The organism is Streptomyces sp. NPDC043680, assembly GCF_056436685.1.
This window is the reverse complement of sequence record NZ_JBWKCE010000003.1, coordinates 1-41,298: the sequence shown is the minus strand read 5'-3', so window position 1 is coordinate 41,298 and position 41,298 is coordinate 1. Positions and strand designations below refer to the sequence as shown.

The window sequence follows — 41,298 nt, the reverse complement described above, 5'->3', positions numbered from 1 at the left end:
CCGTGACGACCGCGGCGGCGAGCGCGGCGGCTTCCGTCGCGATGACCGCCGTGACGACAACCGCGGTGGCGGTTTCCGCCGCGACGACCGCCCCTCCGGCGGCTTCCGCTCCGGTGGCGCGGGTGAGCGCCCGTACGGCCGCCGCGACGACAACCGCCCCTCCGGTTCCTCCGGCTCCTTCGGCGGTCGCCGCGACGACAAGCCCCGCTGGAAGCGCAACGGCTGATTGCCAGCCCTGAGCTGACGGCCCGCAAGGCCTGAAAGGGCCCGTCCGACACCTCGTGTCGGACGGGCCCTTTTGCGCTGTCCGGGTACCCTCCACCGGGCGATGTCAGCGGATGACCGGGCCGGTAGGTTGATACTCGATCGGCTGACCGGTGGTCTCCGGCTATGCTCTGGGGTGAGCACGTGAGGGCCATTAGCTCAATTGGCAGAGCAGCGGACTTTTAATCCGTTGGTTGTCGGTTCGAGTCCGACATGGCCTACGGCTTGGGGCGCCCCGCCTGGTTTCGGCCAGACGGGGCGCCCCGTTGTATGTCAGGACCAGCCCGGATCGAGGGGCGTTGCGATCGACCAGCCCGGGTCCTGGGGGGCTGCCGTGGCCGAGGGGGTGACGGCCAGGACGGCGAGCAGGGCGGCGGCGGTGAGGGCGATCAGGGTGGTGAGCGTGCGGCGCATGGTGGGATGCCTCTTGTCGAGCCGGGAGGGGGCGGTTGGCCGGATCCGTCGTCCCGGCGTGCCGCCATCGTGCCGAGCCGGGCAGCGCCCTGTCGCCCGTTTCCGCTGGCACAAAGCGCTTTGACACAACCGTGCCAGCCGGCCGGTCCGCCCCCGGGTGTGCGCGTGATCTGACGGAATGTGCGCCTCGGATGGCCGGTATGGACGGTCCTCGGTGCATCATCGGATCCAGGAGGGGCCGCGCGGACTCCGGGCTACCCGGTGCCCTCCTGCCGCCAGCGTTGTCGGTTCCGCCACAGCAGTGCCGGCGTTCCGAACCGCGAGCTGGGGGGCTCTCCTTGTTGGTTTCACTGGGGCTGACCGAGCGTTCCGATGCGCTCTACCGCCTGATACTCAAGCGGCCGGAGCTCGCCGTCGGCGAGGTCGCCGCCGAGCTCGCACGGTCCGAGGACGACGTACGCGCGGACCTGGAGGAGCTCACCCGCCTCTCGCTCCTCGCGCCGTCCTGGCGGGCCGACGGGCGGCTGCGGGTGGTGAACCCGAAGGCCGCCCTCGACTCGCTGCTCGCCCACCAGCAGGCGGAGATCGCCCAGCGGCACCGCGCGCTCGCCCAGAGCCAGGCCGCGGCGAGCGCGCTGCTGTCGCAGTACGCCGAGTTGCACCCGGCCCAGCCCGCGCACGAGGCCGAACGGTTCCTCGGTGTGGAGGCGGTCCGGGCCAAGCTGAGCGAGCTGTCCACCCGGACGCGGCAGGAGTCCATCAGCTTCCATCCCGGCGGCCCCGTGCCCGCCGCGCAGTTCAAGGCCAGCGAGCCGCTGACCGAGGACCTCATCGCGCGCGGCGTGAAGATCCGCACCGTCTACCAGGACGCCATCCGCAACGACCCGGCGAGCCTGGAGCACGCGCGCTGGCTGACCGAGCGCGGCGGCGAGGTGCGCACCGTTCCCTCCCTGCCGATGCGGATGGTCATCGCCGACCGGGAGTTCGCGCTACTGCCGATCGATCCGGCGGACAGCGCCCTGGGGGCGGTGCTGCTGCGCGAGCCGGGAGCCGTCGCGGCGTTCTGCGCGCTGTTCGAGTCGGTGTGGGAGACGGCCGCGCCCTTCGGCGAGCCGCCGCGGCGCAGCCTGGACGACCCCGGCTCGCAGCCGCGCGAGCTGCTGCGGCTGCTGGCCCAGGGCTACACGGACGAGGCCGCCGCCCGCCGGCTGGGGATCTCCCTGCGCAGCGAGCGGCGGCTCATCTCGGAGCTGATGGATAAGCTGGACGCGCAGAGCCGCTTCCAGCTCGGGCAGCGGGCCGTGGAGCAGGGACTGCTCTAGGCCGGCTCTAGGCCGGCTCCGCCACCTGCGCCTCAGCAGCCGCAGGTGGCGCCCGCCCGCGTCGGGGCGGTCAGCGGGTCCGGGGCGGACTGGCGGGTTCCGGCGGTGTCCTCGACCGGGAAGCCCTCCCGGGACCAGTACTCGAAGCCGCCCAGCATCTCCTTGACCCGGTAGCCGGCGGCGGCGAACTCGTAGGCGGCGCGCGTCGCGCCGTTGCAGCCGGGGCCCCAGCAGTAGGTGACCACCACGCTGCCCGGCGGCACCAGCGCGGCGGCGCGGTCCGCGATCTCGTCGGTGGGCAGGTGCAGCGCACCGGGGATGTGGCCCTGCTCCCAGGCTTCGGTGCTGCGGCTGTCGACGAGGACGAAGCCGCCCGCGCCGGATTCGACGTCCGCGTGCACATCGGAGACGTCGGCCTCGAAGGTGAAGCGGCGGTGGAAGTGCGCCGCGGCCGTGGCCGGGTCAGCGGCCGGGACGCGCAGCACCTTCGAGGAGGCGGCCGGAGCGGTCTGCGTGGTCTGTGCGGTCATGGGTGGGCTCCTGGGGGAGAGGGCGGCGCAGGGCCGCGAGGGCGATGAGGCAGTAGAGGGCCGCGGTGGCGGCCCCGGGGCCGATGAGCAGGGCGGCCAGGCCCAGGTGGGCGGCCTGGCCGAGGGTGAGGGCGGTGAGGGCGATCAGGGCGGCGGCCAGGACGCCGCCGCGCCGGGCGCGGCCGGTCAGTGCGGTCCAGCGGACCGCGGTGGCCTGCAGGTTGGTGCGGCAGTACGTCCAGCAGAGCGCGGCCGATCCGAGGCCGAGGGCCGCTGCGGCGGGCCCCGGCGCCGTCCCGGGCCCGGCCGGCGGCCGCAGGAGTACGGCGTACAGGGCGGCCGCCAGCGCGAGGCCCAGCAGGGTCCCGCCCAGGGCACGTCCCGTCGGGCGGCCGGGGCCCGGGGTGGACGGGAGGGCACCGGCCGCGCCGCGCCGCCGGCGAAGCGCCGGGACCGCCCCTTCGAGGCCGACCCAGCCGAACAGCAGGGGGATCACGACCCAGCCGCCGCCCCCGGAGTCGGGCACCGGCCCGCCGAGCGCCTGCCAGGCGACGGCCAGCGCCAGGACGGCGGCCAGCCGCAGCCGTCCGGCGGCCGGGGACAGCCCACGCGGGGACAGCCAGGCCGCCCCGGCGGCGGTGATGACGATCCCGGCGGCCAGGGCGCAGGAGCGCCAGCCGGAGTCCCCGGACCCGAGGGCGTACTCCGCGGCTCCGAGCGCCACGGCCGCCTGGCCGGTGGCGAAGCCGCCGAAGTAGAGCGCGGTGACGACCCGGGCCGGTCCCGGGCCGAGCCGGTCCCGTACGAAGGCCACCGGCCCGCGGGCCCGTGTACCGCCCGCGGCGGCGACGAGCAGGCACCAGCCGGCCAGGACGCCCGCCAGCGCGGCGCCCGCCACCGGGCTCGGGGCCAGGGCGGCCGGGAGCAGCAGGGCTCCCGCCCCGAGCACCGCGCCGAGGGTCCTGGTCGCGGCGCCGGACCAGGTGTCCTCAGCGGTCACGACAACTCGTGGAAGTACAGCGGGGTCGAGCCGGGCAGCGTGGTGCCCTCCGCCAGCAGCGTCCCCTCCACGGCGGCCCAGGCGGGCATCCGCGTGGCCAGGTCCACCGGAAGGCCGAGGTGCCCGGCGAGGAAGGCGGACCAGCCCGGCATCAGCGGGGCCGCCGTCACCGCGACCGCGGCCAGCAGCTCCGCGTGCGCGGCCAGCCGCCCGGCGTACTCCGCGCGCGGGCCGGCGGCCCGCAGCAGCGACAGCTCGCGCAGGTCGGCCTCGGCCCGCTCGATCACCGACGCGAGGACGTCGGCGGCGCGCTGCGGGGAGAAGGCCTCGGCGCCGAGGGCGGCGGCGATCTGCCCGGGCAGCGCGGCCCGTTCGGCGGCCAGCGGGCCGTCCGCGGGCCCGGCGGCCGGGACGACGGAGTCGAAGTCCTGGGCGAGCAGGTCCAGTACGGTGTCGGTCCACCGCTCCAGGCCGCCGGCGAGCACGGTGGAGAGGGTGTCGGCGAACTCCTTCATGGAGAAGTTGTTCTGCGCCCGCTCCGGGCCGGTGAGGCACAGGTGGAAGCGCAGGGCGTCCGCGTTGACCCGGCGCAGGAACTCGCCGCCCCAGATGGCGTGTCCGCGGCTGGTGGAGAACTTGTCGCCCTCCAGCCGGTAGAACTCGTTGATGACCACCTGCGCGGGCAGGGTCAGCTCGCCCTGGGCGAGCAGCAGGGCCGGCCACAGCACGGCGTGCGAGAACGAGCAGTCGAAGCCGATGAAGTTGACGATCCGGGTCTCGGGATCGGTCCACAGCTTCTCCCACGCCGAGCGGTCGCCGCCTGCCTCGGCGAGGCGCGCGGTGGCCGCGGCGTAGCCCCAGATGCCGCTGAACCAGGTGTCGAGGATGTGCCCCTCCCACCCGGGCAGCGGGACCGGGATGCCGTAGTCCGCCTCGCGGCTGATGGCCGTGTCGGGCAGGTCCCGCTCGAACAGGCCGTCCAGGTAGGAGATCAGCCGCGGCCGCCACTCCGCCGCGGCCTGGGCGTCGGCGTAGTACGCCTGGAGGCGCTCGCGCCAGCGCTCCAGCGGGAAGACGATACGGCGCATGGTCTGCGTCTCGGGCGCGTTCCAGCAGGCGGTGCACTTCGGGGCGGCGAGCCCGGCCGGGTCCTGCGGCAGACCGCAGGCCTCGCAGTACACCCCGTCGGAGGGCTCGGCGCAGAACTGGCACTCGCCGCGCACCTCGGCCTCGTACAGGTACCGGTCGCAGGGCGCGCAGTGGAAGACGGGCAGCTCCTGGACCTCCAGGGCGCCGGACTCCCACAGTTCGAGGAAGAAGCGCTGTACGAACTCCGTGTGCGTGGTGTCGGTCAGCGGGCGGGTGAACCAGTCGTGGTGCATGGCGCCCAGGGAGAGGGTCTCCTCCATGCGGTCGCCGAACAGCTTCGCGGTCGGGTACGCGGTGGAGCCGATCTCGGCGGCCCGGCGCGGTACGTAGCAGGAGTGCTCGTCGGAGTAGCCGACGTAGTGCACGTCGTGGCCCCGCTGGCGCAGGTGGCGGCTCAGCACGTCGGCGCCGAGGAAGGGGCCGGAGAGGTGGCCCAGGTGCAGGTCGCCGTTGGGGTTCGGCGGGGCGCTGGTGACGACGTAGGAGGTCATGAGGCGTGGGTTCCTTCGGGGAGGATCAGGGAGGAGGAGTCGAGGGCCGCCGTGTCGAGCGGCGGCAGGGCGGCGGAGGCGGCGGCGACGACCCGGCTGCGCGGCGGCAGGTCGTCGAGGACGACCGAGTGCGCGCCGATGCGGGAGTCGGCGCCGATGGTGACCGGGCCGAGCACGCTCGCTCCGGTGCCGATGACCACGCGGTCGCCGACCACGGGGTGGCGGCGGGAGCCGGAGGGGCGGCGCAGGTCCTTCCACCAGCCGACCGAGCCGAGCGTGACCTGGTGGTACAGCATCACGTCGTCGCCGATCCGGACGGTCTCGCCGATGACGACGGCCGTGCCGTGGTCGATGAAGAAGCGGCGGCCGATCCGCGCGCCGGGGTGGATCTCGATCCCGGAGACGGCGCGGGCCAGCAGGGACAGGGCGCGGGCGGAGACCCGGTGGCCGCGGCCCCACAGCCAGTGCGCGATCCGGTAGGTCCACAGGGCGTGGATGTGCGGGTAGAGCAGCACCTCGGCGCGCGAGCGGGCGGCCGGGTCCTTGTCGAGGACCGTTCGGACGTCCTCGCGCAGGACCTCCCGGAGGGGGCGCCTGGCCTCGGCCGGCGTGCCCTGGTCCGGGTCCGTCTCACATGTGGTCATAGGGGGCCTCCGGGCGGATCGGGCGGCCCGCGAGGAACCGCTGAGGGCGGTAGGGCTCCAGCAGCTCCTGAACGGCCTTGCCGGGGACGGCTCCGCCCTCGACGATCTCCTTCGCGGCGAGTTCGGCGACGGCGGGAGCCAGCTTGAAGCCGCCTCCGCTGAAGCCCAGCGCGAGGTAGAGCCCGTCGGGGCCGGCCGCGCCGACGACCGGGCGCTTGTCGGGGGTGTAGCCGTCGAGGCCGGAACGGGTGCCGGCGAGCGGGGCGGTGGCCGCGGCCGGGACCCGGTGGGCGATGGCGGCGATCGCGGACTCCAGCTCGGCTTCGGTCAGGGGCTCCACGTCGCGGCCGAGTTCGGTGTCGGGCTTGCTGGGGACGCCGAAGTAGAAGCGGTCCAGGCCGTCGGGCCGGAAGTAACTGCCGGTGGTGTCGTCGATGCAGGTCGGTACGGAGGCCGCCGACCCGCGCCGTCCGGCACCCGGCAGTTCGGCCTGGGCGAGGCCGATCCGGCGGGCGGTGACGGGGATGTGGATGCCGAGGTACTCGGCGGGCGCGGAGCCCCAGGCTCCGCCGGCCAGGACCACCAGCGGGGCGTCGATCCGGCCGATGGAGGTCAGGACACCGGTGACGGCGCCCCCCTTCTCCAGCACCTTCACCGCGCGGATGCCCTCGGAGGGGGAGACCCCGAGCCGGTAGGCGGCGGTCAGCAGCGCGGCGGAGGCGGCCATCGGGTCGGCGTAGCCGCCCTCGGGCTCGTACGCGGCGAGGCCCACGCCGTCGACCCGCAGGCCGGGGTAGATCTCCTTCAGCTCGGCCGGGTCGATGACCTCGACGCGGCGGTACCCGGCGGCCTCCCCCGCGGCGGCCGCGTTGTAGCGCAGGTCGTCGGCGTGCTCCTCGCCGACGATCATGACGAATCCGGTGCGGCGGTAGCCGCAGCAGCCGCCGATGATGTCGGACCACTGCTCGAAGACGGGCAGGCTGCGGGCGGCGAGCCGGGTGTCGGCGACGGCCGTGTGGTGCAGCCGCAGCAGTCCGCCGGAGCGGGAGGTGGCGCCCTGGGCGTTGACCCGGCCCTGGTCGCACAGGACGATCCGGCCGACGCCGGCGAGGGCGAGCTGGTGCGCGATGGCCGCGCCGATCACCCCGCCGCCGACGACGATGGCGTCGGCGTGCGCGTGGACGATGGGACTCATGCGTCCACCTGCCGGTCTCCGGCGGGGTGTGCCCGGTCTGCGGCGGCCTCGGAGGGCGCGCCCGGGTCCTCGATGCCGAACTCGGCGGCCCACTTGGCCCGGTCGCGGGCGACGGCGTCCGCGCCGCCCCACCAGATGGTGACGAAGCGCAGCCGGACATCGCCGTCGTTGGTCAGGTCGTGGTCCTGGAAGGGGGGGATGAAGACGGTCTCCCCGGCGCGCACCCGGCGGGTCTCCGCGCCGATGCGCATCACCCCGCTGCCCTCGACGATGAAGAACATCTCGTTCTCGTCGTGGTCGTGGGGGGTGGAGGTGGCGCCGGGCGCGACATCGACCCAGGCGCCGCCCCAGTTGGGCTCCTCGACGGCCTCGGGCCAGGGGAAGATGCGCCGGCCGCTGACGTTGTACGGCTCCTCGAAGACCATGTCGTCCTCGTGGGCGGTGAAGATGTGCATTGCGTACGGGTCCAATCAGGCGGCGACGGGCCGGCGCAGCCGGGCGCGCAGGTCGCGGTGGATGGTGTCGGCCTTGGCGGCCATCTGGCTGAAGGAGGTGGCGCTGCCGATGCCGTGCCGCCACTCGGTGAGCCCGTCGAGGTAGATCCCGACCTCGCAGTCCTCGCTGGTCTCGGCGCGGTAGGCGCGGGTGACCTCGGGGCGGCCCTGGCCGTCCAGGCGCAGGTACGGGACGAAGGCGGCGAGCTGGCGGGGCAGGGCGGCCTCGCGATAGCCGGTGCAGACGATCACGGCGTCGGCCTCGATCAGACCGGGCTCCCCGGTGAACGCCTCCGCGGTGCGCAGCAGCACCCGCCCGTCCGGGGCGTGGTCGACGTCCGTGACCTCGGTGCGCTTGTGCATGTGCAGGCGCTGCCGGCCGGTGAACCGGTCCTGGTAGACCGCCTGGTAGAGGGCGGTGGAGACGTCGGGGTCCACGGCCGCGTAGTTGGTGGCCCGGGCCTGGTCCAGGGCGCGTTCGCGCTGCTCGCCCTCCAGGGCGTAGAAGTAGTCCGTCTCGTCGGGGAAGTACACCTCGTTGCTGAAGTGGCCGAGCTCGTACATCCGGAAGCCCGCGTGCCGCACCACCGAGTGGATCTCGGCGTCGGGGTGCTGCGCGGCCAGGTGGAGGACGATCTCGCCCGCGGTCTGCCCGGCGCCGATCACCGCGATGCTGCGCAGCGGCCGGTCGCCGAGGGCGGCCAGGCTCGGCAGCAGCTGCGAGGCGTGGAAGACCCGCTCGCCCAGGTGCGGGCGGAACAGTTCGGGTACGTACGCCTCGTGGCCCGTGGCGAGCGCGACGGAGCGGCCCTCCACGGTGTGCAGCGAGCCGTCGCGGGTGTCGCGGCTGAGCACGCGGGCGGTGCGGACGCGGCCGTCGGTGTCGGTGACGGGCTCGACGCTCAGCACCTCGCGGTGGTAGTCGACGGTCCCGCGGACCTGGCCTGCCGCCCACTGCACGTAGTCCGACCACTCCAGGCGGCTGACGTACCCGCCCATCAGCGTGAACGGGTAGAACCGGCCGCTCTGCTGGAGGTAGTGGGGGAAGGTGAAGCGGGAGCGTGCGTCGCGCGGGGTGGCGAAGTCGCGCAGGAAGTGGTGCTGGATGTCGGTGCCGGGCAGCACCAGGTTGGGCTGCCACGCGGAGTCGGCGGCCTTCTCCAGGTAGCGGGCGGCCAGCGGGGCGGAGCCGGTGGCGTCGTCGTGGTCCTCGACGGCGGCGGCCAGGGCGATCCCGGACGGTCCGAAGCCGGCGACCACCAGGTCCTGGACGACCGGGTCATGGGTGGTGGTCATCACGCCTGCACCGCCGTCGCCAGACCGAGCGCGCCCAGGGCGGCGATCAGGGACTCCCGGATGATCCGGCCGGCGTGGTCGATCTCGGTGGCCGTGCAGTTCAGCGGGGGCAGCATGCGTACGACGCAGTCGTCGCGGCCGCCCAGCTCGATGATCAGGCCGCGGCTGACGGCCTCCCACTGCACCCGCTTGGCGAGCGCTTCGGCGGGCAGCCCGGTCTCCGGGTCGGTCAGCTCGACGCCGGTCATCAGGCCGAGCCCGCGGACGTCGGCCACGTACGGGCTGACCTCCCGCAGCCCCTGGAGGTGGACCATCAGCTGGTCGGCGCGGGCCCGGACGTTCTCCAGGACGCGCTCGCGCTTGACCACCTTCATGGTGGCCACACCGGCGGCGAAGGCCGGCTGGTTGCCGCGGAAGGTGCCGGAGTGCGCGCCGGGCTTCCACACGTCCAGCTTCTCGTCGTACAGGATCACCGAGGCGGGCAGGCCCATGCCGGACAGCGCCTTGGAGGCGCAGACCACGTCGGGCTCGATGCCGTACTGCTCGAAGGCGAACCAGGTGCCGGTGCGGCCGCAGCCGCTCTGCACCTCGTCCACGATGAGCGGGATCCCGAGCCGCTTGGTGACCTCGCGGATCCGCTGGACGAACTCGACCTCGGCCGGGATGACCCCGCCCTCGCCCTGCACCAGCTCCATGATCACGGCCGCGGGAAGGGTGATGCCGCCGTTGACGTCGGTCAGCGCGTTCTCCAGGAACGCGGCGCAGTTGACCTGGCAGGTGTCGCGCGTCAGGGAGAGCGGGCAGTTGTGGCAGTTGGAGTACGGGAAGAAGTGGACGCCCGGCATCCGGCCGCGGACCGGCTCCTTCTGCTCGACCAGGCCGGTGACGCTGAGCGCCGCCAGGGTCGCCCCGTGGAAGCCGCCCTGGAAGGTGATGACCTCCTCGCGGCCGGTGGCGGTCTTGCACAGCTTGAGGGCGGCGTCGACGGCGTTGGCGCCGGTCGGCCCGCAGAAGTGGATCCGGGTCCGCTCGCGCATCGGCTCCGGCAGCATCCCGATGGTCAGGTCGGTGAACTCGTCCTTGACCGGGGTGGGGAAGTCCAGCCCGTGCACGAACTCGTCGAGCTGGGCGTGCGCGGCGGCCAGCGGCTCGGGGTGGTTGTGGCCCAGCGACAGGACGCCGGCGCCGCTGAGGAAGTCGAGGAAGACGTTCCCGTCGAGGTCCTCCACGTACGAGCCCCTGCCGCGGCGGATCGCCATCGGCAGTTTGCGCGGGTAGGAGCGGGAGTTGGACTCGCGGCCCGCCTGGCGCTCCAGCAGCTCGGCGCTGAGCGGTCCGGGCAGCGGGCCCTTGATCACGGGCGCGTCGTACACGGGCCGGGCGGAGACCGGGGTGTCGATCGTGGCAGTCATGGGAAGCGGGACCTTTCTCCGGTCAGGCGGCGGCGAGGACGGCGCTGCGCTCGGTGGCGGCGGCGGCCAGGCGGGCGGTGAGCGCGTCGGTGAGGGTGGCGGCCCGCAGCGACAGGAGGCTGAAGGAGCCCGCGTCGCCGATGCCGTGGCTGGACTCGCACAGGCCGTTGAGGAACAGCGGCGGGGTGCCGTCGGCGACCGGTTCCAGCGCGTAGTCGGCGGAGACCTGCAGGCGGCCGTCGGGCTCGGTGGCGAACAGCTTCGCCAGCGGGGCCATCAGCGGCGGGCACAGCTCCTCGTGCGGGCCGGGGCCCATGTTGCGGAAGCCCGTGGCCAGGACCGCGAAGTCCACGGTCTGGCTGATCCGCTCGCCGGTGGTGCGCTCCAGGAAGTCCAGCGCGATCCGGTCGCCGGTCTCCGGGGCCACCCCGACGGCCTCGTGGTTGCCGCGGACGAACACCTTCTGCTCGCCGTCGAGTTCCTGCTCGTAGATGGTCATGTAGAGCTCGCGCAGCACGTCCCCGTCGGCGGAGGAGTAGTTCGTGCCGTGCATGTACGCGTCGAGGGCCTTCTTGCCCTCCCGCGAGGCCTGGAAGTAGTAGTCGGTGAACTCGGGGAAGTAGCCCTCCTCGCTGAACGGGCTGGTGTCCTTCAGCCGCAGCGAGTGCGAGCGGGTGTAGGTGGTGACCTTGGTGCGCGGGAAGCGCCGGTGCAGGTCGAGGGCGAGCTCGACGGCGCTCTGGCTGCCGCCGATGACGGCCACCGACTCCGGCTCGCGGCCCGGCCCGGTCAGCTCCGCCAGCTTCGGCAGGTACTGGGTCAGGTGGAAGATCCGCGGGGTGCGCAGCGTGTCGTACGGGGCGGGGACGTACGGGGTGCGGCCCGGGCCCATCACCAGCGTGCGGCCGAGGTAGCGGCTGCCGGACGCGGTGGTGACCTCGTAGACCCGCTCGCCGGACTCCTCGACGACCTCCACCCGGGCGGCCCGCTGGTTGCAGTCCACCAGGTGCGTGAAGAAGCCCGCGGCCCAGCGGATGTAGCCCGCGTACTCCTTGCGGAGCGGGAACTCCGAGGGCAGGTTGAGGTGGCGCAGCAGCCGGCCCTGCTCGTGCAGGTAGTTCAGGAAGGTGTAGCGGCTGCGCGGGTTGCGCAGGGTCACCAGGTCGCGGCTCGGGTGGTTCTGGATGTCGGAGCCGTCCAGCAGCATCCCGGGCTGCCATTCGGGGCTCGGCCGGGCCTCCAGGAAGCGGGCCGTGAGCGGCGACTCGCGCTCCTCCAGGGCGATGGCCAGGGCCAGGTTCGCCGGGCCGAAGCCGATGCCGAGGATGTCGTGGACGGGAGTCGCCGTCGGGACAGTGGTCGCGGTCGCACTCATCGGGTGGTCTTCCTTGCCTTGACAGTGGTGAGGGTGGGGTTTCCGTCGAAGTCGATGCGCAGGCCCGTGATCCGGTCGGCGGCGTGCACCCGCTGGTCGGTGCGGTACCAGAGGGGGATCAGCGCCAGGTCGGCCATGGCGGTGCGGTCGGCGCGGCGCCAGGCGTCGGCGCGCTCCGCCGGGTCCGTGGAAGCCCGGGCGCGGGCCACCAGGGCGTCGAAGTCCGGATTCACGTAGCGGCCTTCGTTGTCGCCGTGGGCGGTGCCCTCGGCGTCGGGGGCCGTGCACGAGGAGTGCAGCAGCGGGAAGAGCATGTTGTCGGGGGTCGGGTAGTCGCAGGCCCAGCCGGCCCGGCAGAAGCCCGCCGCCGCGATCGAGGTGCGGTGGTCGACCAGCCCGCGGGCGTCGGTGCGCAGCAGCTCCACCTGCCAGCCGAGGACCTCCTCCAGGCCGCGGGCCAGGGCCCGGACCCAGTCGTCGTGGCCGGCGCCGGTGTTGTACGCGAACTCGACGCGGCTGCCAGGTCCCAGCCCGGCCCGCAGGGCCGCGGCCCGCGCCCGCTCGGGGTCGTACGCCGTCCAGTCGGTGTCCGGGTCGGCGGCGAGCTCGGCGCGCGGGGTGTGGGCCTTGCCGAACCAGGGCGAGAGCAGGGAGTGGGCCGCGCTGCGCCGCCCCTGGAAGTACGTGTCGATCAGCGCCTGCCGGTCGATGGCCGACGACAGGGCCCGGCGGGCGTCCAGCGAGTCCATCGGCGCCTGGTGGCAGAAGGGGATCAGGTAGAAGAGCCCTGCGCCCTCCTGCTCCAGGAAGCCGTCGTGGGCGGCGGCCTCGGCCGTGCGGGCCGGGGGGATCCGGGCGTAGTCGTAGGTCCCGGCCAGGAAGCGCTCGTACTCGTCGTCCAGGCCGGTCACCGGGTCGAGGATGTCGATGTGCACCGCGCCGGCCTCGGGCGCGGGCCCCGCCCACAGGTCGTTGCGCTCCAGCCGGATCCCGACGCCGTGCTCCCAGGGGCCGGCCATCTTGAACGGGCCGTTCCCGATCGGCCGGTCGTTGTACGCGGGGTTCAGCGCCGGGCCCGCGCACGCCGGGACCGGGCTGAAGATCGGCTGGAGGGTCTTCAGGTCGAACTGCACGTCCGGCTCGGACAGTTCGACCACCAGCGTGGTGTCGTCGACCGCGGTGAAGGAGCGCACGCCCGCCAGGTGGTACGCCGTCTCCGTGTTGGCCTCGGGGTCCAGGGCCCGCGCCCAGCCGCGTACGAAGCTGTGCGCGGTGACCGGCTCGCCGTTGCTGAACACCGTGTCGGCGCGCAGCGTGAACGTCCAGGTGGTGGCGGTCGGATCGCTCTCCCAGGACCGGGCGGTGGCCGGGATCAGGCCGCCGTCCTCGTCGAGGGCGAGCAGTCCGGTGAACAGGGCCTTGCAGACGAGGATGCCCTCGCCTTCCTGGGCCTTGTACGGGTCGATGGCGGTGGGCTCCGTGATTCCCATCCGGAACACGGGGTCGTTGGCGTGCACGTGATGCTCTTTCCGCGTCGGTGAAGGAGGGCAGGGGGTGCAGGGGACCGGGTCAGGCCGGTACGACGACCACGTCGAGCCGTTCGTCGAGGTCCGCGGCGATCCGCTCCACCCGGTCGATGTCGGCGGCCCCGCGGTAGGGGGCGGCCACCGCCAGCGAGCCGGCGATCTCGTACCAGCCCTCGGGTGCGCGCCGCAGCCGGTCGCCGGGCTTCGAGGCGGGGATGTACGAGCGGAAGTACGGGGAGTGGGTCGCGTCGCCCGGGTTGTTGCGGACCAGCGTCCCCGTCCGGTACGCGAACTTGATGCAGGTCGCGGCGCGCGGCACCGCGGCCCGCGGCACCTCGCCGTCCAGCAGGGTGGCCAGTGCGTCGGCGTCCTCCCCGGCCAGCACCGCCTTGGCGTACAGCCGGACCGCGTCGATGCCGTGCACCTCCCGCAGGTTGCGGTAGTTCTGGCCGCCGCTCATCCGGGTGGCGAACTCCACGACCCGGTAGCGGCCCTGCGCGTCCTGCCGGAACTCGGCGTTGAAGAGGCAGTGCCGGACCCCGAGGCCGGCGACGATGCCCTCGGCGACCGCCACCAGCTCCGGCTCCTCCTGCGGGGTGCGGAAGGGGAGCGTGTAGAAGTCCTCCTCGAAGTACGGGCCGGGCATCTGCATCTTGTTGGTGACCCCGACCAGGTGGAAGCGGCCGTCCAGGACCACCCCGTCGAGCGTCACCTCCTTGCCCGGCAGGAACTCCTCCAGCAGCGCGATCTCGGGGCCGTCGCTGGGGAAGTAGCCGCCCCACTCCTCGGCGAGGCGGGCCACGTCGGTCAGCGCCCGCTCCAGCTCGTCGCGGTCGGAGACCAGGCTCACGCCGATGCTGGCGGCGAGCGCGCTCGGCTTGACGATGAACGGGTACGTGAAGGCCTCGGCGGCGGCCAGCCCGGCCTCGACGCCGGCCACGCCGGCGAACTGCGGGGCCGGCAGCCCGTGCTCCACCAGGAAGGACCGCTGCAGCTGCTTGTCGCGGGAGATCACGTCGGCCTCGGGGCGCGGCCAGGTGTGGCCGAGCAGCAGGTTGACCTTGGAGGTGACCGCGATGTCGCTGTCGTAGAAGGTGATCGCCGAGGTGATCCCGAGCCGGCGGGCCGCGGCCGCGCAGAACTCGGCGAGGCCGTCGCCCTCCAGCTCCTCCGGGATCGGGACCACGTTGGCGAACCGGCCGTCGTCGGCGGCCTGGGCGACCCGGGTGGCGAGGTGGATCTCCAGGCCCATCCGCTCCAGGGTCTCGATGTGTTCGCGGTGCCACGCGTACGTGTTCCGCATGATCAGCAGGATCTTCATGACGCGGTCTTTCCGTTGCTGGGGTTGGTGGTGACGACGGTGACCTTCTCGGTGAGCCGCTCGGCCGCGGCGACGGCGGCCTCGGTGTCCGCCCCGGTGACCAGCACCTGGCCCACCCGGTCCCAGTTGCCGCGCAGCTCCCCGACGGTGTCGCCCGGCTTGACGGTGGTCTCCACGTCGATGACCGAGTCGAGGGCCCTGGCCTCCTCGGCGCCCTGGATCTCGACGACCGTGCCCGGCTCGGCGGACAGGAAGCGGGTGGCCGCCGCGTGGCGGGGGACGGGGCGTTCGGTCAGCGCCGGGATCAGCCCGAACTGCCAGGCCACGATCCACTCTTCGAGGTCGATGCCGTAGGCGGAGTTCAGCAGGTCGAAGATCCGGTCGCCGCCCATCCGGTTGTGGCTCTCGATGATCTGCGGACCGGACGGGGACAGCCGCAGCTCGGTGTGCGCGGCCCCGTCGGTGAGGCCCATCGCGTCGAGGAAGCGGGCGACGGCCTCCTCGATGCGGCGCTCGTCCGCCGGGTCGAGCCGCGCCGGAAGCGCGTGCCCGAGCTCGATGAACCCGCCACCGGTGAGCTTCTCGGTCACCGCGAGGACGATGTGCCGGCCCGCGAAGGAGAAGGTCTCGACGCTGTACTCCGGGCCGGAGATGTACTGCTCGGCGATGAACCGGCCGATGGTGAAGAACGAGCCCCACTGCAGGTCGGTGCGGGCCCGCAGCGCCTCGACCCCGGCCCAGGCCTCGGCGGCCTGCTCCGGCCCGTCGATCCGTACGACGCCCAGGCTGGCGGTCGCGTCGGTGGGCTTGAGGACGAACGGGTAGCCGTGCTCGGCGCCGAAGGCGGCCAGCGCCTGTGCACTGTCGACCTCCGCGGCGGCCACCGACAGGGCCCGCACCTCGGGGGAGTCGGAGGCGGCCAGGTGGCGGCGCATCGCGTGCTTGTCGCGCAGCAGTTCGGCGACCTGCTCGGAGGTGTTGCCCAGCCCCAGGTGGTCGCTGATCCGCCCGGCCGGCACCAGCCCCGGCTCGGTGATCGAGGCGACCCGGGTGAAGCCGTACGCCTGGTGGGCGGCCTCGACCAGCGGACGGGTGACGTCCCAGTCGGTGTAGTCCGCGATCAGGACGGCCTCGGCGAGCCGGGCGGCCTCGGGCACGAACTGGTCCTTGTGCTGGATCAGCACGAACCGGATGCCGAGGGCCGCGGCCTTGCGCAGCGTCTGAATCCGTCCGCCGACGACGAGAAGCTTGTGTTCGGTCATGGCCAGAACTTTGCAGCAGGAATCCGGCCCGGGAAATGGTTTCGGGGTGGCACAAGAATGCCCGGCATGAATGACGCAGGACGTGGCCGTGGTGCACGCCGCAGTCTGGCCGTGCACGGCAGCGGAGGGCGGCGGAGCGAGCGGGAACGGGCGCGCGGGCAGGAATGTGCCAGCCAGCTTTGTGCCAGCCCTCAGCCCTGGCCAGGGCCTTGACCGGCAGGTTTGATGGAGGTCACCACCTCATCCCCCCATCGAGAAGGAGCCCCCCATGGCCGGCGAGGACCCCTTGCGCCGACGATTGCGTGACCTGCCCAGAAGCGCCTGGGTGATCTTCTCCGGAATGTTCCTCATCAAATTCGGCAATTTCCTCAACGTATTCCTCGTGCTGTTCCTGGTCGCCCAGGGATTCTCCGCATTCCAGGCCGGTGTCGCCCTCGGATTCGTCGGAGTCGGCGCGTTCATCGGAAACGCCGTCGGCGGTACGGTCGCCGACCGGTTCGGCCGGCGCACCGCCATCGCGGTGTCGATGTTCGGCAGCAGCGCCGCCACGGCCCTCGTACCGCTGACCGACGGACTGGTCGCGACCACCGCCCTCGTCGGGCTCGTCGGCGTCTTCGCCCAGCTGTACCGGCCCGCGGCCGGTGCCCTGCTGGTCGACGTGGTCCCGGAGAAGCAGCGGGTGACGGCCTTCGCCGTGCTGCGGCTCGCCATCAACGTGGGCATGGCGGTCGGCCCGCTCGTCGGCGGCCTGCTCAGCGGTGCCTCGTACACGTACGTCTTCCTCGGCGACGCGCTGTTCTCCTTCGCCTTCGGCGCGCTGGCCCTGGCCACGCTGCCGGGCGGCCGGCCGCCCGTCGAAGCCCCGGCCGCAGACGGCGCGGACACCGGCGCCAAGGGCCGGGCTGGGAAGGGGGGTTACCGCGAGGTGCTCACCGACCGGCCGTACCTGCTCTTCCTCGGCTCGATGGTCGCCGCGACCTTCGTCTACGGCCAGTCCACGGCCACGCTGCCGCTGCACGTGACCGACGCCGGCTTCGACAACAAGGTCTACGGCCTGCTGCTCGGCCTGAACGCCCTGCTCTGCGTGGTCATCGAACTCCCGCTGACCAAGCACACCGAGCGCCGCAACCCGCGCCGGGTGATCGCCGCCGGCCTGGTCCTGCTCGGCCTCGGCATGGCCCTCACCGGAGCCATGCAGGCCATCTGGCTGCTCGCGCTGACGGTGGTGGTGTGGACGGTCGCCGAGACGGTCTACACCCCGATCGCCAACGCCTACCCCGCCGAGTTCTCACCGGCCCACCTGCGCGGGCGCTACCAGGGCGCCGAGGGCATCGCCCACACCCTCGGCGGCGCCCTCGGCCCGGCCGTCGGCGGACTGCTCTACGGCATCTCGGCGCCGCTCCACTGGGTGGTCTGCGCCGCCGTCGCCGGCCTCGGCGCGCTGCTGGTGCTGGGCGCCGACCCGGGCAAGCGGGGCGGGCAGGACACCGCCGCCGCCACCGCCGCCGAGGCACCCGAGCCGGTTCCCGCCGCCTGACACCGCCCGGCCCACGGGTCCGTACCGCACGCCTCCGGACACCGACAGACCCCAACACCCCCCACACCCACCACAGCCGTCACCACCGAAAGGCCCAGCCACATGACCACCCCCACCGCACCGGCGGCAGCCGACGTGCACCGCATCGACATCCCGTCCGCCACCGAGGACCCCGCGGCCTACGTCAGCGCCCTGCTCGAAGTGGCCGGCGACCGCGACCCGTTCGACGTCCTGGCCAAGACCCCCGTCTGGGCGGCGCAGCTCTTCGCCGACCTGCCCACCGAACTCGCCGAGGCCGTCCCGGAGCCGGGCGAGTGGCCCGCCGCCTTCATCGTCGGCCACCTCTTCGACGTCGACATCGTCTACGGCTTCCGCTGGCGCCTGGTGGCCACCGAGGACAACCCGGTCTACCCCGGCTACGACGAGCAGCTCTGGGCCCCGCTGCCCCGGCTCCCGTTCCGCCAGATGCTCGACGCCTGGACCGGCCTGCGCGCCTCCAACGTCGCGCTGCTCGCCGCGCTCCCGGCCGAGGACTGGCAGCGCACCGGCCGCCACGGCGAGCAGGGCGGCGAAACGATGGAGGTCATGATCCGGAAGGTCATCGGCCACGACATCGCGCACATCAACCAGATCTACCGGGCCATCCGGCTGGTGCGCCAGGCCGCCGGCCTCGACGTCGCCGAGCTCGACGCCACCTACGAGTCGCTCGGCCTGCGATAACCGACGCCGCCGGGTGAGCGGGACGTACTTTGACCCGGATGCGCGGCTCTGACCAGGGGTTATGTCATCCGCCGGGGCGGCGGCGCGGTTAATTGGCGGTGACCGTCCCACGGATGGCGTAGGGTTGTGTTTACCGACGCGGGGTGGAGCAGCTCGGTAGCTCGCTGGGCTCATAACCCAGAGGTCGCAGGTTCAAATCCTGTCCCCGCTACTCCGTACGAAGGCCCGGTTCCCTTGGGAACCGGGCCTTCGTCGTTCCCCGGCCCCCTGACGCGAGCTCACCCGCTCGGCTCAGGCCCGGTCGCCGTACGGTCCCCGCTGCGGCGAGCCTGGAGGGCGAGGCGGCAGCGGCCCGCCCCCGTGCGAGCACCGGTCAGGAGAGCAGCGTGGTGGGGCTGGGCGGCGGCCTACAGGACGAGAACGGGCAGGCGGGAGCCACCGGGAACCGGGTGGCCCGGCAGGTGGTCCGCGTTCTCCCCGCCGTGCTGATCGGGGCCGGCCTCGCCTTCGACCTGGTGACCCCGCCCAGCTACACGGGATCCCCCTTCTTCTCCGCGGCCCCGCTGGTCGCCGCACCCCTGTTCTCCCTGCGGGCCACGGCCCTGGTCGGCGCCCTGGCCTCGCTGACGGTGGTGCTGCTGCACCTGTACCACCGGACCGGCTGGCACGGTGAGCCGCTGACCGAGCTGGTGACCGTACTGACCGTCTCCGGACTCGCCCTGCTGATCAACCGCGTGGTGCGGCGCAGCGGAGAGCGGCTCGCCTCCGCACGCGGCATCGCCGAGGCCGCCCAGCGCGCCGTGCTGCCGAAGCCCCCCGAGCGCATCGGGAGCCTGCAGGTCGCGGCCCGGTACGAGGCCGCGCAGGCCGACGCCTTCATCGGCGGGGACCTCTACGCCGTCCAGGACGGCCCGTACGGGGTGCGGTTGGCGGTGGGTGACGTACGGGGCAAGGGGCTGGGCGCCGTGGAGGCCGTGGCGGTGGTCCTCGGGGCCTTCCGGGAGGCGGCGGAGACGGAGCCGACCCTGGAGCGGGTGGCGCAGCGGCTGGAACGGGCACTGACCCGGGAGGGTGTCCGGCGTGACAGCCTGGACGCGGTGGAGGGCTTCACGACGTGCGTGCTGGGGGAGATCCCGCCGGACGCCGGCGTGCTCCGGCTGCTCAACCGGGGCCACCCCGAGCCGCTGCTGCTGCACGCGGACGGGACCCTGGCGGTCCTCGCCCCGGCGGAGCCGGCCCTGCCGCTCGGTCTCGGCGAGCTCGGAGCCGGTTCGGACCGCGCCGAGGAGTGGCCCTTCCCGGCGGGATCCACGCTCCTGCTCTACACCGACGGGCTCACCGAGGCCAGGGACCGGTCCGGCGCCTTCTACGATCCCCCGGGCCGGCTGCGCGGCCGGGTCTTCTCGGGCCCCGCCGAACTGCTCGGCGCCCTCAGCAGCGACGTGCGCCGGCACACGCAGGGCAGGGCGACGGACGACATGGCGCTCCTCGCGGTGGCGGTGTGACTGTGCGCAATGAAACGAGCGCTGTACGTAAGGAAGGTGACGGGGTGTCAATGTCTGGCGCTGGCCGAAGAGATGCGCAACCACGCTGAACTTTGCCCAGTATTGAACCGCTTTACGGCATAAGTCCAGGCCAAAGCCCCGCCGGGCATGGCTGATTACTGTGAAGCTTCCCCCGCAACAGCTTGGAATCACTCCCCCGCGTCTATTACCGTTCGATAACGCAGCGCGGTCGTCCCAGCCGTCGCAAGAGACGGCGCCGTGCGCGTGCGCGTCCCTGAGGAGTGTGCCCCGGTGGCCTCCAACGTGCCTGCCCCCGAGGGCGTCGAGATCGAGGAACCGCCCACGGCGGGAGCCTGGGGTGAATGGAACCCCACCGAGGACTCCGCCCGCCCGCTGCGCGGCAGGCACCGGGTCGCCAAGCAGCGCGGGGGACTTGCGCGCAGCTCCACCGTGCTCGGTGTCGGCGTCATCGCCGCGGTCGGGGCGGGCGGTATCGCCACCGCCCAGGACCGGCCCCAAGTCGCCATATCCATACCCTCGTTGCCCGACCTGGGACTCACCGGAGGCGGCCAGGGCGCCTACGCGGCGGCCGCAGCCGACCGCGTCGACGCGGTCTCCGCGCAGGCAACCGGCGCGCACCAGGCCGTCGCCGACCGGCAGCCCGATGCGGGCGAGGCCCTGCGCCACCGCATCCTCCAGCAGGCCGAGTCGCAGCAGGACGCCGCCCAGACGCAGGCCCGCGCGGAGGCGGAGCGGCTCGCCCGGGAAAGCGCCGCCGCCGAGGCCAAGGCCAAGAAGGAGGCGGCCGAGAAGGCCGCGGAGGACGCCCGCGCCGCCGCCGAGCAGGCGGCGAAGGAAGCGGCCGAGGCCAAGGCCGAGGAGGAGCGGCTCGCCAAGATGGCCGGCAACTACTCCCTCCCCACCTCCGCCTACACCCTCACCTCCCACTACGGCGTCGCCGGCTCCATGTGGTCCTCCGGCTACCACACCGGCCTCGACTTCGCCGCCCCGACCGGCACCCCGGTCAAGGCCGTGGCCGGCGGCACGATCACCTCGGCCGGCTGGTCGGGCGCGTACGGCTACCGGATCGTGCTGGAGCTGGAGGACGGTACGGAGATCTGGTACTGCCACCTCTCCTCGATGTCGGTGACCTCCGGGCAGGTCGGCACCGGGGAGACCATCGGCCGCGTCGGCGCCACCGGAAACGTCACCGGACCCCATCTCCACCTGGAAGTGCGCAAGGGCGGCTCGACGGTGGACCCGCTGGCGTGGCTCCAGTCCAAAGGCCTGAGCGTCTAGGGGCCCTCGCGGCCGGTACGGGGACCCGCGCGGGCGGGTCGAACCGCACCGGGAGCAGCTCCTCCAGCACCGCCGCCCGGGACAGCGCGGGCCCCGCCGTCGCCCTGCGCCGCCACAGCCGGTGCAGCAACTCCCGTTCCTGTCCGGCGAAGTCGGGCTCCCGGCCCGCGCCCCCGCGCCGGGCCCGGTACCGCAGCAGCGCCAGCGCGGCCGCATCCGCCGCGTACAGGGCGACCACCCGGCCCGCCGCCCGGCCCCCGCTGCGCCGGGCCAGCGCACAGGCCAGCGACCGGGCCGGCACCGAAGCCAGCGCGGGCACCTCGGCCGGACCGAACCAGCCCGCGGCGGCGTACACCGCCAGCTCGGCGGAGACGGCCCGCAGCCGGCCCCGCCGTATGCGCACGGCCAGCCACAGCAGCAGCCCGAACACGGGGACCATCACGCAGCCGTAGACCCAGTAGAAGCCGTACTCGCCCAGCCGCGAGGAGGCGTTCCACAGCGCGTGCAGGCCCATCGCCGCCGCCAGGCCGAGCAGCGGCAGCCCGAGCCGGCGCAACCGGCCGCCGGTGCCGAGCGCGGCCGCGCCGACCCCGAGGCCGGTGACCACGGTGAACAGCGGGTGCGCGAAGGGCGAAAGCACGATCCGCACGAAGAAGGTCGCCGCGGTCAGCGAGTCCAGCGCGGGCGTGCCCTTCGCCAGGTCCTCGCCGAAGGCGTTGCCCAGGTAGAGGATGTTCTCGGTGAAGGCGAAGCCGGTCGCCGTGAACCCGGCCACCACGAAACCGTCCGCGGGCCCGGTGAACTGCCCTCGGCGGAAGGCGAACAGCAGCAACAGCGCCGCCGCCTTGGCGCTCTCCTCCACCACCGGGGCGATCGCCACCGAGCCGAGCTCGTCGGCGTGGGAGGGGTCGGCGGTCGCCGCGGTGATCCACTCCGTGGCGAAGTCGTTGGCCAGTATGGCGATCAGCGCCGCCGTGCAGGCCCCCCACCCGAAGCAGAACAGCAACTGCGCCCAGGGGTGCGGGGCGGCCCGGCCGAGCCACCGGAACGCCGCCATCAGCAGCGGCACCGGAAGCACGGCCAGACCGAGGCCGACGAAGAAGCCGGGGGTGCCGGTCTGCTGCCGTACGAGTTCGAGGATCACCGGCCCCGTCAGGCAGAGCACGGCGAGCACGCACGAACGGACACCGGGAAGCGCTCGGACCACATGATGACTCTAGCGAGCGACTCCGACACGTGGAGTGACGTTACGGCTTCTCCACCCGGCGGAAGAGCAAGTCGTGTACGACGTGCCCCTTGTCGAGGCCCTGGCCCTCGAAGCGGGTGAGCGGCCGGAAGTCGGGCCGCGGCGCGTAGCCGCCGTCCGGCTGGGTGTTCTCGAACTCCGGGTGTGCGGTGAGGACTTCGAGCATCTGCTCGGCGTACGGCTCCCAGTCGGTCGCGCAGTGCAGGACGGCGCCCGGGGCGAGCCGGGTGGCGGCCAGGTCGAGGAACTCGGGCTGGATCAGCCGCCGCTTGTGGTGGCGGGCCTTGGGCCAGGGGTCGGGGAAGTACACGCGCAGCCCGGCGAGGGAGTCGGGCGGCAGCATTTCGCGGAGCAGGATGATGGCGTCGCCGTTCGCGACGCGGATGTTGGTCAGCCCGTTCCGCTCGGCGAGCGCGAGGAGGTTGCCCTGGCCGGGGGTGTGCACGTCGGCGGCGAGGATCCCGGTCCCGGGGTCCGCCGCGGCCATCTGCGCGGTGGCCTCGCCCATCCCGAAGCCGATCTCCAGCACGACGGGCAGCCCGCCGAACAGCTGGTCGAGATCGATCACGGAGTGCCCGTCGATGTCGAGCCCCCAGGTGCCCCAGAGCCGCTTCAGGGCTTCGCCCTGCCCGGTGGTCACCCGGCTGCGGCGCGGCTGGAAGCTCCGGATCCGCCGCTCGTGGTGCGAGCCGGCCGGGTCGGGGGCGGGCCCGTCGGGGAACCGCGGCTCGGTCCGCCACTTGGGGGGCACGTGGGCGTTCGCCTCCGGCAGGGCTTCCGGGGCGCTGGGCTGGGGGGTGAGGGACTCAGACACAATCCCCAGATTCTACGACCCCGCCCCCGGCCGGGCCCGCCGCCGACCGCCGGGCCGCCGGGAGGCCCGCCCGATCCCCGGGCCGCCGGCCGCACCCGTTCCCGGTCAGGCGCCGTGGAGGGTGCCCAGAGCGCGGCGGGCGATCTCGCGGCCGATCGGGAGCGAGGCCGTGGCCGCCGGGGAGGGGGCGTTCAGCACGTGCACGGTCCGCTCCGCGTCCCGGATCAGGAAGTCGTCCACCAGCGTGCCGTCCCGCAGCACGGCCTGGGCCCGCACCCCGGCCGCCGCCGGGACCAGGTCCTGCGCCGTCACCGCCGGCAGCAGCCGCTGCACCGCCTGCGTGAAGGCCGCCTTCGACAGTGAGCGCCGGACCTCGCCCGCGCCGTACCGCCAGTGCCGTGCGGCCATCCGCCAGGCTCCCGGCCACGCCAGCTCGTCCGCGACGTCCCGCGGCCGCACCACGCCCCAGCCGTACCCCTCGCGGGCCAGCGCCGGCACCGCATTGGGCCCGACATGGACCCCGCCGCCGATCCCCCGGGTCAGGTGCACGCCGAGGAAGGGGAAGGCGGGATCCGGCACCGGATAGACCAGCCCCCGCACCAGCCCGGGCCGCACCAGGTCGTAGTACTCCCCGCGGAACGGAATGATCCGCATCCCCGGGTCGTCCCCGGCCAGGCGGGCCACCCGGTCGCACTGCAATCCCGCGCAGTTCACCAGCACCCGCGCCCGGACCACCAGCCCGGTGGACGTGCGGACCGCCACCGCGGACGGGCGCCGCGAGATCAGCTCCACCGCCCCGCCGTAGACGATCTCCGCCCCCGAGGACTCCGCCAGCTGTCGCGCGACCTGCCCGTAGTCCACGATCCCGGTGGTGCCGACATGGATCGCCGCGAGGCCGCGCACCTCCGGCTCGTACTCCGAGATCTGCGCCGGGCCCAGCTCCCGCACGGGAATGCCGTTCTCCCGGCCCCGCTGCACCAGCGCGTGCAGCCGCGGCAGCTCCTCGCGCCCGGTGGCGACGATCAGCTTCCCGGTCACCTCGTGGGCGATCCCGTGCTCCGCGCAGAACTTGACCATCTCGGCGGCTCCGCGCACGGCGAAGCGCGCCTTCAGCGATCCCGGCCGGTAGTAGATCCCGCTGTGGATGACCCCGCTGTTGCGGCCCGTCTGGTGCCGGGCCGGCCCCGGCTCCTTCTCCAGGACCACCACGCGGGTCCCCGGAGCCAGCCGCGACAGGGCATACGCCGTCGACAGGCCGACGATCCCACCGCCGATCACCAGCACGTCACCGTCCACGCTGCCGCTGCCCATGCCGCCCGCGCCGCCCAAACCGCCACCTCCCACCCCTGCATACTGCACCCCGCCACTGACAGCGCGGCTACGCGGGGGCCACCAGCAGTGGCCGGGCCCGCTCCCGCAGCTCCGCGACGCGCGGCTCGTCCCCGTACGGCTCCAGCCGGTGCAGCAGGTCCCGTACGTACTCGGTCGTCCGCGCCGAGGAGATCCGGCCCGCCACCTCCACCGCCCGGGTGCCGGCCGCGCACGCCGCGTCGAGGTTGCCCGACTCCAGCTCGGCGACCGCGCTGACCACCAGCCGCAGCCCGTGCGAGCGCACGTACTCCTCCGTGGGGCGCGACAGTGCCTGCTCGGTGAACCGGCGCACCTGCCGGGGCAGTTTGAGGTCCCGGTAGCATTCCGCCGCATCCGCCGCGAACCGGTCATACGAGTAGAAACCCAGCCAGGTCGGATCCGGGTCCCCCTCCCGCGCCCGCTCCAGCCAGCCCTCCGCCGCCCGCAGGGCCGCCCCCGCGGCCGCCGAATCGCCCGCCTTCGCGTGCGCCCGCGCCTCGACCAGCCGGAAGAAGCTCATGGTGCGCGCCGTGGCCAGACCCCGGTTGCGCTCGACGGCCGCCTGGGCGAGGTCCACCCCCTCGTCCGGAAAGTCCCGGTACGTCGCCTGGAGCGACATCGAGGCCAGCACGTACCCGCCGAGCGGCACGTCCGCGGCGGCGCGGGCCAGCCGCAGCGCCTGGATGTAATAGCGCTGGGCGGCCTCCTGCTGGCCGGTGTCGAAGGCCATCCACCCGGCCAGCCGGGTCAGCTCCGCGGTGGCCCCGAACAGCGCGCGGCCCACCTCGTCGGAGTACGAGCCGAGCAGCAGCGGGGCGGCGTCCACGCGCAGGCACTCCGGCACCATCGAGGAACGCCAGTCCCCGCCGCCGTACTTGGAGTCCCAGCGCCGCGCGTCCTCGGCGGCCTCGCGCAGCTTGGCCACGTCGGCGTGGCCGACCCGCTGCGGCGAGGCGTCCGGGAGCGCGAGGAGGGCGGGGGGCGGGGCGTGCGGAGTTTCGCCCGAAGGCTGCGCGGGCACAACCGGAGACGGCGACACCGCCGGCCCCTGGGAAGGGGCGGCGGGAGTCGCCACCACCCTCGCACCCGGTCCGCGGGGCGCCGGGGTCTCGCGGGACGCCACGGTCTCGCGGGCCGGCAGCGCCTCGCGGGAGGGCACGGTCTCGCGGGACGGCACGGTCTCGTGGGCCGGACCGCCCGTACGGGAGGCCCCGGTGCCGCGCGCGCCCTCGCGCAGTGCCGCCGCCTCCGACCCCCCGGCCGCCGTGTCGCGTGCCGGGGCGGGCTCGCGCGCCACCGAACCGTCCGCCGGAGATATCAGCCAGCGCGAAGCCGGCGTCGCATACGCGGACACGGAGAAGGAACCGGCCAGCGACTGCCAGATCCCCCCGCCGCCGCGCCGCCCGGCCAGGTCGAGCCGGTAGAGGTCGGTGGCCGAGCGCACCGCCGCCCCCACGTCCCGCGGGAACGCCAGGCCCACCTCGGGCGCCGGGTCCGCGTCCGCCAGGCCGATCTCGTGCAGGGGCACCGGCCGCCCCAGCTTCGCGCCGATCGCGGCCGCGATCAGATGCGGGGCAGCGCCCTGCGGCACCATCCCCTTCGACACCCACCGGGCCACCGACGTCTTGTCGTAGCGGAGCGTCAGGCCGCGCTGCGCGCCGAGGTCGTTGACGCGCCGGGCCAGCCCGGCGTTGCTGATGCCCGCGAGGGCGAGGACGGCGCCGAGCTTCTCATTGGGCTCGCGGAGCTCCCTGGACATGCGCCACCCCTCGTCACACGCGGAACGCATACAACGCATAAGCCGCCGGGGCATAGGCGCCCGGCATTTCGTAAACCCAGCGTAGTTCCCCGCCTCCCAAGCGTTAAGGCCCCGACTTCCGTATGGCGAGATTGTTGTCCGCGTGCACAGTCCGGCCGGGGCCCGCGCCGGCGGCGCACGCCCCCCTGCCGTGCTCCCGCCGTGTGGCCGTGCGCCCGCCCGTGCGCTCTGGCCGGTCGCCGGGCCCGGCGATTCGATGTGCGGTGCGTGGGTCGGCCCGCTGCGTGGATCAGGCGGGCCGGGGGATGCCGCTGCCTCAATCCCCGCGGGTGGCGGAACGGTCCGGGGGGCGATCCCGTCCCCCGGACCGCGCCCGCGTACCGCGAGGACGAGCGCCGCAGTGCGCCCGGCAGCACCCAGTACGGCCGAAGAATGGCCGAAACCGACCTATGGGACGGTGGGAACGGAACGCCAAATACCGTGTTGCCGCGGCGTGTCCGTCCACATGTGCGCGCTCCTCCGCCCCTCTCGCACGCCCGTCTCGTGGCAGCATGGACCCCGAGCCACCCGGGGTCCGTACGGCCGCGCCCTCAGCGCCGGCCAGCCGCTCATACCCCGGTCATGTGCCCACGGGCTGGGGAGGCGGCGGTGCGCTGGTTGGTCGGGTGGAGCAGTATCGCCGCGAGCTTCGGCACGGCCGGGCGGGTCTCCGTCCAGGACGGCGGATACGGCTTCGACGGCCCGGTGACCGGCGGGATCGCGGACGCGGACCACCCCCATGACCCCGGTGATCCGGCCGCCCGTGACGCCGACCGCACCGTCGTGCCCGTCGGCGCCCAACTCCTGTGGGGCGACCCGGACCCGCTGTGGGCCGTCGGCGACTGGCGCCCCGACGAGATCCGCACCGCCGCGGCCGATCCCGCCGACCCCTTCACCCGGCTCGCCGTCCTCGGCTGCTGCGGCGCCACCGACGCCGAACTGCGCCGGGCGCTCCTCGCCGCCCGCGGCGGAGCCCTGCGCCACCTCACCCAGTGGTCCGGCAGCTACACCGCCGTCGTCCAGACCGGCCGCCGGATCACCGTCGTCGGCGACCTCGCGGGCGCGCGCCCCGTCTTCTACACCCCCTGGGCCGGCGGGACGGCGTACGCCACCGCCGCACTCCCCCTCGCCGACCTCATCGAGGCGCAGCTCGACATCGGCCACCTCGCCGCCCTGCTCGCCTGCCCCGACAGCCCGGAGGCACTGGGCGACGGCACACCGTACGCGGGCGTGCGCAGGATCCCGCCCGGCCACGCGCTGATCCTGCGGGAGGGCTCCCGCGAGATCACCGGCTACGAACCGGTCGCCTCGCTCGCGGTGGCCTCGCCCGAGTCCGATCCCGAGCGGGCGGTGGAGGGCGTACGCGAAGCATTGGTCGACGCGGTGCGCGCCCGGCTCACGGCTCCCCGCCATGCTCCCGACACCCTCCCCCACGACCCCGGGCCCGTGCCCGGAATGGGCCCCGCCGACCGGCGCGCGGCACGCGGAGCGCCCGCGCCCGTGCCCGGCGTGGGCGCCGACCTCTCCGGCGGCAGCGCCTCCGGGACGCTCGCCCTGCTCGCCGCCGGCCTGCCAGGAGCGCCCGGCACCATCCTCAACCGCTCGGGCGAACGGCTGCTCGCGGTCACCTTCAACGACCTCGCCACCCCACAGGGCCGCGAGGCCGAACTCGAACGCGCCCGGGCCATCGCGGCCGACCCCCGGCTGCACCACGTGGTCGTGGCCGCCGCCGAGGAAGCCCTCCCGTACGCGGACCTCGACGGGCCGCTGACCGACGAACCCGGCCCCTCCCTGGTCTTCGCCGCCCGCGAGCGACGCCGCCTCGCCGCCGGCTCGGCCGACCACTTTGTCGGCCACGGCGCCCGCCAGGTCCTCGACGCGCACCCCGCCCGGCTGGCCGACCTCCTGATGGACCGTCGCCGACGCCACCTGCTGCGCCCGGTCGCCGCCCTCGCCCGCTCGGCGCCCGGCGAATCCCTGCTGGTCCCCTTCTCCGTCTACTCGGCCGCCCGCCGGCTGGCCCGTACGCCCTACCGCACGGGCATGGAGGCGGCGGCGGCCCGGCTGCGCGAAGGCGCGGTCCGCGCCGAACCGGCCGGCCCGGTCGACGCCTCGCTGGCCGCCCTGACCTGGTCCCGGCCGGGCCCGGCGGCGGGCTGGCTGACGGGCGAGGCCCTGGCCGAAGTATCGATCCGGCTCGCGGCCGCCGCGGGCCGGCCCCCGCTGTCGCTGCGCCCGGGGGAGGCCCGGGCCCGCTCCGCCCTCACCCGCCACGCGGCGGACCACCGGGTCTTCGAACAGGCGGTGGAGGTCCGCAGCCAGCGCCTGCACGCCCCGTTCCTTGACAACCAGGTCGTACGGGCCGCCCGCGCCCTGCCCGAGTCGCTGCGGGTCCAGCCGGGGGCGCGGGCCGCGATCCTGCGCAGCGTGCTGTCCTCGGCGGGCGTGCGCGAACTGCCGCCGGGCTGGGGCGCTCCGGCCCACGCCCCGAACGAGACGGCGACCCGTCTGGGGCTGCGGGCAGCGCTCGCCTCGCTCCTGGGCCTCTTCACGGCCCCCTTGCTCGCGGACGCGGGCCTGGTCGAGGCCCGGGTGGTCCAACAGGCCCTGCTGGACGCGGCGGAGGGCCGCCCGGTCCCGCTGGACGGCCTCGCGGAGCTCGTCTCGATGGAGCTGTGGCTCGGCCGCCTCCTCGCCCGCCGCGGCACCTGCTGGACGGGCACCTCCACCCCCCGCCGCCGTGCCGTCCCCACGGGCATCCCCCACCGCCGCCCGGCCCTCTCCTGACCGGGGCCCGTGGCGGCGACCCCGGACGCGGGCGCGGGGCGGTGGGGCCGCGTTTAATCCGGGTACGCCCCCGGCAGGGGCACGGCAGAATTGAGCGGTGCGGTATCTCATCCTTGGCGTCACCGAGGCGCGCGACGAGACCGGCGCCCCCCTCCCCATCGGCGGCGCCCGGCTGCGCGCGCTCCTCGCCGCCCTCGCGCTCCGCGCCGGCGGCCCCGCCGCCGCGTCCGTGGCCGACCTCGTCGAAGAGGTGTGGGGCGACGACCCGCCCCAGGACGCCCCCGCCGCCCTCCAGGCCCTCGTCGCCCGCCTGCGCCGGGCGCTCGGTGGGCGCGAGACCGTTCGCGCCGACCCCGCCGGCGGCTACCGCCTCGCCGTAGCCGACCGCGAGGACATCGACCTGCACCGGTTCCACCGCCTCGCCCGCGAGGGCGCCCGGCACCTGGCCACCACCCCCGAGGACCCCGCCCCCGCCGCCGAGGCCCTGCGCACCGCCCTCGCCCTCTGGCGCGGCCCCGCCCTCGCCGACCTCCCCGAGCCCGCCCGCACCGCCCACGCCGCCGCCCCGGAGGCCCGCCGCAGCGCCGCCCGCCGCGACCGGATCGAAGCCGAGCTCAGAGCGGGCGCCGCCGACCCCGCCTGGCTGCTGGCCGAGATCGAGGCGCTGATCCACGAGAACCCGTACGACGAGTCCCTGCGTGCCCAGCAGCTCCGCGCCCTGCGCGCGGCCGGCCGGCCCGCCGACGCCCTCGCGGCGTACGAGCGCGCCCGCCGCACCCTGGCCGAAGGCCTCGGCACCGACCCGGGCCCCGAACTCACCGCCCTGCACGCGGAACTCCTCGCCCCACCCGTCCCGCAGAAGCCCGTCCCGCAGAAGCCCGAAACGCCGAAGCCCGCCGCGCACACGGCCCCCGGCGGCAACCTCCGCCCCCGCCTCACCTCCTTCGTCGGCCGCGAGCCCGAACTGGCCTCGCTGCGCACCGACCTGACCCGCCTGCGCCTCATCACCCTCACCGGCCCCGGCGGTTCCGGAAAGACCCGCCTCGCCGAGCACGCCGCCGCCGCCCACCGGCCCGAAGCCGCCTGGCTCGTCGAGCTGGCCCGCCTCGACCACCCCGCCGCCGTCCCCGGCGCCGTCCTCAGCGCCCTCGGCCTGCGCGAGAGCGCCCTCGTCGCCCGCGAGAAGACCGCCTCCGAGGACCCCACCGCCCAGCTCGTCGACCACTGCGCCCACCGCCGCCTGCTCCTCGTCCTCGACAACTGCGAACACGTCATCGGCGCCGCCGCCGAACTCGCCGAGACCCTCCTCACCCACTGCCCCGGCGTCCGGATCCTGGCCACCAGCCGCGAACCCCTCGGCGTGCCCGGCGAAACCGTCCGCCCCGTCGACCCCCTCCCGCCCGACCCCGCGCACCGCCTGTTCGCCGACCGTGCCGCCGCGGTCCGCCCCGGGTTCACCCCCGCCGACGACCCGGACGCCGTCGCCGAGATCTGCACCCGCCTCGACGGCCTGCCCCTCGCCATCGAGTTGGCCGCCGCCCGCCTGCGGCTGCTCACCCCGCGCCAGATCGCCGACCGTCTCGACGACCGCTTCCGCCTCCTGACCAGCGGTTCCCGTACCGTCCTGCCCCGCCAGCAGACCCTGCGCGCCGTCGTCGACTGGTCCTGGGAGCTCCTCGACGCATCCGAACGCACCGTCCTGCGCCGCCTCTCCGTCTTCGCCGGCGGCTGCGACCTGCCCGCCGCCGAGGCCGTGTGCGCCGACACCGCGGCCGAACCCGCTCTCGGCGTTGCCGACGTCGCCGACGTCCTCGGCTCCCTCGTCGACAAATCCCTCGTCCTCGCCGAGCCCGAAGCCGAACCCGGCCCCGACGGCATCGCCATGCGCTACCGGATGCTGGAAACCATCCACGAGTACGCCGCCGAACGCGCGGCCGCCGAGGAAGCCGACCGCACCGCCGCCGCCCACCGCCACGCCGACCACTACCGGGCCTTCGCGGAGACCGCCGAGCCCCTCCTGCGCTCCGGCGCCCAACTTCCCTGGATCCGCCGCACCGAGACCGAGCTCGACAACCTCCGCGCCGCCCTCCTGCACACCACCTCGGCCGGCTCCGTCGAAGCCGCCGAGCGCCTCGCCCTCGCCCTGGGCTGGTTCTGGGCGCTGCGCAACTACCGGACCGAGGGCGCCGAATGGGCCGGCCGGATCCTCGCCCTCACCCCCGCCGAACCCGCCCGCGGCACGCTCGCGTACTGGCGCTTCATGCGGCTGCGGATGCTCCACCTGTTCCTGCTCGCCGACGGCCACTCGCCCGAGCAGTTCGACACCGCCCGGAACCGGGACCTGGCCGCCCGCTTGCAGGACGTCTTCCAGCACGCCGGCCCCGAGGCCGTCGCCTTCCCCGGCATGCTGTGGCCGATGACGATCTTCCTCACCGGCGACACCATCGACTTCCGCGCCGGACTGGACGCATCCGTCGAGAACTGCCGCCGCCACGGCGACGCATGGGCCCTGGGCGTGACCCTGATGTTCCGCACGCACATCGCCATCGACATCACCGGCGGCCTGCCCACCGTCGACGCCGACCTCGCCGAACTGCACGGCATCGCCGACCGGGTGGGCGACCGGTGGATCCGCGCCCAGGTGGCGAGCGCGGCCGGCGAGGTCGCCCTCTCGCGCAGCCGCTACGACTGGGCCCGCACCGAGTACGAGGAGTGCCTGCGCCTGGCCCGCGAGGTCGGCGCCCACACCGAGTCGCCGTTCGCCATCGCCCGGATCGCGGAGACCGCCTTCTGCTCCGGGGACTTCGACGAAGCGGAACGCCTGCTCGGACAGGCGCACCACGAGGCCGCCCAGTACGGCGGCGGGAACGACGTCCGCGCCTACGGCGGGATGCTCGCCGCGCTGATCGCCCTCGTCCGCGGGGACCTCGGCGAGGCCCGGGCCCACTGCGAACTCGCCCGGGCCGCCGCCAAGACGCTCACGGCGCCCCCGCAGCTCGCCGCCGGGCTCGATCACGTGGACGCGATCCTCGCGGCCCGCGCCCACGGCCCGGCCACCGGTCTGGCCCGGCTGGGGCCGGCCCTGGCCGCCGCCGTCGCCGCGCACTGCGCGGAACGGGTCCTCGCCTCGCTCGCCGACACCGCGGCCGTCCTGCTGGCCGCCGCCGACCGGCCCGCCGAAGCCGTACGGGTCCTCGCGGCCTCCACCGCGTGGCGCGCGGGCCACCCCCGCTCGGTCCCCGAACAGGCCGCCGTGGCGGAACTCCCCGACCGCACCCGCGCCGCGCTGGGCGCCGAGCGCTACGCGAAGGAGGAGGCGGCCGGGGCGGAGCTCGCCCCGCCCGAGGTCGCCGCCCTGGTCAACGGCAGCTGATCACGCCGTCGGCCCAGCTGGCGAGCGTCGGCAGACTGCCCTGCCCGGCCCGCTCCACCACCAGCCTCAGCGACGTGCGGCCGGTGAGCGGGACGTCCACGGCGACGGCCCGGTCCGCGGAGCCGAGCGCGGCGGACTGCCAGAGCCGCTGCCCGTCGCCGTACACGGAGAACCGCACCGTGCCGTCGGTGAGCAGCGACAGGCCGTCCACCCCGGCGCGCGCCGAGAAGGCGGTGCACTGCCGGTTGAGGGCGATCTCCACGCTGGAACGGGAGCTCACGGTGAGGCCCTGCCCGAAGCGCTGCTCGCCGATCCACAGCCCCCGGCGCTGCCAGACCCAGCTGCTGCGCCAGGTCCGCAGCGCGGGGCCGATGCGGTCGCCGAAGGCCGCATGCCCGAGCCCGGCGAGCTGGAACCCCTGCGGCGGCCTCGGCACGGACGGCGTCGGCGAGGGCCGGGCCGGGCTCGGCCGCGGGCCCGGCGCCGGCGGGGGAGGAGAGGACGGCGTCGGCGTCGGCGTCGGCTTCGGCGCCCGCGACGGCACGGGGGCGGGCGGCGGCTTCGAGGCGGAGGGCGCCGGCGGAGCCGGGGGCGTGCCCGGAGCGGACGGTACGGGGCCCTGCGCCTCCACCGGATCGGGCGCGGGTGTGTTCACCGGCGCCGGCCGTACGGGCGCCGCCACCCCCGGCGCGGGCTGCGCCGGGGCTCCGGGCTCGGGATCCTCACCGACCAGCGCGAACACCACCCCGGCGGCCGCTGCCACCGCGATCCCGGCGGCGATGGCCGCCTTCGCCGGGAGCCCGAGCCCCTCGGACACCACGGCACCACCGACGCCGGCCCCGGTCCCACCCGCACCCCCGGCAGCCCCACCGGCCCCGGCCCCGGCGGCGCCCGCCCCGGCCGCGCCGGCCACGCCCGCTCCCGCCCCCGCGGTCGATCCGCCGGAGGCGGCCGCAGCAGCCCCGGCACCTCCCGCCGCCACGGCCCCGCCGGCCACCACTCCCGCCGCCTTGGCCGCATAGCCGGCGGCGAACCACCCGATGACCGCGACCGGCAGCAGCGCGGGAATGCCCGCGTTGACGTCCTTGAGCTCCCCGGCGGCCAGCCGGCACTTCGGGCACTCCTCCAGGTGCCCCCGCAGCCCGCGCTCCGCCCGCATCCGCAGCCCGCCCCGGGCATACGCGCCCAGCCGGTCCGCATACCGCGCGCAGTCACCGCCCGCACTGAGCGCCGCACTCACATGGGCCTGCAGGTACGCCTGCTTGAGCCCCTCCCTGGCCCGGCTCGCCAGTACGGCCGTCGCATTCGCGCTCAGCCCGAACAGCGGGGCGATCGCACTCGGCGAAGACTCCTCGACGGTGGTGTGCCACAAGACCGCCTGCCACCGCTCGGGCAGACTCCGGAAGGCCTGCACGGCCAGCGACTGCTCGGCCTCCCGCATCGCCCGTACGTCGGCGCCCAGTTCGAGGGTGTCGTCCCCCGACAGGCCGGACAGCCCCGACAGCCCGCCGCCCTCCGAGCCCGCGGCCGCCTGCTCCGCGAACGCCGCGAAGTCCTCGACGAGGTGCTCCCGCCGGGCCGTCTTCGCCCAGGCCGCGGCGACCCTCCGCACGGTGGTCAGCAGATACGCCCGCACCGACTGGTCCGGCCCGGCCCCGCCCCGTACCGCCTGCAGGGTCCGCGCGAACACCTCGGCGGTCAGGTCGTCCGCCGTGTGGCCGTCCCGGCAGCAGGTCCGCGCATAGCGGCGTACGGCAGCGGCGTGCCGCCGGAACAGCTCCTCGTACGCCCCGTCGTCCCCGGCGCGCAGCCGGGCGACCAGGTCCCCGTCGGACGGCGGCAGCTCGCTCCCGGACGGGCGCCCGGCGGCGTGCCGTCCGCCCGGATCGCGCTGGGCCGGCACCTGCCGGGCGTGCGGGGTCTCCGCACCGATCTCCCCGCCGACGCCACCGAGCGGCTCTTCCCGACCGTCAACGCCCATCGCGGACGCCCCCGCACGACTCACTCAACCGGTGCACCGATCAAGCCTGTCACACGGGGGGCGCGCGCCCAGGGCCCTCGCCCCACCATCCACCCGTCCGGGCAGAGTTCAGCGAAACGCCGTGCTGCCTTTCACCCGGGCGAGTGATGGCCGGGCGACGCGCCGCCGAGCCGGCGCGGGCCGACCCGACCGCCCCAGGCCGTCCGGGACCGTGGTCCTCAGGCCGTCCGGGACCGGAGTCCTTCGAGCAGGATGTCGAGCAGCCGCGACGAAGCCGCCGCCTGCTGCGCCGCGTCCGGCAGCGCCGGAGCGGCCGTCGCTATCACCAGCAGCACATCGGCCACCGTGACATCGGCCCGCAGCTCACCGGCCTCCCGCGCCCGGTCCACCAGCCGGCCGACGACCTGCAGCAGCGCGCCCGCACCGGCGTCCTGCGCGGGCTCGTCCTGCACGGCCCCGCGCGCACCGACGACCCGCAGCTCGGGCGCCGCGCCCGCCGGACCGGCCTGCCGCTGGTGCGGAACCCGCGCGGCCTCCGCCTCCTCGGCGCCGTCCTCGCCCGCCGACCCGACCCGCAGCACCTGCGGCGGCAGCAGCCGCCCGGCACCGGAGGCCACGGAGGTGCGCAGGAAGCGCGACAGCGCCTGCCACGGCTCCTCCTCCTGGCCCAGCGCGGCCTCGGCCTGCTCGGTGAGCCGGGCGGTCTCCTCGGCGGCTATCCGCCGCACCAGGACGTCCTTGCTCGGGAACCGCCGGTACACCGTGCCGACACCGACCCGGGCCCGCCGCGCCACGTCCTCCATCGGAGCCCCGTAGCCCAGCTCGCCGAAGACCTCGCGGGCAGCGCGCAGCACGTGTTCGAGATTGCGCTGGGCGTCGACGCGCAGCGGCGTGGAGCGACCCACTCCGTGCGTGGTCGGGCCCGCCATCACGCGACCGTTGGTCTCGCCCGAGAGCGCGGTCGCAGAGCCATGGAAATCGGAAATGTTCATATGTATCCCCCGGTAATCATTTGTCTCCCCCCGGAGACACTCCCCGCCTTCGCGCCGAGGGGGCCACGGTCATGTGGGCCCGGTCCTACTCCTCGACGGGATACGAACATAGTTGAGCCAGAGTCAATTCAGAAGAGGGAGCCCCGGACGGACCACCGCCCGATCGGAGCATTCACCCCCACTTTTCCGAGCCAAGCCCTCGGAACCACCCCGTACGCACCCGCTGACCTGCGAAACTCCACTCCGGCTCACGTCATCCGACAGCCCTGTCCCGGCACTCCCTCCGGTCACACAATGTGTCAGGCCTGTGGACAAACTCCCGGCCACGTTGCGTCATGGGATGGTGAAGGCTGCCAACTCCCGGGGCGCGGCCCCCGGCACCCCGCCCCGCACACGCATCCTCGTCGTCGGCGGGGGCTACGTCGGCATGTATACGGCGCTCCGGCTCCAGCAAAAGCTGAGAGCCGGCGAAGCCGAGGTCACGGTGGTCACACCCGAGCCGTACATGACGTACCAGCCCTTCCTCCCCGAGGCCGCCGCCGGCTCGATCTCCCCCCGCCACGTGGTGGTCCCGCTGCGCCGGGTCCTCAACAAATGCCGCATCCTCATCGGCGAGGCCCGGCACATCGACCACGCCAAGCGGACCGCCACCGTCACCACCCTCGCCACCGACGAGGAGGGCACCGGCGGCGTCGAGATCGAGTACGACGAACTCGTCCTCGCCCCCGGATCCATCTCCCGCACGCTCCCCATCCCGGGACTCGCCGACTACGCCATCGGTTTCAAGACCGTGGAAGAGGCCATCGGCCTGCGCAACCACGTCATCGAACAGATGGACATCGCCTCCTCCACCCGCGACCCCGCCATCCGCGACGCCGCCCTCACCTTCGTCTTCGTCGGCGGCGGCTACGCGGGCGTCGAGGCCCTCGGTGAACTGGAGGACATGGCCCGCTACGCGGCCCGGTACTACCACAACGTCAAGCCCGAGGACATGAAGTGGGTGCTGGTCGAGGCCAGCGACCGGATCCTGCCCGAGGTCGGCCCCGAAATGGGCGTCTACACGATCCGCGAACTGCGCCGCCGCAACATCGACCTGCGCCTGGAGACCCGGCTCGAATCCTGCGAGGACCGCGTCGCCGTCCTCAGCGACGGCACCCGCTTCCCCACCCGCACCGTCGTCTGGACCGCCGGGGTCAAGCCCCACCCCATCCTCGCCGCCACCGACCTGCCCAAGAACGGACGCGGCCGGCTCGCCTGCACCGCCTTCCTCACCGTCGAAGGCGTCGAGCACGCCTGGGCCGCCGGCGACGCCGCCGCCGTCCCCGACATCACCGCCGAGGCCGGCCGCGAATGCGCCCCCAACGCCCAGCACGCCGTCCGCCAGGCGAAGGTCCTCGCCGACAACCTCGTGGCCTCCCTGCGCGGCGAACTCCTGACCGAGTACGCGCACAAGTACGCCGGCTCCGTGGCCTCCCTCGGCCTCCACAAGGGCGTCGCCCACATCTACGGCCGCAAGCTCAAGGGCTACCCGGCCTGGCTGATGCACCGCGCCTACCACCTCAGCCGGGTCCCCACCTTCAACCGCAAGATGCGCGTCCTCGCCGAATGGTCGCTCTCCGGCCTCTTCAAGCGCGAGATCGTCTCCCTCGGCTCCCTCGAACACCCCAGGGCAGAATTCGAACTCGCCGCAGGCGGCGGCCCCAAGGACCCACCGTCCAGACCCGCCCCCAACCCCCCGCAGGACAGCCAGGGCTGACGTTGTCAGTGCGGTCGGCCACACTGGACGTGTGACCATAGGTGGGGTCACCCCTGCACAGAGTGACACCCGCAGAGTGACACCGACAGCGTGACACCGCCCCGCGTACGACCCCTTGGGGTACCCCCAGCGGTAGCCGGGGAACAGCGACCACTTGCGACACCACGAGGCTTGAACGCAGTGAACTTCACGCGCTGGAGCGCCCGGTTTCCCGGAACGCAGCGCCGCGCCGCCGCCCGGTCCGAACACGCCGCAGCCCAGGCCAAGCGGGGCGAAGGCGCCGTCCCGGCAGCCCGCGGCGCCGCCGGCCGCCCCGCCACGACCCCGGACGGCGCCCCCGCCGACGCCACCGTCCGGGGCACCGGCCGGGCGGCCGCCCCCGGCGCGGGCACCGTCCCGGGCAGCGGTGTCCTCGCCGCCGTGCCCTCCCTCGACGAGCTCTCCGTACGGGAGGTCCTCGGCCGGCTCCCGGCCCTCGTCGCCCTCGTCCACGGCCCCGAGCACCGCGTCGCCTACGTCAACGACGCCTACACCGCCGGCTTCGGCCCCCGCCCCGCCGGCGCACCCGCCCACGAGGCCCTCCCCGAAATCGGCGAGCTCGGCCTCCTCCCGCTCCTCGACCAGGTCCAGCGCAGCGGCAAACCCCGAACCGCCAAGAACCGCACCGCACCCGGCGGCGGCAGCTCGTACACCGTCACCTGCACCCCCGTCGAATTCCCCAAGGCCGACCCCGACACCGACGGCGACCCCCACCACACCGGCGTCCTGATCCACCTCGCCGACGTCACCGACCACGCCGAAGCCGTCGACCGGCTGCGCGCCAGCGAGCGCCGCCAGCGCGAAGCCGCCGTCACCCTCCAGCGCTCCCTGCTCCCCCAGGAACTGGAACAGCCCGACGACCTCCGCATCGCCGCCACGTACCAGCCCGGCGGCACCGAAGCCGCCGTCGGCGGCGACTGGTACGACGTCATCACCCTCGGCGCCGGCCGCACCGCGCTCGTCATCGGCGACGTCATGGGCCGCGGCGTCCGTGCCGCCGCCGTCATGGGCCAGCTGCGCACCGCCGTCCGCGCCTACGCCCGCCTCGACCTCCCGCCCCACGAGGTGCTCCAGCTCCTCGACGGGCTCGCCGCCGAGATCGACGCCAGCCAGATCGCCACCTGTGTGTACGCCGTCCACGACCCCAACGAGGGCCTGCTCGCGTACGCCTCCGCCGGCCACCTCCCGATCCTGGTCCGCGACGAGGACGGCACCGTACGCCGCGCCGCCGACCCCACCGGCCCGCCGCTCGGCACCGGAGGCTGGCTGCACACCTCGGGCACCATCGCGCTCGGCCCCGGCTCCACCGCCGTCCTCTACACCGACGGCCTGGTCGAACGCCGGGGCGAGGACATCGACGAGGGCGTCGCCGCCCTCGAACGCGCCCTCTCCGGCGCGCAGGGCACCCCGGCCGTCATCTGCGACCGTCTGATGCGCGCCCTCGGGGTGGACGCCGACCACGACGACGACGTCGCTGTCATGGTCCTCCAGCAGCCCAGCCGCACCGGGTCGGACGCCGAGCTCTTCCACAACGCCGCCCTCGAACTTCTCGGCGGCATCGAGGCCGCCCCGCGCGCCCGCGCCTTCGCCCAGGGGGTCCTCACCTCCTGGCGCTTCCCGGTCGAGCTGTGCGACCTGGGCGTCCTGGCAGCGAGCGAGCTCGTCGCGAACTCCCTGCAGCACGGCACCCCGCCCATGCGGCTGCGGCTGCGCCGCACCGACCGCCGCCTGATCATCGAGGTCACCGACGGGGACGACCACCTCCCGCGCCGCCGCCGCGCCGAACCGGCCGACGAGACCGGCCGCGGCATCTCGATCGTCGCCACCATCGCCTCCGCCTGGGGCTCCCGCCGTACGCCGGGGGGCGGCAAGGCGGTCTGGTGCGAGTTCGCCCTCCCGGACACCTAGACGGGACGCGAAAAGGGCCCGGTCCACCCGGACCGGGCCCTTCCTTCGCCGTTCTTCCGCGGTCAGACGACCGCAGGCTCGGCGGCAGGCGCGACCGCTGCGGACTTCACGGCCGCCGCGGCCGTCGTGGCCTTCGCGACGACTGCGGGCGCAGGCGCAGCCGGCTGCACCTTCAGCAGCGCCGGCCTGTCCTGCACCGCGCTCAGCTGCGTGCCGAGCCGCAGCGCCAGCCAGGCGATCCCGAGGGAGACCGCGACGAAGACCCCGATGTAGAGGACCGGCACCCCCGCCCCCAGCGGCACCCCCAGCGGCCCCAGCGCCAGCGCCATCTGCTTGACCAGGGCGAAGGCGGAGTTGTACTGGCCCACGGACCCCTCCGGCGCCAGGTCGGCCACCAGCGGAGCCAGGGTCGGCGACAGCATGGCCTCGCCGATGCCGAAGAGCCCGTACGTCGCGACGAACGCGGCCGCGGCCATCACGGCACTGCCGTGCCCGAGCCCCGAGAACCCGGCGATGAGCCAGGCGACGGTCCAGATCAGGCCGACCAGCGCGATCACCCGTGAGCGGCGCCGCTGCTCCACCAGCTTCAGGACGACGAACTGCGCGAGCACGATCGCGCCCGTGTTGGCGGCCAGCGCGAAGCCCAGGGTGGACGGGGAGATCCCGGCGGCCTCGGTACCGAAGGCGGCGAGGCCCGACTCGAACTGCCCGTAGCAGGCGAAGAAGATCACGAAGCCCAGGACGAGCAGCTTGACCATGGCCCGGTGCTGCAGCAGCCGCTTCCAGGCCCCGCCCGACTGCGCCGGGTCCCGCGGTACGGCGTCCTTGATGCCGGGGGCGTGCGGCATCCGTACGGTCAGGATGACGCCGGCCAGCACCAGGAACATCACGGCCTCGATCCCGAACAGCAGCGTGAAGCTGCCGGGCCGGGTCTCGTCGACGATCTGGCCGCCGATGAGCCCGCCGATGCCGAGACCCAGGTTCTGCATGAAGAACTGCAGGGCGAAGGCGCGGGTCCGCGTCGTCGGGGTCGAGCACCACACGATCATCGTGGCCAGCGCGGGCTGCATGACCGCCTGCCCCGCACCGAGCGCCAGAGCGGACAGCAGGATCGGGAGCAGCCCGGTGGAGAACCCGAGGGACAGCGCACCGGCGGAGGCGGCGACGGCCGCACCGATGACCACGGGGACGGGACCGCGGCGGTCGATGACGCGACCGGTGAAGGGCAGCGCGACCAGGGCGGAGACGGCGAAGGCCACGAACGCGCTCGTGGCGGCCATGGAGCCCAGACCCCGCACCTGCGCCACGTAGATGTAGAGGAACGGAACCGTGAAGCCGATGCCGAACGCGGTCAGCGCGTTGCCGGCCTGGATCCGCCGCATCGCAGCGCCCATCACCTTGGTCACTTCTCACCTGTCCTGGAGATCTGAAGCCCGAAGACTTCATAGCTAAAGTTCGATGGTTAACAGTACACATCGAAGGAGTTAGATGCCAACGAGCTCATGCGATACTTCGTCCATGGGTGACATCCCCGACGGCACCGCGCCCGTCCACGAGCCGAGCCTCGACGAGCAGATCGCCGTCTATCAGCGCGAGTTCCAGGACCTGGACCCCCAGGTGGAGAAGGTGGTCTCGGCGCTCAGCCGCCTCAACCGCCGCATGAACGTCGCCTACGGACGCCAGACCGCCGCCCTGGGCATCAGCAACGCGGAGTGGGAGGTCCTCAAGGCCCTCGTCATCTCCGGCGCCCCCTACCGGATGGGCCCGAGCGAGCTGGCGAAGCAGCTGGGCCTCACGCCGGCGGCGATGACCCACCGGATCGACCGCATGACGGCAGAGGGACTGGTGACCCGCGAACGGGACGAGTCCAACCGGGTCCGCGTGATCGTGGAGCTGACGGACGAGGGCCGCAGCAAGTGGCTCGACGCCATGCGGGCGGCCACGGTCTTCGAGGAGGACCTCCTCCAGGACCTCTCCACGGCGGAACGCGGGGTCCTGGGCGACATGCTCACGCGGCTCCTGGAACGGGTGGAGGACCTCCAGTCCCGGACCTGACGAGGTGCACCACGCGTGGGGTTGACACGGCCCCCTCGGGTCCGTAAGGTTCTTCGAGTTGTCCCTGAGCCGAAAGGTTTTGGCGACGACACATCCCGCCGCCTCGTTGCGGCACCCAACTCAGCACGATCTCCCCTCGGGAACACATTCGGCATGCCCGAATTAATTTCCGAAAAGGCCGATTATGAATCGGTCGGGAAATCCACTAGAGTTCTGGGAGTCGGAAGGGCCCAACAGCCCGGAAGACAAACCCCGCTGACTGGGGGTCAGGCCCGAAAGAGTCTGATAGAGTCGGAAACGCAAGAACGAAGGGAAGCGCCCGGAGGAAAACCCGCGAGGGTGAGTACAAAGGAAGCGTCCGTTCCTTGAGAACTCAACAGCGTGCCAAAAATCAACGCCAGAAGTTGATACCCCGTCCACTTCGGTGGATGAGGTTCCTTTGA

At 74.0% G+C, this 41,298-nt stretch carries 30 protein-coding genes, 2 tRNA genes and 1 pseudogene; 13 read left to right on the top strand and 20 right to left on the bottom strand.

What is annotated here, in order from left to right:
* A pseudogene (locus AC0666_RS06680) lies at positions 1-226 on the top strand (DEAD/DEAH box helicase); the annotation flags it as partial.
* 186 nt (positions 227-412) lie between these two features.
* Positions 413-485 (top strand) — tRNA-Lys (locus AC0666_RS06675).
* A 52-nt stretch (positions 486-537) separates the two neighbouring features.
* Here the strand turns inward: AC0666_RS06675 and AC0666_RS06670 are convergent.
* The gene (locus AC0666_RS06670; protein ID WP_478707200.1) at positions 538-678 is read right to left on the bottom strand and encodes a hypothetical protein; all 141 of its coding nucleotides are present in this window, start codon (positions 676-678) and stop codon (positions 538-540) included.
* A 338-nt stretch (positions 679-1,016) separates the two neighbouring features.
* Between AC0666_RS06670 and AC0666_RS06665 the strand changes: the two genes are divergently transcribed.
* A complete protein-coding gene (locus AC0666_RS06665) occupies positions 1,017-2,000 on the top strand; it encodes a helix-turn-helix transcriptional regulator (protein WP_478707199.1) in 984 nt (327 codons plus the stop codon).
* Between the two features lie 32 nt (positions 2,001-2,032).
* Here the strand turns inward: AC0666_RS06665 and AC0666_RS06660 are convergent, their stop codons facing one another.
* From AC0666_RS06660 to AC0666_RS06605, 12 genes are read right to left on the bottom strand one after another with little or no spacing between them, the layout of a single operon-like run.
* Positions 2,033-2,530 carry a rhodanese-like domain-containing protein gene (locus AC0666_RS06660; protein ID WP_468966411.1) on the bottom strand — a complete coding sequence of 166 codons (498 nt, stop codon included), beginning with the start codon at positions 2,528-2,530 and terminating at the stop codon, positions 2,033-2,035.
* Positions 2,463-3,530, bottom strand: coding sequence for a hypothetical protein (locus tag AC0666_RS06655; RefSeq protein WP_478707198.1), 1,068 nt, complete (start codon positions 3,528-3,530; stop codon positions 2,463-2,465). Before AC0666_RS06655 ends, AC0666_RS06660 begins: the two co-directional genes overlap by 68 nt.
* The gene (locus AC0666_RS06650; protein WP_468966416.1) at positions 3,527-5,170 is read right to left on the bottom strand and encodes a class I tRNA ligase family protein; all 1,644 of its coding nucleotides are present in this window, start codon (positions 5,168-5,170) and stop codon (positions 3,527-3,529) included. Before AC0666_RS06650 ends, AC0666_RS06655 begins: the two co-directional genes overlap by 4 nt.
* Positions 5,167-5,814, bottom strand: a complete 648-nt coding sequence (epsC, locus tag AC0666_RS06645; RefSeq protein ID WP_468966419.1) for a serine O-acetyltransferase EpsC — start codon at positions 5,812-5,814, stop codon at positions 5,167-5,169. The genes AC0666_RS06650 and epsC overlap by 4 nt, the downstream gene beginning before the upstream one ends.
* Positions 5,801-7,009 (bottom strand): NAD(P)/FAD-dependent oxidoreductase, encoded by a 1,209-nt coding sequence (locus AC0666_RS06640; RefSeq protein WP_468966422.1) that lies wholly within the window; start codon positions 7,007-7,009, stop codon positions 5,801-5,803. The genes epsC and AC0666_RS06640 overlap by 14 nt, the downstream gene beginning before the upstream one ends.
* Complete coding sequence (locus AC0666_RS06635) at positions 7,006-7,464, bottom strand: cupin domain-containing protein (RefSeq protein ID WP_468583450.1); 459 nt, start codon at positions 7,462-7,464, stop codon at positions 7,006-7,008. Before AC0666_RS06635 ends, AC0666_RS06640 begins: the two co-directional genes overlap by 4 nt.
* Positions 7,465-7,479: 15 nt before the next feature.
* Positions 7,480-8,799 carry a SidA/IucD/PvdA family monooxygenase gene (locus tag AC0666_RS06630; RefSeq protein ID WP_468966426.1) on the bottom strand — a complete coding sequence of 440 codons (1,320 nt, stop codon included), beginning with the start codon at positions 8,797-8,799 and terminating at the stop codon, positions 7,480-7,482.
* On the bottom strand, positions 8,799-10,211 hold the full coding sequence (locus AC0666_RS06625) for a diaminobutyrate--2-oxoglutarate transaminase family protein (protein ID WP_478707197.1): 1,413 nt from the start codon (positions 10,209-10,211) through the stop codon (positions 8,799-8,801). Before AC0666_RS06625 ends, AC0666_RS06630 begins: the two co-directional genes overlap by 1 nt.
* A 22-nt stretch (positions 10,212-10,233) precedes the next feature.
* Positions 10,234-11,586 carry a SidA/IucD/PvdA family monooxygenase gene (locus AC0666_RS06620; RefSeq protein ID WP_468966431.1) on the bottom strand — a complete coding sequence of 451 codons (1,353 nt, stop codon included), beginning with the start codon at positions 11,584-11,586 and terminating at the stop codon, positions 10,234-10,236.
* Positions 11,583-13,103: an ABC transporter substrate-binding protein gene (locus AC0666_RS06615; protein ID WP_468583455.1), complete on the bottom strand. Its 1,521-nt coding sequence runs from the start codon at positions 13,101-13,103 to the stop codon at positions 11,583-11,585. The genes AC0666_RS06620 and AC0666_RS06615 overlap by 4 nt, the downstream gene beginning before the upstream one ends.
* 52 nt (positions 13,104-13,155) lie before the next feature.
* Entirely contained in the window at positions 13,156-14,433 is a 1,278-nt protein-coding gene (locus AC0666_RS06610; RefSeq protein WP_468966435.1) for an ATP-grasp domain-containing protein, read from the bottom strand.
* Positions 14,430-15,695: an ATP-grasp domain-containing protein gene (locus tag AC0666_RS06605; protein ID WP_468966438.1), complete on the bottom strand. Its 1,266-nt coding sequence runs from the start codon at positions 15,693-15,695 to the stop codon at positions 14,430-14,432. Before AC0666_RS06605 ends, AC0666_RS06610 begins: the two co-directional genes overlap by 4 nt.
* A gap of 268 nt (positions 15,696-15,963) precedes the next feature.
* On the opposite strand from AC0666_RS06605, the gene AC0666_RS06600 reads away from it, so the two are divergent.
* The 5 genes from AC0666_RS06600 to AC0666_RS06580 all read left to right on the top strand — a co-directional run bounded on the left by AC0666_RS06600 (position 15,964) and on the right by AC0666_RS06580 (position 20,756).
* Positions 15,964-17,232, top strand: coding sequence for an MDR family MFS transporter (locus tag AC0666_RS06600; RefSeq protein WP_468966443.1), 1,269 nt, complete (start codon positions 15,964-15,966; stop codon positions 17,230-17,232).
* A gap of 102 nt (positions 17,233-17,334) precedes the next feature.
* Positions 17,335-17,952 carry a DinB family protein gene (locus AC0666_RS06595; RefSeq protein ID WP_468583461.1) on the top strand — a complete coding sequence of 206 codons (618 nt, stop codon included), beginning with the start codon at positions 17,335-17,337 and terminating at the stop codon, positions 17,950-17,952.
* Between the two features lie 137 nt (positions 17,953-18,089).
* Positions 18,090-18,163: transfer RNA gene (locus AC0666_RS06590), tRNA-Met, on the top strand.
* Between the two features lie 184 nt (positions 18,164-18,347).
* Complete coding sequence (locus AC0666_RS06585) at positions 18,348-19,457, top strand: PP2C family protein-serine/threonine phosphatase (RefSeq protein WP_468966541.1); 1,110 nt, start codon at positions 18,348-18,350, stop codon at positions 19,455-19,457.
* 291 nt (positions 19,458-19,748) lie between these two features.
* On the top strand, positions 19,749-20,756 hold the full coding sequence (locus tag AC0666_RS06580; protein WP_468966446.1) for a M23 family metallopeptidase: 1,008 nt from the start codon (positions 19,749-19,751) through the stop codon (positions 20,754-20,756).
* On the opposite strand, the gene AC0666_RS06575 is transcribed toward AC0666_RS06580, so the two are convergent.
* The 4 genes from AC0666_RS06575 to AC0666_RS06560 form a co-directional block, all read right to left on the bottom strand.
* Positions 20,665-21,963, bottom strand: a complete 1,299-nt coding sequence (locus AC0666_RS06575; RefSeq protein ID WP_468966448.1) for a PrsW family intramembrane metalloprotease — start codon at positions 21,961-21,963, stop codon at positions 20,665-20,667. The genes AC0666_RS06580 and AC0666_RS06575 overlap by 92 nt on opposite strands.
* 40 nt (positions 21,964-22,003) lie before the next feature.
* A complete protein-coding gene (trmB, locus tag AC0666_RS06570; RefSeq protein ID WP_468966451.1) occupies positions 22,004-22,816 on the bottom strand; it encodes a tRNA (guanosine(46)-N7)-methyltransferase TrmB in 813 nt (270 codons plus the stop codon).
* A gap of 105 nt (positions 22,817-22,921) precedes the next feature.
* The gene (gene lhgO, locus AC0666_RS06565; RefSeq protein ID WP_361715942.1) at positions 22,922-24,127 is read right to left on the bottom strand and encodes an L-2-hydroxyglutarate oxidase; all 1,206 of its coding nucleotides are present in this window, start codon (positions 24,125-24,127) and stop codon (positions 22,922-22,924) included.
* Between the two features lie 67 nt (positions 24,128-24,194).
* Positions 24,195-25,925, bottom strand: a complete 1,731-nt coding sequence (locus AC0666_RS06560; protein WP_468966454.1) for an NsdA family TPR-like regulatory protein — start codon at positions 25,923-25,925, stop codon at positions 24,195-24,197.
* Positions 25,926-26,573: 648 nt separating this feature from the next.
* On the opposite strand from AC0666_RS06560, the gene AC0666_RS06555 reads away from it, so the two are divergent.
* Positions 26,574-28,751: an asparagine synthase-related protein gene (locus tag AC0666_RS06555; RefSeq protein WP_478707196.1), complete on the top strand. Its 2,178-nt coding sequence runs from the start codon at positions 26,574-26,576 to the stop codon at positions 28,749-28,751.
* Positions 28,752-28,848: 97 nt separating this feature from the next.
* Positions 28,849-32,124: a BTAD domain-containing putative transcriptional regulator gene (locus AC0666_RS06550; protein ID WP_478707195.1), complete on the top strand. Its 3,276-nt coding sequence runs from the start codon at positions 28,849-28,851 to the stop codon at positions 32,122-32,124.
* On the opposite strand, the gene AC0666_RS06545 is transcribed toward AC0666_RS06550, so the two are convergent.
* Together AC0666_RS06545 and AC0666_RS06540 are read right to left on the bottom strand one after the other, a co-directional pair.
* Positions 32,111-34,105 carry a sigma-70 family RNA polymerase sigma factor gene (locus AC0666_RS06545; protein ID WP_478707194.1) on the bottom strand — a complete coding sequence of 665 codons (1,995 nt, stop codon included), beginning with the start codon at positions 34,103-34,105 and terminating at the stop codon, positions 32,111-32,113. The genes AC0666_RS06550 and AC0666_RS06545 overlap by 14 nt on opposite strands.
* A 218-nt stretch (positions 34,106-34,323) precedes the next feature.
* A complete protein-coding gene (locus AC0666_RS06540; RefSeq protein WP_468966465.1) occupies positions 34,324-35,097 on the bottom strand; it encodes a TetR/AcrR family transcriptional regulator in 774 nt (257 codons plus the stop codon).
* 340 nt (positions 35,098-35,437) lie between these two features.
* Between AC0666_RS06540 and AC0666_RS06535 the strand changes: the two genes are divergently transcribed.
* Together AC0666_RS06535 and AC0666_RS06530 are read left to right on the top strand one after the other, a co-directional pair.
* Positions 35,438-36,853, top strand: a complete 1,416-nt coding sequence (locus AC0666_RS06535) for an NAD(P)/FAD-dependent oxidoreductase (RefSeq protein ID WP_361715682.1) — start codon at positions 35,438-35,440, stop codon at positions 36,851-36,853.
* A 180-nt stretch (positions 36,854-37,033) separates the two neighbouring features.
* Positions 37,034-38,800 carry an ATP-binding SpoIIE family protein phosphatase gene (locus AC0666_RS06530; protein ID WP_468966546.1) on the top strand — a complete coding sequence of 589 codons (1,767 nt, stop codon included), beginning with the start codon at positions 37,034-37,036 and terminating at the stop codon, positions 38,798-38,800.
* A gap of 62 nt (positions 38,801-38,862) precedes the next feature.
* Here AC0666_RS06530 and AC0666_RS06525 read toward each other — a convergent pair whose 3' ends face one another.
* Positions 38,863-40,194: an MFS transporter gene (locus AC0666_RS06525; protein WP_478707357.1), complete on the bottom strand. Its 1,332-nt coding sequence runs from the start codon at positions 40,192-40,194 to the stop codon at positions 38,863-38,865.
* A 124-nt stretch (positions 40,195-40,318) separates the two neighbouring features.
* On the opposite strand from AC0666_RS06525, the gene AC0666_RS06520 reads away from it, so the two are divergent.
* Positions 40,319-40,855 (top strand): MarR family winged helix-turn-helix transcriptional regulator, encoded by a 537-nt coding sequence (locus tag AC0666_RS06520; protein ID WP_361715679.1) that lies wholly within the window; start codon positions 40,319-40,321, stop codon positions 40,853-40,855.
* Positions 40,856-41,298 lie beyond the last annotated feature (443 nt).

Bases quoted from the DNA above. Each gene is read 5' to 3' on its own strand.
- AC0666_RS06535 (WP_361715682.1), top strand. From the start codon at position 35,438: ATGGTGAAGGCTGCCAACTCCCGGGGCGCGGCCCCCGGCACCCCGCCC.
- AC0666_RS06595 (WP_468583461.1), top strand. From the start codon at position 17,335: ATGACCACCCCCACCGCACCGGCGGCAGCCGACGTGCACCGCATCGAC.
- AC0666_RS06520 (WP_361715679.1), top strand. From the start codon at position 40,319: ATGGGTGACATCCCCGACGGCACCGCGCCCGTCCACGAGCCGAGCCTC.
- AC0666_RS06560 (WP_468966454.1), bottom strand. From the start codon at position 25,925: ATGTCCAGGGAGCTCCGCGAGCCCAATGAGAAGCTCGGCGCCGTCCTC.
- AC0666_RS06635 (WP_468583450.1), bottom strand. From the start codon at position 7,464: ATGCACATCTTCACCGCCCACGAGGACGACATGGTCTTCGAGGAGCCG.
- AC0666_RS06625 (WP_478707197.1), bottom strand. From the start codon at position 10,211: ATGACTGCCACGATCGACACCCCGGTCTCCGCCCGGCCCGTGTACGAC.
- AC0666_RS06670 (WP_478707200.1), bottom strand. From the start codon at position 678: ATGCGCCGCACGCTCACCACCCTGATCGCCCTCACCGCCGCCGCCCTG.
- AC0666_RS06630 (WP_468966426.1), bottom strand. From the start codon at position 8,799: ATGACCACCACCCATGACCCGGTCGTCCAGGACCTGGTGGTCGCCGGC.
- AC0666_RS06540 (WP_468966465.1), bottom strand. From the start codon at position 35,097: ATGAACATTTCCGATTTCCATGGCTCTGCGACCGCGCTCTCGGGCGAG.
- AC0666_RS06610 (WP_468966435.1), bottom strand. From the start codon at position 14,433: ATGAAGATCCTGCTGATCATGCGGAACACGTACGCGTGGCACCGCGAA.
- AC0666_RS06650 (WP_468966416.1), bottom strand. From the start codon at position 5,170: ATGACCTCCTACGTCGTCACCAGCGCCCCGCCGAACCCCAACGGCGAC.
- AC0666_RS06605 (WP_468966438.1), bottom strand. From the start codon at position 15,695: ATGACCGAACACAAGCTTCTCGTCGTCGGCGGACGGATTCAGACGCTG.
- lhgO (WP_361715942.1), bottom strand. From the start codon at position 24,127: ATGGGCAGCGGCAGCGTGGACGGTGACGTGCTGGTGATCGGCGGTGGG.
- AC0666_RS06660 (WP_468966411.1), bottom strand. From the start codon at position 2,530: ATGACCGCACAGACCACGCAGACCGCTCCGGCCGCCTCCTCGAAGGTG.
- AC0666_RS06620 (WP_468966431.1), bottom strand. From the start codon at position 11,586: ATGAGTGCGACCGCGACCACTGTCCCGACGGCGACTCCCGTCCACGAC.
- AC0666_RS06600 (WP_468966443.1), top strand. From the start codon at position 15,964: ATGGCCGGCGAGGACCCCTTGCGCCGACGATTGCGTGACCTGCCCAGA.
- AC0666_RS06640 (WP_468966422.1), bottom strand. From the start codon at position 7,009: ATGAGTCCCATCGTCCACGCGCACGCCGACGCCATCGTCGTCGGCGGC.
- epsC (WP_468966419.1), bottom strand. From the start codon at position 5,814: ATGACCACATGTGAGACGGACCCGGACCAGGGCACGCCGGCCGAGGCC.
- AC0666_RS06545 (WP_478707194.1), bottom strand. From the start codon at position 34,105: ATGGGCGTTGACGGTCGGGAAGAGCCGCTCGGTGGCGTCGGCGGGGAG.
- AC0666_RS06525 (WP_478707357.1), bottom strand. From the start codon at position 40,194: ATGGGCGCTGCGATGCGGCGGATCCAGGCCGGCAACGCGCTGACCGCG.